Origin of the sequence: Micromonospora sp. NPDC047707, assembly GCF_040704235.1 — a bacterium.
GTDB lineage: Bacteria > Actinomycetota > Actinomycetes > Mycobacteriales > Micromonosporaceae > Micromonospora.
In genome coordinates this window covers 1-56558 of the sequence record NZ_JBEYSU010000028.1, presented here as the reverse complement: position 1 = coordinate 56558, position 56558 = coordinate 1, and the positions used below count along the sequence as shown (strand labels likewise).

51 protein-coding genes, 2 pseudogenes and 1 riboswitch (1 of these 54 running past the window's edge) are annotated in these 56558 nt (G+C 75.1%); of the genes and pseudogenes, 31 read left to right on the top strand and 22 right to left on the bottom strand.

The features are described from left to right. Positions 1-1902 carry the 5' portion of a glycogen debranching N-terminal domain-containing protein gene (locus AB0873_RS24400; protein WP_366602395.1) on the bottom strand. 150 nt of this gene lie to the left of the window's left edge, so the window shows 1902 of its 2052 coding nt (coding positions 1-1902); the start codon lies at positions 1900-1902; its stop codon lies off the left edge, out of view. Next, positions 1899-2276: an SCP2 sterol-binding domain-containing protein gene (locus tag AB0873_RS24395; protein ID WP_366602393.1), complete on the bottom strand. Its 378-nt coding sequence runs from the start codon at positions 2274-2276 to the stop codon at positions 1899-1901. Before AB0873_RS24395 ends, AB0873_RS24400 begins: the two co-directional genes overlap by 4 nt. Before the next feature lie 357 nt (positions 2277-2633). On the opposite strand from AB0873_RS24395, the gene AB0873_RS24390 reads away from it, so the two are divergent. After that, positions 2634-3767 carry a glutamate--cysteine ligase gene (locus AB0873_RS24390; protein ID WP_366602391.1) on the top strand — a complete coding sequence of 378 codons (1134 nt, stop codon included), beginning with the start codon at positions 2634-2636 and terminating at the stop codon, positions 3765-3767. A gap of 55 nt (positions 3768-3822) precedes the next feature. Here the strand turns inward: AB0873_RS24390 and AB0873_RS24385 are convergent, their stop codons facing one another. After that, the gene (locus AB0873_RS24385; RefSeq protein WP_366602389.1) at positions 3823-5607 is read right to left on the bottom strand and encodes an N-acetylglutaminylglutamine amidotransferase; all 1785 of its coding nucleotides are present in this window, start codon (positions 5605-5607) and stop codon (positions 3823-3825) included. A gap of 182 nt (positions 5608-5789) precedes the next feature. Next, the gene (locus tag AB0873_RS24380; RefSeq protein ID WP_366602387.1) at positions 5790-6557 is read right to left on the bottom strand and encodes a TetR family transcriptional regulator; all 768 of its coding nucleotides are present in this window, start codon (positions 6555-6557) and stop codon (positions 5790-5792) included. A 97-nt stretch (positions 6558-6654) separates the two neighbouring features. On the opposite strand from AB0873_RS24380, the gene AB0873_RS24375 reads away from it, so the two are divergent. After that, positions 6655-7575, top strand: a complete 921-nt coding sequence (locus AB0873_RS24375) for an ABC transporter ATP-binding protein (protein ID WP_366602385.1) — start codon at positions 6655-6657, stop codon at positions 7573-7575. Further along, the gene (locus AB0873_RS24370; protein WP_366602383.1) at positions 7572-9191 is read left to right on the top strand and encodes an anibiotic ABC transporter; all 1620 of its coding nucleotides are present in this window, start codon (positions 7572-7574) and stop codon (positions 9189-9191) included. Before AB0873_RS24375 ends, AB0873_RS24370 begins: the two co-directional genes overlap by 4 nt. A 100-nt stretch (positions 9192-9291) precedes the next feature. On the opposite strand, the gene AB0873_RS24365 is transcribed toward AB0873_RS24370, so the two are convergent. Next, positions 9292-10200 carry an SGNH/GDSL hydrolase family protein gene (locus tag AB0873_RS24365; protein WP_366602381.1) on the bottom strand — a complete coding sequence of 303 codons (909 nt, stop codon included), beginning with the start codon at positions 10198-10200 and terminating at the stop codon, positions 9292-9294. 128 nt (positions 10201-10328) lie between these two features. On the opposite strand from AB0873_RS24365, the gene AB0873_RS24360 reads away from it, so the two are divergent. Further along, positions 10329-11054: a CPBP family intramembrane glutamic endopeptidase gene (locus tag AB0873_RS24360; RefSeq protein ID WP_366602379.1), complete on the top strand. Its 726-nt coding sequence runs from the start codon at positions 10329-10331 to the stop codon at positions 11052-11054. Between the two features lie 213 nt (positions 11055-11267). Then, positions 11268-12257: a DUF559 domain-containing protein gene (locus tag AB0873_RS24355; RefSeq protein WP_366602377.1), complete on the top strand. Its 990-nt coding sequence runs from the start codon at positions 11268-11270 to the stop codon at positions 12255-12257. Positions 12258-12376: 119 nt separating this feature from the next. Here AB0873_RS24355 and AB0873_RS24350 read toward each other — a convergent pair whose 3' ends face one another. From AB0873_RS24350 to AB0873_RS24340, 3 genes are all read right to left on the bottom strand, one after another. Beyond that, positions 12377-13402, bottom strand: a complete 1026-nt coding sequence (locus tag AB0873_RS24350; RefSeq protein ID WP_366602375.1) for a hypothetical protein — start codon at positions 13400-13402, stop codon at positions 12377-12379. A 290-nt stretch (positions 13403-13692) separates the two neighbouring features. Further along, entirely contained in the window at positions 13693-13929 is a 237-nt protein-coding gene (locus AB0873_RS24345; protein ID WP_366602373.1) for a hypothetical protein, read from the bottom strand. After that, a complete protein-coding gene (locus AB0873_RS24340; RefSeq protein WP_366602371.1) occupies positions 13926-14204 on the bottom strand; it encodes a DivIVA domain-containing protein in 279 nt (92 codons plus the stop codon). Before AB0873_RS24340 ends, AB0873_RS24345 begins: the two co-directional genes overlap by 4 nt. Positions 14205-14522: 318 nt before the next feature. Between AB0873_RS24340 and AB0873_RS24335 the strand changes: the two genes are divergently transcribed. Beyond that, positions 14523-14762 (top strand): winged helix-turn-helix domain-containing protein, encoded by a 240-nt coding sequence (locus AB0873_RS24335; protein ID WP_366602369.1) that lies wholly within the window; start codon positions 14523-14525, stop codon positions 14760-14762. 89 nt (positions 14763-14851) lie between these two features. Beyond that, entirely contained in the window at positions 14852-15766 is a 915-nt protein-coding gene (locus AB0873_RS24330) for an HNH endonuclease (protein ID WP_366602367.1), read from the top strand. Between the two features lie 126 nt (positions 15767-15892). On the opposite strand, the gene AB0873_RS24325 is transcribed toward AB0873_RS24330, so the two are convergent. From AB0873_RS24325 to AB0873_RS24315, 3 genes are all read right to left on the bottom strand, one after another. Then, entirely contained in the window at positions 15893-16036 is a 144-nt protein-coding gene (locus AB0873_RS24325; RefSeq protein ID WP_366602365.1) for a hypothetical protein, read from the bottom strand. Between the two features lie 215 nt (positions 16037-16251). After that, entirely contained in the window at positions 16252-16989 is a 738-nt protein-coding gene (locus AB0873_RS24320) for an HD domain-containing protein (RefSeq protein WP_366602364.1), read from the bottom strand. Between the two features lie 32 nt (positions 16990-17021). Further along, positions 17022-17630, bottom strand: a complete 609-nt coding sequence (locus tag AB0873_RS24315) for a glycine zipper family protein (RefSeq protein WP_366602363.1) — start codon at positions 17628-17630, stop codon at positions 17022-17024. A gap of 125 nt (positions 17631-17755) precedes the next feature. On the opposite strand from AB0873_RS24315, the gene AB0873_RS24310 reads away from it, so the two are divergent. Further along, on the top strand, positions 17756-18196 hold the full coding sequence (locus AB0873_RS24310; RefSeq protein WP_155331850.1) for an NUDIX domain-containing protein: 441 nt from the start codon (positions 17756-17758) through the stop codon (positions 18194-18196). Positions 18197-18285: 89 nt separating this feature from the next. Here AB0873_RS24310 and AB0873_RS24305 read toward each other — a convergent pair whose 3' ends face one another. The 3 genes and pseudogenes from AB0873_RS24305 to AB0873_RS24295 form a co-directional block, all read right to left on the bottom strand. Continuing rightward, positions 18286-19032, bottom strand: coding sequence for an FAD-dependent monooxygenase (locus tag AB0873_RS24305; protein WP_366602361.1), 747 nt, complete (start codon positions 19030-19032; stop codon positions 18286-18288). A 50-nt stretch (positions 19033-19082) separates the two neighbouring features. Then, positions 19083-19151: pseudogene (locus tag AB0873_RS24300) on the bottom strand (hypothetical protein); the annotation flags it as partial. A 5-nt stretch (positions 19152-19156) separates the two neighbouring features. Further along, positions 19157-20095, bottom strand: a complete 939-nt coding sequence (locus AB0873_RS24295) for an AraC family transcriptional regulator (protein WP_366602359.1) — start codon at positions 20093-20095, stop codon at positions 19157-19159. An 80-nt stretch (positions 20096-20175) separates the two neighbouring features. Here AB0873_RS24295 and AB0873_RS24290 point away from each other — a divergent pair, with 80 nt between their 5' ends. Further along, positions 20176-21000, top strand: coding sequence for an NmrA family transcriptional regulator (locus AB0873_RS24290; RefSeq protein ID WP_366602358.1), 825 nt, complete (start codon positions 20176-20178; stop codon positions 20998-21000). 87 nt (positions 21001-21087) lie between these two features. Here AB0873_RS24290 and AB0873_RS24285 read toward each other — a convergent pair whose 3' ends face one another. Continuing rightward, positions 21088-21591, bottom strand: a complete 504-nt coding sequence (locus tag AB0873_RS24285; protein WP_366602356.1) for a helix-turn-helix domain-containing protein — start codon at positions 21589-21591, stop codon at positions 21088-21090. Positions 21592-21701: 110 nt separating this feature from the next. Here AB0873_RS24285 and AB0873_RS24280 point away from each other — a divergent pair, with 110 nt between their 5' ends. Then, entirely contained in the window at positions 21702-22034 is a 333-nt protein-coding gene (locus AB0873_RS24280) for a nuclear transport factor 2 family protein (protein ID WP_366602354.1), read from the top strand. Between the two features lie 69 nt (positions 22035-22103). After that, a complete protein-coding gene (locus AB0873_RS24275) occupies positions 22104-23285 on the top strand; it encodes a low temperature requirement protein A (protein ID WP_366602352.1) in 1182 nt (393 codons plus the stop codon). Between the two features lie 46 nt (positions 23286-23331). On the opposite strand, the gene AB0873_RS24270 is transcribed toward AB0873_RS24275, so the two are convergent. Next, the gene (locus tag AB0873_RS24270; RefSeq protein WP_366602350.1) at positions 23332-24039 is read right to left on the bottom strand and encodes a TetR/AcrR family transcriptional regulator C-terminal domain-containing protein; all 708 of its coding nucleotides are present in this window, start codon (positions 24037-24039) and stop codon (positions 23332-23334) included. A gap of 114 nt (positions 24040-24153) precedes the next feature. Here AB0873_RS24270 and AB0873_RS24265 point away from each other — a divergent pair, with 114 nt between their 5' ends. Beyond that, a complete protein-coding gene (locus AB0873_RS24265) occupies positions 24154-25137 on the top strand; it encodes an NAD(P)-dependent alcohol dehydrogenase (RefSeq protein WP_366602349.1) in 984 nt (327 codons plus the stop codon). A 27-nt stretch (positions 25138-25164) separates the two neighbouring features. On the opposite strand, the gene AB0873_RS24260 is transcribed toward AB0873_RS24265, so the two are convergent. After that, positions 25165-25866 carry a phospholipase gene (locus AB0873_RS24260; protein WP_366602347.1) on the bottom strand — a complete coding sequence of 234 codons (702 nt, stop codon included), beginning with the start codon at positions 25864-25866 and terminating at the stop codon, positions 25165-25167. Positions 25867-26038: 172 nt separating this feature from the next. Here AB0873_RS24260 and AB0873_RS24255 point away from each other — a divergent pair, with 172 nt between their 5' ends. Together AB0873_RS24255 and AB0873_RS24250 are read left to right on the top strand one after the other, a co-directional pair. Next, entirely contained in the window at positions 26039-27256 is a 1218-nt protein-coding gene (locus AB0873_RS24255) for an MFS transporter (RefSeq protein ID WP_366602345.1), read from the top strand. A 259-nt stretch (positions 27257-27515) separates the two neighbouring features. Further along, positions 27516-27857, top strand: a complete 342-nt coding sequence (locus AB0873_RS24250) for a hypothetical protein (RefSeq protein ID WP_155331861.1) — start codon at positions 27516-27518, stop codon at positions 27855-27857. A 27-nt stretch (positions 27858-27884) separates the two neighbouring features. Here AB0873_RS24250 and AB0873_RS24245 read toward each other — a convergent pair whose 3' ends face one another. Then, on the bottom strand, positions 27885-28622 hold the full coding sequence (locus AB0873_RS24245) for an MBL fold metallo-hydrolase (protein ID WP_366602343.1): 738 nt from the start codon (positions 28620-28622) through the stop codon (positions 27885-27887). Positions 28623-28712: 90 nt separating this feature from the next. After that, positions 28713-28842: riboswitch (cobalamin riboswitch) on the top strand. A gap of 358 nt (positions 28843-29200) precedes the next feature. Here AB0873_RS24245 and cobN point away from each other — a divergent pair. From cobN to cobA, 12 genes and pseudogenes are all read left to right on the top strand, one after another. Then, positions 29201-32872 (top strand): annotated as a pseudogene (gene cobN, locus AB0873_RS24240) (cobaltochelatase subunit CobN); the annotation flags it as partial. 55 nt (positions 32873-32927) lie between these two features. After that, a complete protein-coding gene (locus AB0873_RS24235) occupies positions 32928-35249 on the top strand; it encodes a VWA domain-containing protein (RefSeq protein ID WP_366602342.1) in 2322 nt (773 codons plus the stop codon). Further along, positions 35249-35860 (top strand): cob(I)yrinic acid a,c-diamide adenosyltransferase, encoded by a 612-nt coding sequence (gene cobO, locus AB0873_RS24230; protein ID WP_366602340.1) that lies wholly within the window; start codon positions 35249-35251, stop codon positions 35858-35860. Before AB0873_RS24235 ends, cobO begins: the two co-directional genes overlap by 1 nt. Beyond that, on the top strand, positions 35857-37212 hold the full coding sequence (locus AB0873_RS24225; protein WP_366602338.1) for a cobyrinate a,c-diamide synthase: 1356 nt from the start codon (positions 35857-35859) through the stop codon (positions 37210-37212). Before cobO ends, AB0873_RS24225 begins: the two co-directional genes overlap by 4 nt. Continuing rightward, positions 37209-37958 (top strand): precorrin-2 C(20)-methyltransferase, encoded by a 750-nt coding sequence (cobI, locus tag AB0873_RS24220; protein ID WP_366602336.1) that lies wholly within the window; start codon positions 37209-37211, stop codon positions 37956-37958. Before AB0873_RS24225 ends, cobI begins: the two co-directional genes overlap by 4 nt. After that, a complete protein-coding gene (gene cobM, locus AB0873_RS24215; RefSeq protein WP_366602334.1) occupies positions 37955-38791 on the top strand; it encodes a precorrin-4 C(11)-methyltransferase in 837 nt (278 codons plus the stop codon). Before cobI ends, cobM begins: the two co-directional genes overlap by 4 nt. Then, a complete protein-coding gene (locus tag AB0873_RS24210; RefSeq protein ID WP_366602333.1) occupies positions 38791-39957 on the top strand; it encodes a cobalt-precorrin-5B (C(1))-methyltransferase in 1167 nt (388 codons plus the stop codon). The genes cobM and AB0873_RS24210 overlap by 1 nt, the downstream gene beginning before the upstream one ends. Next, positions 39954-41291 carry a precorrin-6y C5,15-methyltransferase (decarboxylating) subunit CbiE gene (gene cbiE, locus AB0873_RS24205; RefSeq protein WP_366602331.1) on the top strand — a complete coding sequence of 446 codons (1338 nt, stop codon included), beginning with the start codon at positions 39954-39956 and terminating at the stop codon, positions 41289-41291. Before AB0873_RS24210 ends, cbiE begins: the two co-directional genes overlap by 4 nt. Next, positions 41288-43012 (top strand): precorrin-3B C(17)-methyltransferase, encoded by a 1725-nt coding sequence (gene cobJ / locus AB0873_RS24200; protein WP_366602329.1) that lies wholly within the window; start codon positions 41288-41290, stop codon positions 43010-43012. The genes cbiE and cobJ overlap by 4 nt, the downstream gene beginning before the upstream one ends. After that, positions 43009-43281, top strand: coding sequence for a 4Fe-4S binding protein (locus AB0873_RS24195; RefSeq protein WP_366602328.1), 273 nt, complete (start codon positions 43009-43011; stop codon positions 43279-43281). The genes cobJ and AB0873_RS24195 overlap by 4 nt, the downstream gene beginning before the upstream one ends. Beyond that, positions 43278-43868, top strand: coding sequence for a precorrin-8X methylmutase (locus AB0873_RS24190; protein WP_366602326.1), 591 nt, complete (start codon positions 43278-43280; stop codon positions 43866-43868). Before AB0873_RS24195 ends, AB0873_RS24190 begins: the two co-directional genes overlap by 4 nt. After that, positions 43865-45604 carry a uroporphyrinogen-III C-methyltransferase gene (cobA, locus tag AB0873_RS24185; protein ID WP_366602324.1) on the top strand — a complete coding sequence of 580 codons (1740 nt, stop codon included), beginning with the start codon at positions 43865-43867 and terminating at the stop codon, positions 45602-45604. The genes AB0873_RS24190 and cobA overlap by 4 nt, the downstream gene beginning before the upstream one ends. Here the strand turns inward: cobA and crcB are convergent. The 3 genes from crcB to AB0873_RS24170 form a co-directional block, all read right to left on the bottom strand. Further along, entirely contained in the window at positions 45577-45936 is a 360-nt protein-coding gene (crcB, locus tag AB0873_RS24180; RefSeq protein ID WP_366602323.1) for a fluoride efflux transporter CrcB, read from the bottom strand. The two genes, cobA and crcB, sit on opposite strands and share 28 nt — an antisense overlap. After that, a complete protein-coding gene (locus AB0873_RS24175) occupies positions 45933-46457 on the bottom strand; it encodes a CrcB family protein (RefSeq protein WP_366602322.1) in 525 nt (174 codons plus the stop codon). Before AB0873_RS24175 ends, crcB begins: the two co-directional genes overlap by 4 nt. A gap of 181 nt (positions 46458-46638) precedes the next feature. Beyond that, on the bottom strand, positions 46639-47400 hold the full coding sequence (locus AB0873_RS24170; protein ID WP_366602320.1) for a class I SAM-dependent methyltransferase: 762 nt from the start codon (positions 47398-47400) through the stop codon (positions 46639-46641). A gap of 406 nt (positions 47401-47806) precedes the next feature. Here AB0873_RS24170 and paaK point away from each other — a divergent pair, with 406 nt between their 5' ends. Genes paaK through AB0873_RS24155 form a run of 3 tightly spaced genes read left to right on the top strand, consistent with a single transcriptional unit; the run spans position 47807 to position 50124 of the window. Beyond that, positions 47807-49114, top strand: coding sequence for a phenylacetate--CoA ligase PaaK (paaK, locus tag AB0873_RS24165; protein WP_366602318.1), 1308 nt, complete (start codon positions 47807-47809; stop codon positions 49112-49114). Positions 49115-49142: 28 nt separating this feature from the next. Beyond that, on the top strand, positions 49143-49517 hold the full coding sequence (gene paaI, locus AB0873_RS24160; protein WP_155334198.1) for a hydroxyphenylacetyl-CoA thioesterase PaaI: 375 nt from the start codon (positions 49143-49145) through the stop codon (positions 49515-49517). Between the two features lie 40 nt (positions 49518-49557). Continuing rightward, positions 49558-50124 (top strand): dienelactone hydrolase family protein, encoded by a 567-nt coding sequence (locus AB0873_RS24155; protein ID WP_366602317.1) that lies wholly within the window; start codon positions 49558-49560, stop codon positions 50122-50124. 112 nt (positions 50125-50236) lie between these two features. Here AB0873_RS24155 and AB0873_RS24150 read toward each other — a convergent pair whose 3' ends face one another. Continuing rightward, complete coding sequence (locus tag AB0873_RS24150; RefSeq protein ID WP_366602315.1) at positions 50237-52336, bottom strand: adenylate/guanylate cyclase domain-containing protein; 2100 nt, start codon at positions 52334-52336, stop codon at positions 50237-50239. A 306-nt stretch (positions 52337-52642) separates the two neighbouring features. Between AB0873_RS24150 and AB0873_RS24145 the strand changes: the two genes are divergently transcribed. Further along, on the top strand, positions 52643-55540 hold the full coding sequence (locus tag AB0873_RS24145; RefSeq protein ID WP_366602314.1) for an AAA family ATPase: 2898 nt from the start codon (positions 52643-52645) through the stop codon (positions 55538-55540). A 124-nt stretch (positions 55541-55664) separates the two neighbouring features. Then, entirely contained in the window at positions 55665-56435 is a 771-nt protein-coding gene (locus AB0873_RS24140; protein WP_155331879.1) for a DUF5995 family protein, read from the top strand. The last annotated feature ends 123 nt before the right edge of the window (positions 56436-56558 follow it).

Here is a 56558-nt window from a genome sequence, read left to right as displayed (position 1 = left end):
ACGGACCAGCATGAAGGTCGCGCTCGTCGCCAGCGCGTGGGGACTGTTCGCCGTCGGGTAACGCACCGGGTAACCGGTCCGCTCCCGGTCGAACCCGGCGAACGCCTCCGGCAGGCGGGCGTCGAAGTACGCCGACGCCGCGATGATCCCCTCCGCGATGACGCCGGCCTCGCGTCGGAAGCCGTACCGGCGCAGCCCGGCGGCGATCAGCGCGTTGTCGAAGGGCCACACGGTGCCGACGTGGTAGCCGAGCGGGTTGTACCGGGCCTGGCCCTCCGCCAGGGTGCGTACCCCCCAGCCGGAGAAGAGCCGCGGGCCGAGCAGGTGCTCGACCACCGACGCCGCCCGCGAATCGTCGACGATGCCGCTCCACAGCAGGTGCCCGATGTTCGACGACAGGGCGTCGACCGCGGTGCCGTCGCTGTCGAGGGCGAGCGCGAAGTAGCCGTCGCCGGCCAGCCAGAAGTCCCGGTTGAAGCGCACCTTCAGGTCCGCTGCCTCCCGCTCCAACCGGTCGGCGTACGCCGGGTCGCCCCAGACGTCGCGGGCCAGCCGGGCGCCCCGCCGCTTCGCGTCGTACGCGTACCCCTGAAGTTCGCAGGTCGCCCGGGGCAGGCCGGGCAGGTGCCCGTCGCGGTAGCAGACCGCGTCGGGAGAGTCCTTCCAGCCCTGGTTGAGCAGGCCCGTGTCGTTGTTGCGGCGCTGGTACCAGACGTACCCGTCGTTACGGATGTCGCCGTACTCTTCGATCCACCGCAGCGCCGCCCGGGCCTCCTCCTCGAACTCCCGCGCCAGCGCGGTGTCACCGGTCCACCGCTCGTACTCGTCGAGCAGGACGACGTACAACGGGGTGGTGTCGGCGCTGCCATAGTACGGCGACTGCGGCCGCTCCTCGAACGCGGCGCGTTCCCCGTACCGGAACTCGGTCAGGATCTTTCCCGGCTCCTCGTCGCGGAAGTCGTCGAGGACCGCGCCCTGGTCGATGCCGAGCATGCGCAGCGTCGCGGCGGCGAGCCCCGGAGCGACCGGGAGGGCCTGCAGGCTCGTCAGGATGCTGTCCCGGCCGGTGATGGTGGCGGTCCACGGCAGGCCGGCGGCGGGCATCGCCTCCTCGGGCAGGGTCAGCGGCGAGAACCGCAGGCCGGCGAGGTCCACCAGGCTGCGCCGCCACGCCGTCGTCAGGACCTCCCAGTCGCAGCTGAGCCGCGGCGACTCGGCCAGCCAGTGACCCAGATCGGTCCGGAGCTGGTCGGCGGCGCGCCGCCGACGGCGGTGCAACCGTTCGCGCACGTCCTCGCCGTCCGGGCGGAGAACCAGGCTCCGGACCCGCACAGTGGTCGTCCACCGCCCGTTCCGGTCGATCCGTACGTGGTAGGTCAGCCCGTCCTCGTCGACGTCCGCGGGTGCCGTGCTGGAGATGACCGTCTCCCGCTGGAACCGCTCCCGCTGGTAGCCCAGGCGTAGGGAGCCGTTCTCTGTCCGGCGGTAGAGGCGCCCGGCGGGGCCGTGCGGCTGCTGCATCGCGAGGATCGGCACGAAGTCGCTGCCGGCGTCGATCCGTACCGTGTAGTCCGTCGGTTCGGACCGATGGTTGAGGACGGTGAGCGTCTCCTGGAAGCTGCCGCCGGTGATGACGCGGTCCCGGATGACCGACACCTTCGCGTCGACGTAGTGGGTCGGAACGCCGGGCACCAGGAAGAACCGGGCCTCGAAGTAGTGCGGTTCGTGCACGGCGAGCGGGTGCAGCGTTTCGCCGTTGATGGTGAGCCGCCAGCGGGACAGGAAGCGGGTGTCGAAGTCGAAGAATCCGCACGGGTTCGCCGGGGTCGCCGCGATGTCGCCGTTGTCCTCGCTGAGGACGAAGATGTTGCCGTCCAGGATCCGGACCAGGTCGGCCTTCACGCCCGGTCCCGGGCTGTCGGGCCGACGGCGCGCGGGTGGCGGGCGCCGGGCGGCGGCGCGAACAGGCGTTCCAGCAGCACGACGTACCGGAACTGGCCCTCGGTGGTGATGTCGTTGCGTAGCCAGGCGGAGAGGGGCTTGACCTCGCCGCGGGCCATCCGCTCGAACAACGACTCGTCCGCGTGGATCACCGTGTCGGCCGTGCGCGCCTCCCGGGTGACCCGCACCGTGCCCCGGTCGATCGTCACCAGCCAGTGGTCGGTCCCGTCGGGGTGAATCAGGTCGAAGCGGATGGAGCCGCAGGTCTTGCGGGTCAGGCGCTCGTGCCCGTGCCGGACGAGCCCGGCGAAGAACTCCTCCGTCGCCTCCGACATCCCCGGCACCCCCCGGTCGACTCTAGTGGCCGCGCCCGGAATGCGAGGGTCCTTCTCCCGGGGAAGGTCCGGCACGACGTGCCCCCGGAGAAATGTCGCTGGGTGTTGTAGGAACCGGCGGTGCCGTGGGGCCGCCGGTACGCCCTCGCCCGAGGAGGGGCCCGTGCGCCACGACCTCACCACCCGGGCGGACGAGGTGCAAGGAAGGGCCCCCTGTTAACGCCTCCGGTAGAGGAAGGGTCCCTTCTTAACGCGGGCCGCGGACCCCGAGCGTTTTCCGCCGCGTCGGGCGGGAACTCCCGAGGCACGGCAGTGCGGCGCCCGGCGCGCCGCCCGACGAACGGACGCCGACCGCTCATGACGTACCGTCCGGCCCCCACCCTCCCCGACCTCACCACGCTGACCCTCGGCGTCGAGGAGGAGTACCTGTTGCTGGACCCCGACACGGGGGCGAGCCTGCCGGTCGCCGGACAGGTGCTCGACGGGCTGTCGGGCGCCGCCCGGGAGCAGAGCCGGCAGGAGTTCCGGCACAGCATGGTCGAGATGGTCACGCCGGTCTCGTCCGAGCTCGCCGACGTACGCGAGCACCTGGTGGCGCTGCGCGGGGCCGCCGCCGACGCGGCCGAGGCCGCCGGCGCCCGCCTCGTCGCCGTGGGGGCCACGCCGGTGCACGAACCGCACCGGACGGTGCCGGACGAACCCCGCTACCACGCGATGTCCCGGCGATTCGGGCCGGTCGCGCACGATCCGGCGGTCTGCGGCTGCCACGTGCACGTCGGTGTCCCGGACCGGGAACTCGCCGTGCAGGTCTGCAACCACCTGCGCCCCTGGCTGCCGGTGGTGCAGGCGATCACCGCCAACTCGCCGCTGCACGACGGCCGGGACACCGGGCACGCGAGCTGGCGGTCGATGCAGCTGGAACGCTGGCCGAGCATCGGCCCCACCCCGCACTTCGAGTCGGTCGCCGACTACGACGCCACCGTCGAGGACCTGATCCGGGCGGGCATCATGCTGGACGCCGCGATGGTCTACTGGTACGCCCGCCCGTCCGTCGCGTACCCCACGGTCGAGGTGCGGGTGGGCGACGTCTGCCCGACCGTCGACGACACCGTGCTCGTCGCCGGGCTCGTCCGCGCCCTCGTCGCGACCGTGGCGGGCGACGTCCGCCACGGGATCCTCGCCCCGCGGATCCGGGACTGCCTGCTCTCCGCCGCCCACTGGCGGGCCGCCCACGACGGGCTCGACGGCGACCTCATCGACCTGCGCTCGGGCCTTGCCCGGCCGGCGTGGGACCTGGTCGACGAGCTGTTCGCCACTGTCGCGCCCGCGCTGCTGCGGCACGGCGACCTGACGTACGTGCTCGACCAGCTGCACCGGGTCCGCCGCGACGGCAACGGCGCGGCCCGGCAGCGCCGCGTCCTGGCCCGGACCGGCTGCGACGTCCGCGCCGTGCTGGACCATCTCGCGGCCCAGACCCGCCCGGCGGCGTGATTGCAGGGGGCCCTTGTACAACGCCAGGCGTTAACAAGGGGCCCTTCCTTGCACCTCAGCGGATGTGGTGCGTCTGGAGCCACAGCTCCAGCAGCCCGAGCTGCCACAGTTTGTTGCTGCCGGCCGCCGACTGCGCCGCCTCCGGGTCGGCGAGCAGCTCCGCCACGTACTCCGGCCGGAACAGGCCGCGCTCTCGCGCCACCGGCGCCCGCAACGCCTCGACGACCAGGTCACGCACCGGGCCGTCGACGTTGCGCAGCGCCGGCACCGGGAAGTAGCCCTTCGGGCGGTCGACCAGTTCGGGGGGCAGCACCTCCCGGGCGACCTCCTTGAGCACCCCCTTGCCGCCCTGCGCCACCTTGTGCTCCGGCGGGCAGGCCGCCGCGAGGGCCACCAGGTCCTGGTCCAGGAACGGGGTCCGCACCTCCAGCCCCCAGGCCATGCTCATGCTGTCGACCCGCTTCACCGGGTCGTCGGGGAGCATCCGGTGGGTGTCCAGGCGCAGCACCGCGTCCAGCGCGGTCTGCGCGCCCGGTGCGGCCAGTTCGGCGGTGAGCAGGTCGCGGCTGGCGTCGTGGTCGCAGGCGTACGCGGGGTCGACCACCCGGGTCAGCTCGGCGTGGTCGCGGTCGAAGAAGGCCGCCGCGAACGCCGCCGCCGCGCCGTCGCGGGGCACCCCGGTGAGGGGTTGGTGGTAGCCGTACCCGGCGTAGACCTCGTCGGCGCCCTGCCCGGACTGCGCCACCTTCACGTGTTTCGCCACCTGCTCGCTCAGCAGGTGGAAGGCCACCACGTCGTGGCTGCCCATGGGCTCGGTCATCGCGGTCACCGTCGCCCGCACCGCCGGCACCAGGTCGTCGTCGGCCAGCCGGATGCGGTGGTGGTCGGTCCGGTACGTGCCGGCCACCAGGTCGGACCAGTGGAACTCGTCGCCGGCCTCGCCGCCCCGGCTGTCGAAGCCGATGCTGAACGTGCGGAGCTGGCCCTGGCCGGCCTCGGCGAGCAGCGCCACGATGAGGCTGGAGTCCAGACCGCCGGAGAGCAGCACCCCGACCGGGACGTCGGCGACCAGCCGCCGCCGTACGGCCGTCCGCAGCGCGCCACCGACGGCGGCCCGCCAGTCCCGGGCGTCCATGCCGGCGTGGGCGGGATCGCGGACGTACTCCGGCTGCCAGTACACCCGCTCCCGGCTGCGCCCGTCCGCCTCGACCACCCGCAGCGTCGCCGGGGGCAGCTTGCGGACGCCGCGCAGGACGGTCCGGGGCGCCGGCACGATCGAGTGCCAGGACAGGTAGTGGTGCAGGGCCACCGGGTCGATGCCCGTGTCGACGTCGCCGCCGCGCAGCAGCGCCGGCAGGGTCGAGGCGAAGCGCAGCCGCCCGGGTGTCTCGGCGAGGTACAGCGGCTTGATGCCGAGCCGGTCGCGGGCGAGTACGAGTCGCCGCCGGGCCCGGTCGACGAGCCCGATGGCGAACATGCCGACCAGGTGGTCGACGAACGCCTCACCCCACTGCGCGTACGCCACCAGGATCACCTCGGTGTCGCTGGTGGAGCGGAAGGTGTGCCCCGCGGCGCGTAGCTCCTCGCGCAGCTCGGGGTAGTTGTAGACGCAGCCGTTGAAGACCAGTGCGAGCCCCAGGTCCTCGCGGACCATCGGCTGGGCGCCGGCGTCGGACAGGTCGATGATGGTGAGCCGGCGGTGTCCGAGGGTCACCCAGCCGTCGCTCCACAGGCCCTCGCCGTCCGGCCCCCGGGACCGCATCGCGTCGGTCATCCGGGCCACCGCTTCCGCGTCGGGTGTCGACCCGTCGAGGCGTGCCTCCCCGCCGATGCCGCACACGATCAGCGGCCACCCGTCCGCCGTCGGGGCGCCCGCCCGTCGAGCACCGCACCCATCCGCCACCGTCCCGTCGCGCCGGCCGTGGGCCACGTGCGCGGCCCGGTCCCGTCCGCAGGACGGGCGGGTCGGCTACCCGCTGCCGGGGCGGCCAAACGGGTCTCAAAACCGTCGCGAAACCCGTCTCAGTATTCCGCTCCGGACCCGTCCAGGTGCCGGTACACCGTCGCCCGCGAGACCCCGAGTGCGGCGGCGATGTCGTCGACCGAGTGGGTGCCGGCGGCGTGCAGCCGGCGGGCGGTGCGGACCTGCTCCGGGCCCATCGACCGGGGGCGTCCCGGCCCGCGCCGCGCGGCGGCGCGGGCGGCGTCCGTCGCCGGTTGCGCGCCGTCCCCGGCCGCCGCGCCGCCGGTGTCGCCCAGCAGCCGGCGTACGCCGTCGAGCATGTCGGCGCGCAGGGTCTCCTCGGGTACGTCGGCGAAGAAGACGACCGGGTCGCTGCACATGGCGATCGCCTGCACGGCGCGGACCCGTTCCCGGCGCCCGGCGTCCGGGCCGGCGACGATCTCGTTGGCCCGCATCGCGATCTGCATCAGCCGGTGGTACGTCCGGCCCCGGCTGACCATCGCGATGTCGTGGAACAGCATGCCGAGCGAGCGGCGGTGGGTGAGCATCGTGTCCACCCAGCCGGCGAGCAGCGCCTCCCGGGCCCGGGGGAGCGGCAGCGCGGCGGTGGCGTCCAGCAGCGTCTCGAGGTCCACCAGCAACGGCTCGGTCAGCGCGGTGAGCAGGTCCTCCTTGGCGGGGAAGTGGTAGAGGATCGCCGCCTTGGTCAGCCGCAGCCGTTCGGCGATCTGCCGCAGCGAGGTGCGCTGGTAGCCGTGCTGGCTGAACAGGTCCAGCGCGACCCGCAGGATCCGGGTCCGGGTGTCGTCCGGCGCCTCGACGGTCATGCCGCCCAGCGTAGCCGCCGTCCTGACCGCCGGGTTGATCCGGCTGACCGATGGTCAGTACGCTGGGTGCGACGAACCGGCGGCCACAGGAGGTGCCATGCCCGTCATCGCGATCGACGGCCTGGTCAAGAGTTTCGGCGCGGTCCGCGCGCTCGACGGACTCGACCTGCGGGTCGAGGCGGGGGAGGTGCACGGCTTCCTGGGGCCGAACGGCTCCGGCAAGTCCACCACCATCCGGGTCCTGCTCGGGCTGCTGCGGCGCGACGCCGGCGACGTGCGGGTGCTCGACGCCGATCCCTGGCGCGACGCGGTGACGCTGCACCGGCGGCTCGCGTACGTGCCCGGTGACGTGAACCTGTGGCCCAACCTGTCCGGCGGCGAGGCCATCGACCTCTTCGGCGCGCTGCGCGGCGGGCTGGACCGGCGCCGCCGCGACGAACTGCTGGACCGGTTCGACCTCGACCCGACCAAGAAGTGCCGCGCCTACTCCAAGGGCAACCGGCAGAAGGTCGCGATCGTCGCCGCGTTCGCCTCCGACGTCGAGCTGTACGTCCTCGACGAGCCGACCTCCGGGCTCGACCCGCTCATGGAGGCGGTGTTACAGGAGGAGGTCCGGCGGCTCACCGACGGCGGCGCCACCGTGCTGCTCTCCAGCCACGTCCTCGCCGAGGTCGAGGCCCTCTGCGACCGGGTGAGCATCATCCGCGCCGGCCGCACCGTCGAGTCCGGCACCCTCACCGAGCTGCGGCACCTCGCCCGCACCACGGTCACCGTCGAGACGGCCCACCCGCTGACCGGGGTGGCGGAGCTGCCCGGCGTCCACGAGGTCCGGCCCGTCGACGGCCGCACCCGCCTCGAGGTGGAGCCGGAGCACCTCGACGAACTGCTGGCGCACCTGGTCCGCTTCGGCGTCCGCGCCCTCACCAGCGCCCCGCCGACCCTCGAGGAGCTGTTCCTGCGGCACTACGACGGCGCGTCCAACGGCCGGGTCCCGACCGGCGCGGAGCGTACCCGGTGAGCGCGTACACCGGCACCGGCCGGCTGGCCCGGCTCGCCCTGCGCCGCGACCGCATCAAGCTGGGCATCTGGGTGCTCGGCACGCCGTTGCTCGGCGTCGGCCTCGCCGGCAGCGTCTCCGGCGTCTACCCGGACGAGCCGTCCCGCATGCTGTACGCCGAGACCGCCGCCACCAGCGTCGTCGCGCGCGCCTTCAACGGGCCGATCGTCGGGGCCGACCTCGGCGCGGTCGTGGTCGCCGAGACGTACATCACCCTCGCCGTCCTCGCCGCGTTGGTCAGCACCTTCGCCGTCGTCCGGCACACCCGGCAGAACGAGGAGACCGGCCGCGCCGAGCTGCTCGGCGCCGCCGTCGTCGGCCGGTACGCGCTGCTCACCGCCGCCCTGCTCGTCGTCGTCGCGGCGAACGTGGCGTCCGGCGTACTCCTCGGACTGGCCTTCGCCGCGACCGGCCTGCCGCTCGCCGGGTCGCTCGCCGCCGCCGGAGCCGTCGCCGGGGTCGGTGTCGCCTTCACCGCCGTCGCCGCCGTCACCGCCCAGCTGTCGGTCACCTCGCGCGGCGCGAACGCGCTCGCCGCCGCCACCGTCGGCGTGGCGTTCCTGCTCCGCGCCGCCGGGGACGTCCTCGGCGAGCGGGACGGCCTGCGGGTGGAGAGCGCCTGGCCGTCCTGGCTGTCCCCACTCGGCTGGGGCAACCAGGTACGGGCGTTCGGCGGGGAACGCTGGTGGGTGCTGGCGTTGCCGGTCGCGCTGCTGGTGGCCGGCGTGGCGGCCGCCTTCGCCCTCGCCGGCCGGCGGGACCTCGGCGCCGGCCTGCTCGCCGCCCGCCGGGGGCCCGCCCGTGCCGCCGCCGGGCTGCTCAGCCCCACTGGCCTGCTCTGGCGGCTGCACCGCGGCGCCCTGCTCGGCTGGGCCGTCGCGGTGGTGATCCTCGGGTTCTCGATGGGTGTCGCCGCCGACGAGGTCAACGACATGATCGCCGAGAACCCCGCCGCCGCCGAGGCGATCGCCGCGCTGGGCGGCGGGACCGACCTCGTCGACGCGTTCCTCGCCGCGATGCTCGGGCTGTTCGCCCTGACCCTCGGCGCGTACGTCGTGCAGGCCCTGCTGCGAACGCGGGCCGACGAGTCCGACGGGATCCTGGAGGCGGTGCTGGCGACCGCCGTCAGCCGGCACCGCTGGCTGCTGACCCAGATCGCCGGCGCGGTGCTCGGTGCGGTGGCGCTGATGCTGCTGGCCGGCGTGTCGACCGGCCTGGGCTACGGGCTGGTGGCCGGCGACGCGCTCGGGCACACCCTGGAGCTGGGCTGGGCGGCACTGCTGCGGCTGCCGGCGCTGCTCGTCGTGGCCGGGGTGGTGACCGCGCTGCTCGGGCTGGCGCCCCGCTGGTCGGTGGCGCTGTCCTGGGCGGTGCTGATGGCGTTCCTGCTGCTCGGGCAGCTCGGCGCGGTGCTGGACCTGCCGCAGGCGGTGCTCAACCTGTCCCCGTACACGCACGTGCCGTCGGTGCCGGCGGTGGATCTGTCCGTCCCACCCCTCGCGGTGCTCACCGGCGTCGGCGCGCTGCTGCTCACCGCCGGCCTGGCCGGCTTCCGCCACCGCGACGTCCCCACCTGAGGTGGAAGGAAGGGCCCCCTGTTAACGCCTGCGGTAGTGGAAGGGGCCCCTGTTAACGCGCGGTCGCGGCTAGCGGCATGCGCCTCCGGCCGCTCGGTGGCTAGGTCGGGGCGGGTGGGTGCTTGGGGTGGGCGGTCGGGTCGACGCCGACGGCCGGGGTGCCGGTGCCTGCGGCGAGGGCGGCGGCCAGGTCCCGGCCGAGGTGCTCGTCGAGGCGGCTCGCCTGGCCGCGCAGCGAGTACCAGGATTCGGCGGCGGCCAGCCACAGCAGCTGCGGCACCAGATCGGTGCAGCGGTCCCGCACCCACCGGGTGCCCTTCACGGCCAACCACGCCAGCTGGGCCGCCCGCGTCGGCGGCGGGTTGCCCGGTCGCGGGTCCGGGCGTCGGTGCACCGGCACGTCCCGCTCCCGCAGCAGATCCACGTACGCGCCGGCGAGCAGGCGGTGCCCCCGCTCGCTCGGGTGCAGCCGGTCGACGCTCCACATGTCCCGCCGGTACGTGTCCGGGTGGGTCGCCGCGTCGAAGTGGACGGTGCCGTACAGCGCTGCCGCGTGGTCGGTGACCGCGTTCACCGCGGCGATCCGCCGCGCCAGGGGCCGGGCCAACCCCGACGGCAACCCGAACATCCGGCCCGGCTCCGGCAGCCGGGCGGTCAGCACCACGGCTCCGGCCCGGCTGAGCGCGCCCACCGTGCCCAGCAGCGCCGCGCTGACCGCCGGCACGTCGAAGTGGGCGCGCAGCGTGTCGTTCACCCCGACGACCACGGCGGCGACCGTCGGGCGCAACGCGAGGGCGGCCGGAAGCTGGTCGCGGAACACGTCGCCGGTGAGCGCGCCGGTGCGGGCGAGATTGTGGAACTCGACCGTGCCGGGTGGCCCCACCGCGTCGGCGAGCAGCGCTGCCCACCCACGCCACGTCCCGTCGGGCATCGGGTCGCCGAGGCCCACGGTGATCGAGTCACCGAGCGCCACGAACCGCACCGGTCTCGGAGCGTCCGGAGTACGCACGCTCGTACCGTCGGGGCCACTCGTACCGGGCAGGTCACCGCCAACCGACATGCGGGCGAACAACGGCCGAAGATCCACGCAGGGCCGGCCGGTCCGATGCCACGACACCGTAACGTGGCGCGCGGGCGGTGCCTGGCAGGGGAGTGGCTCGACGGGAGTGGTGGCTGGTGGGCAGGTCGCTGCGGGCTCGGGGTGCCCCGGCAGGAGAGCGGGTCGGGAAGGCCCGCCGGGTGCGGCTGGCCGTCGAGCACGTGCTGCTGTTCTACGGCGCGGTGGCCGCGTACACGGTCGCCGGTCCGCCGGGCGGGCCGATCCCGCCGCTGGTGCTGCTCGGGCTCCTGTGCTGGTGGTGGCTGCGCCGGCAGCCCGGCTTCGACCGCGCCGACCTGGGCCGCCCGGCCGCGCTGCGCGCCGCGCTGCCGGGCATCGTCGGGCCGTGGGCGGGCGCGGCGGTGACCGCCGTCGCCGGGATCGCCGTGCTCGCGCCGGAGCGCCTGTTCGCGTTGCCCCGCGAGGCGCCGCTGATCTGGGTCGCGGTGGCCGTGCTGTACCCGCTCGTCTCCGTCTACCCACAGGAGTTGCTGTTCCGAGCGTTCGTCTTCCACCGGTACGCGCCACTGTTCGGAGCCGGCTGGGGTCTGCTGGTCGCCAGCGCCGCCGCGTTCGGCTTCGCGCACGTGATCTTCGGCAGTGTCTGGTCGGTGCTGCTCACCCTGCTCGGCGGCGCGCTGTTCGCGTGGCGCTACCGGCGTACCCGGTCACTGCTGGCCGCCTCGGTCGAGCACGCCCTGTACGGCGTCCTCGCCTTCACGGTCGGCCTCGGCGACCTCTTCTACCACGGCGCAACCGCCTGATCGCGCGGGCCGGCAGCAAGTGCCCCGCTGGCGTCGATCACGTGATGCTGAGCTGGGCCGCCACGTGCGGATCCGCCCAGCACACAATCACCTGATCTCGGTGGCCATAGCACACGCTTTGCCGCCGTGGTTGTTCTCCACAGGGGACGGTTCGTCCACAGATCGGCTGGTGCCGGGCTGCGGCGCGGGTTGGCGGTCGGGCACCGTCGCCTCATGCACGGGGAGTTCCTTGCACTGATCCAGCGCGACGGCGGGCTTGTCAGGCGGTCGGCGGCGTTGGCCGTGGTGCCGCGGTGGGTGTTCGACGACGCGGTGCGTGCCGGTCGACTGGTCCGGGTGCTGCCCGAGGTATTCGTGACAGCGGACCACGTCGCCGCTGTCAATGACGGGTCGTCGCGTCCCCGCGGCGAGCCTGGACCGCTCGAGTGCGCTACCTTGTCACCCGTCCTCGCCCGCGTCCCTCGGGCCCTGGCGCGTCGGGCGGCGCTGGTGTGGAGTGACGGGTTGGGAGCACTCAGCGGCCTCACCGCCCTCGACGTGTGGGGTCTGCGCCCGCAACCGACCGACGAGCCGGTATACCTCGACGTGCCCAGGGCGTCCGGGCTCCGCAGCCGGCCGCATCTCGTCGTCCACCACCGACAGGACTGGGCCGCAGAGGCGCCGCACGTCGTGGTCCGCCGAGGCCAGCAGGTGGCGCGGCTGGAGGCGGCGCTGGTCACGTCGTGGCCAATGTTGCCGCTCGTCGAGCGGCACGGGCCGGTGATCAGGGCGGTCAACGACCGACTGACCACACCCGACCGGTTGCGCGCCGCGCTCACGCCGCTGCCGAGGCTGCCCGGCCGCACCGCGCTGCGTACGCTGCTCAGCCGCCTCACGGACGGCTGCCGCAGCCCGCTGGAGATCTGGGGGCACGACCACGTCTTCGTCGGTCCCGGCATGCCGGAGTTCCGCCGGCAGTTCCGGCTGCGGCTCGACCAACGCACCGTCTACCTCGACCTGTACGCCGAGCGCGAGCGCGTCGACATCGAACTCGACGGTGCCGCCACGCACGGCAACCAGCGGCAGCGCGAGATCGACCTGCGCCGCGACGCAATGCTCGCCACCGCCGGGATCCTGACCGTCCGCTTCTCGCACCGCCGCCTGGTCCACGAACCGGACGAGGTCCGCCGCGAGACCCTGGCCATCCTCGCCAGCCGCAGGTGACCGAGGGAGTCGAGAGGCCCCACGGCCCCACGCCCCACGGCCCCACGGCCCATGGATGGTGGCGGCTCGATGCGCCGCTGTTGCGACAACCACGTTGCGGGGCAGGGCGTGCACAACGGTCAGCCGGGGCCGGACGACGGTTCGGTGTTGCCCGGTCGCGCGGGCTGCTCCGCGGCGCCGGTCGGCGGGGCCGATCGGGGCTTCGGCGTCAGGTCGATCTCGGTGAACGGTTCGAACAGGTTCTCCTGGCGTCGGCGTCGACGGAGGAGGTCGCCCGTCCACTGTGCTGCGGCCCGCTGCTCGGCCATCGTGTGCTCCCGGGCACGGGCCACCTTCTCGCGCAGATCGTCGGGCACGTCGGCGCCGGCGAGGTCGTCCAGGATCGCCGTCCACCGCCGGTTGATCCGCTCGGCGTACTGTGCGCGCCGGGTCTGCTCCTCGTACTCGCAGTCCAGCGTGATCAGGCGCTCCCAGTACGGTTGGAGGGCCCGCCGGACCCGCTCGTCGAGGCGTATCCACGCCTCGGGCCGGCAGGTCACGGTCCTCCCGCCGCGTTCGAACGACCACGGCTCCTGCCGGCCGAGCGCCCGCTGCAACCGTTCCTCCAGCTCGCCCGCCCGGTGCGGCGGGACGGTACGCGCCAGGTCACCGGCGATGCGGGTCAGCCGCTGGGTCGCCTGCGGCATGAAGTAGTGCGCGTACCAGGCCAGCTGCTCCGGCCGCAAGCCCTGGGCCGACCAGGTGAACGTGGCGCGGACGCTGAAGGCAAAGACGTACCCCCGCGCCGGCACGGTGAACGGGCCGGCCGACTCGCGCCGCTCGATCGGCTCCTCAGGCGGGGGCGGCGGCGGGCCCTCCTTCGCCGCCGCGTCCACCTTGCGGGCGACGGAGAGCATCCACCCCCACAGGTGCTGTGCAGCCGGCACCAGCCGTGCCGTGAGCCGCTGGGACGCGGAGGCCAGCTGTGCCCAGAGACGCCGGCAGGTTGTGCCAAGCCATTCCGCGAGACGGCGGCACGTCGTGACCAGCCGCTCCCAGAAGCGCTTCGGGCCGGTGGCCGCGTCGGTCGACGAACCATCCGCAGGCTGGTCGACCTGAGTTGACGGATCCGGCGGGGTCGCGTCCGCCGGTGGACCCTCGGCCATGTCCCCCTCCTCGTCCGTGGACCGGTCCGCGGACCGGAGGCGCAGGCCGTGGTGCGGTCGGTGCCAGGTACGAGGGGGACTCCCGGCAGGTGCGGCAGCGCCGCGCTCACGTTAACAAGGAGCGGGTCACCGGGCCGGCAGCGGCGCGGCCCCGGCGGGTTGACGCCTCGCGTCAGTCCGCGAGCCGGCAGGCACCACCGAGGTCGTCGGCTGACCGGTGATGGCCGTGCGAGGTCGCCGTCGTAGGGCAGCACCGTAGCGATCTTCTGGGGCTGACCGTGCCGACTTTTTCAGTGCGGGGAGGCACGACTCGGGCGGAGACCGGCGAGTTGGACGTAGATCTCGCGCTTGGCGGTCGCCTCGCCGCGCCGGTTGAAAACGTAGCCGGTCAGCCAGATCCAGCCGTGGTACGTCGGCTGGTCGGACACCGAGACGACGCGGAAGGTCAGCGCGCGGTCCCCGGCGAACTGCACCGACGCGCGGCCGTCGACGATCAGCAGGTCACCGGGGGAGGGGCGCGCGGTCACCAGTGGCCGGAGTTCGGCGGCCGGCACTCCCGGGCGTGCATGGTCTGCCAGTCGCGCAGCGCCCGCTTGAGCCGGTCGTTCTCCTCGGTGAGCAGGCGGACTCGCCGGTGCAGGTCGGCCAGCTCGTCGGCGACGAGCGCCTGGAACCGGCGTACCTCATCGGGGTCGACGCCGCGCCGGCGCGGCGCGAACGCGCGGGTCCGCACCTCGTGCGGGGTCAGCCGGGCCGGGTGGCCGGTCCCGTAGAGGTGGCCACCTCGGTGCACCTGGGCCACGTCGATCCTTTCCGGTGCAGCCGGGAGCGAAGGCTCGGTCGATAGGTGTGGAAGGGCGGGCCGTCCGCACGCCGGCCGCGGACGACCCGCCCGCTCCGCCGCCGCAGCTCGATTCAGCGGTACGACAGCGGAGCGGTCCGGTGGGTCGGGACGGGCACGCGCACCCGCCCCGACCAGGGGGATGCCTCTGCTCCTTGTTGCCACGCAAGGGGGAGAGGCGGTCTTCAACTTAGCTGTCCCAGTCACCTCGGTCAAACGATGAGTTGTTGCGAGGTGTCGTTGCGTGATCGAATTGGCATGCCACGCAGGGGGAAGGTCATGCCGATCACCGCCGACTACATCCGCATCGCCGATGAGATCGTCGCCGACATCAGGGCGAAGAAGCTCAAGCCGGGGGACAGGCTGCCCTCGATCACGCAGCTCGCCGCGACGCACAAGGTCAGCCCGTCCACCGTCAAGCAGGTCTACGTGCGGCTGGAGGCCCTGCGGGTGATCTGGCGTCACCAAGGCAAGGGTGTCTTCGTGAACGATCCAAAGCTCTGGATGCGGGAGCCGTGACCTCGAATCTGTCGAACGCCTCGGCCGATCAGCCGGTGGTGAGAAGATCGACGTAGGGGCACGATCATCCCGTGCGGGCTTACGTTGGTGTGACCGACGAGAGGTGGTACCGCTTTCTGGCGGCGCGGCCACATCTGAACGAGGTCAACTTCTGGCGACCGTCCGGGGGCGCCTTCCGTGCCTTGACAATTGGTGAACCCTTTTTCTTCAAGGCGCACTACCCGCTGAACCGCATCATCGGAGGCGGATTCTTCAGCGGCTTCGCAACACTTCGCATCTCCGAAGCTTGGGAACTGCTTGGCGAGGCCAACGGTGCCGCGACGGTGGCGGACATGCGCAGGAGCGTCGGGCGCTACCGTAAACAGGCGATCGGATCGGACGAGGATCCGGTCATCGGCTGCATCTTCATCCGCGACGTCACCTACTTTCCGGACGAGGCGACCGTGGCGCCGCCACAAGGTCTCGCGTCGAACGTCGTGCAAGGTAAGACGTACGACCTTGCGGATCCCCAGACGCAGGACTACTTCCAGCTACTGATCCACCGTCTCATCGGCACCGCAGTCGACCTTGACCTCAGTGAGCCGTGGCATCGGCCAGGACCTGTGTACGGTGATCCTCGGTTGGCGCCGCAGCGTCTCGGCCAGCAGGCTTTCAAGGCCGTCGTGCTGGGGGCCTACGGTCGGCGATGCGCTGTCACCGGCAACAAGGTGGCACCGGTGCTACAGGCGGCGCACATCCGTCCGCTGCCGAAGGGCGGTCAACATCGCTTGGACAACGGGCTTCTCCTCAAATCCGACGTGCACACCCTCTTCGACCGCGGCTACCTCGGCGTCGATCCCAGGTACCGGTTGCTGGTCAGCCCTCGCCTTCGCAGCGAGTTCGGCAATGGCGACCAGTTTTACGCCAAGGCCGGAGAACTGATCACCCTTCCGGAGCGTCGCGCCGACCGCCCCAACCGAGAGTTCCTCGAGTGGCACCTTGACACCGTATTCAAGGCCGCGTGACAACGCGGCGGGGCTGACCTTCGCGGCCCTGCAAAACGGGCTTGCCGTGAACGCCGTCAGGCCCGTACGCCGGGGCGTACGGGCCTGACTGGAGAACGTGACGGTCAGCTCTCCGTCGTGGTCGGATCAGAGCTTGCTGAAGTCGATGACGTCAGCCGCGGCCGGCTTCTTGATGTCCGGGAAGGACTTCCCGAACTCGCGGTAAGCCAACTGGCCCAGGTTGTCGCGGCCGACGAGGAGCAGCGGGTACGGCTCACCGGTCGTCGCCACGTACAGCGGTCGGATTCGTCGATAGGGACAGCGTGCTGCCCTCGTTCTCCCTCCGGGCCCTCGACGTGGAACGATCCCGGCCTTCTTGGGGGCGGCGTTCGTTCTCCTCAGAATCTCCTCTGCCGTCAGGTCCGCGACGCCGTTGCCGGCCGTGGACGCGGCGTCCAGGGGAAACTTCGCAGCGCATAGGCAGCGTCACCGGTCGCTCCCGCCGGTCAGTTGGGGTGCGCCGGGGCGTCGAGGATGGCGCTGAAGCGCTCCTCGGCGAGGTCGAGCTGGTCGAGGATGTGCCGTTTCACCGGCGGTGCCAGCGGCGTGTCCGGCCGGGTCACCAGGTCCCGGAGCACCGGCACCAGGGGGCGGTACTTCGCCGCCCAGGTCGGCACCTTCGGCCCGACCGAGTGGATCACGCCGACCCCGTTGTCGGTGAAGTCGGAGACCTTGATGACCCGCGCCCACGGCTCCCGGTCGAGGCTGGCCGCCACGTGCTCCCGGTACTGCTCGTGACGGTCGCGCGTGGGGTCGTACACCGGGTTGGTGACGGCGGCGACGAGGCGCGCGACGCGCGGGCCGAACCGGTCGGCGAGGGTGGCCAGCGCGGCCTCGCGGACGTCGGTGCCGGCGTGGCCGCCGCCCAGGTCGGCCAGGTCGGCCGGGTGGTCCTCGACCGTGTCGTGCAGCAGCCCGGCGACGATGACGTCGACGTCGCGGACCCGGTAGTGGTGCAGCATCCGGATGGCGACCCGCAGCAGGTGGTTGAGGTACGGCTCGCGGACCCGCCGGTCGTCGCGGTGCAGGTGGGCGGCGAGGTCGAGGGCGTCGGTGAGGCGCGCCCGCTCGGCCTCGGCGAAGTCACGGATCTCCAGCCGGAACCGGGCGAGCAGGCCGGGCTCGCCGTGGATCTCGGTGATCGCGTGCATCGGCATCGTGGCGAGGTGCGCGGGGAACTCCATGACCCACTTCTACCCGACCCGCGCCACGGGGCTCAGCGGGGTGGCCGGCCCTGGACGCGGTACGCGTGCGCCTCGTGCCAGACGTGCGGGTAGACGCCCACCTCGAAGTACCGGCGGACCCGGTCGATCGGGGCGCCCGCGTGGTCGTGCCAGAGCCACCAGACGGGCAGGACGGTGAACAGCACGTAGTTGGCGGCGACCAGCGGCAGGTAGAGCGGGCCGAGCAGGCGTGCCTGGAGGATGTGGGTGTCCTCGTGGCGCTGGATGCGCGGGTTGCTGCCCGCGCAGACCGTGCCGAGGGTGGTCGCGTACCGGGGCCACACGCCCTGGACGACGTTGACCCGGCAGGCGTGCCGGCAGCCCGGCGCGTCGAGGGTGTGCCCGGCGGCCAGGTGCAGGGCCAGGTAGACCGCGCCGAGGGCGGTGTTGGGCAGGCTCCACGTGTGGTCGACCAGGAACAGGGCGACGCCGCGCGGCCCACGGGGGTAGACCCCGGTGGCCGCGACCGCCCCGCCGAACACGGCACCCGGGATCAGCCCGGCGACCGCCCCGGCGGACAGCCCGACCGGACCGGCGACCAGCGCGCCCAGCGTGGCGCCCGCGACGACGTGCACGACCGCGCTGACGATTCCGGCGACCATGGCCCGCTCCTCGGATCGGGGACCTGCGTCCATGGTGGCACCGGAAACGGGAGACGTTGTCTGTCGCGTTCTCGGCACCGCGTCCCGGAACCCCACCGTCGGTGGGGCCCGTTACGCTGCCCGGCATGGTTCCGATCTCCTGCGTGCTCCTGGTCGATCCGCGTGGCCGGCTGCTGATGCAGCTGCGCGACGGCGAGGCGCCGTACTACCCGCACACCTGGGGCCTGCCCGGCGGGCACGGTGAGCCGGGGGAGAGCCCCGAGGAGACGGCCCTGCGGGAGCTGCACGAGGAGACCGGGCTGTCCCCGGCTGGTCCGCTCCGGCTCTTCGGCCGGCAGGAGCTGCCGGAGCGGGGCCTGACCAAGCACTACTTCTGCGGCGCCACCCGGGCGCGGCAGGAGGACGTGGTGCTCGGTGAGGGCGCGGCGATCGTGTTCCTCACCGTCGACGAGGTCCGCGACGGCCGCCCGTACACTCCGGGCACCGCCGACATGCTGGCGCGATTCCTCGACTCGACGGCGTACGCCGATCTGGCCGCCGGCGCCGCGGAGCCGGCCGTCTCCTGACCGGCCCGCGGGGGAGCTGGCCCGCCGACCGGCGAAAGTCGCCCGGACCCGAGCCGTATCGGCGACCCGGGCCCTCCGGCGGCGCGCCGTCAGCGGGACGCCGGCGGGTGCCAGTCGGCGTACCGGGCCATGTTGCGCAGCGCCACCCGGGCGGGGACCAGCCGCATCAGCGTGTTGCGCACCGCGATCGCGGCGGGGTTGCGCAGCTGCTGGCCGAGCCGCCCCATCCCGTACGAGGCGCGGGCGATCGCCTGGCTGCGGGGCCGGCGCTGCCGGTCGTACGCGCGCAGCGCCTCGGGAACCCCGGTGGCCGGCACGCCGGCGCAGACCGCGCCGAGCACCACCGCGTCCTCGACGGCCTGGCCGGCGCCCTGTCCGAGGTTCGGGGTCATCGCGTGCGCGGCGTCGCCGAGCAGCGCCACCCGGCCGCGCACGTACGACGGTAGTGGCGTGGCCAGGTGGTACAGGTCGGTGCGGAGCACCGACTCGGGTGGTGTCGCCGCGAGCAGGGCCGGGATCGGGTCGTGCCAGTCGCCGAACCGTTCCCGCACGGCGGCCAGTTCGTCCGGGACCGTCAGGCCCGGCGGGGCGGTGACCGCCGCGAACCAGTAGATCCGGTCGCCGCCGATCGGCACCATGCCGAACTCGGTGCCGCGACCCCAGCTGATCGCGGTGGGTACCGGCCGGGCGACGGTGGTCACCGCGCGCCAGGCGGTCGTGCCGGCGTACGCCGGCGGGGGCGTCGTGGGCCAGAGCCGGGCGCGGAGGACACTGCGCAGCCCGTCGGCGCCGACCACCAGGTCGGCCCGGAGGCCGGCCGACCCGCGACGGTGCACCTCGCCGAGTTGGGGGCGCGTTCGAGGACGCTCACCCGCCAGCCGTGCCGGTGCAGGGCGACCGCCGCGGCGAGCCCGCCGATCCCGCCACCCACCACGACCGCGTGCCGCTCCGTCATGCCGGTCAGCCTTCCACGGCGGCGAGGCGGTGGTCGCGCGGGCTCACGCCCCGGACCCGCCGGAAGGCGGTGCTCAGCGCGAACGGGCTGCCGTAGCCGACCCGGCGGGCCACCGCGCCGAGCGTGGCGTCCGGCTCGCGGAGCAGGTCGGCGGCGAGCGCCAGCCGCCAGCCGGTCAGGTACGTCATCGGCGGCTCGCCGACGAGGTCGGTGAAGCGGCGGGCCAGGGCGGCCCGGGATACGCCCACCTCGGCGGCGAGGGTGGCCACCGTCCAGGGCCGGGCCGGGTCGTTCTGGAGCAGCCGCAGGGCGGGGCCGACGACCGGGTCGGCGGCGGCCACGTACCAGGCGGGTGCCGCGCCGGGACGCGCGAACCAGTGCCGCAGCGCGGCGATCAGCAGCAGGTCGAGCAGCCGGTCGAGGACGGCCGCCTGACCGGGGGCGTCGCGGGTGACCTCGTCGGCGAGCAGCGGTACGAGGGGGCTGCGCCAGTCGTCGCCGTTCACCGTGACCAGTGGCGGCAGGGCGGTGAGCAGCCGCCGGCCCGGCTCGCCGGGCAGCTGGTAGGTGCCGGTCAGCAGCACGGTCGCGCCGGTCGGGCTGGTGCCCCAGGTCCGCACGCCGAGCGCCATGCTCTCGGCGAGGGATTCGCCGTGGATGGTGGTGCACCGCTGCCCGGGGTGGATCACCACCTGCGGCGGGGTGGTCGGGTCGTCGGCCACCAGGTAGCCGTCGGGGCCGCGCAGCACCGCCACGTCGCCGGGGCGCAGCCGGACCGCCGGCCCGTCGTCCGGCACCACCCAGGCGTCGCCGCGGACCAGAGCCACCACGGTCAGCGGCGCGCGGTCCTCGATGCGCAGCGAGAACGGCGGGTCGAGCATCGACCGCAGCAGGAAGGCGCCTCGGGCCCGGGGCCCGTCGAGCAGTCCGGTGAGTGGATCCACTCCCGCACTGTAGACGTCCGCGTATGGCAGCACGATCCTCGACCATTCATAGTCTCGCCGCCGGCGGCTTGACTGTCCACATGACAACGAACCCGACTCTCGTCCTCGGCGGTACCGGCAAGACCGGCCGCCGCGTCGCCCACCGCCTCGCCGACCTCGACGTCCCGGTCCGGCTCGGCTCCCGCGCCGGCACCCCGCCGTTCGACTGGACCGACCCGGCCGGCTGGGACCCGGTCCTCGCCGGTGTCGGGGCGGTCTACCTGACGTACCAGCCGGACCTGGCCGCGCCCGGCGGCGCGGAGGTCGTCGCCGCGTTCGCCCGCCGCGCCGCCGCGCATGATGTCCGCCGGATCGTCCTGCTCTCCGGCCGCGGCGAGCCGGAGGCCGAACACGCCGAGGCGGCCGTGCGGGCCGCCGGGGTGCCCTGCACGGTGCTGCGGGCCAGCTGGTTCCAGCAGAACTTCAGCGAGAGCCACCTGGTCGACCCGGTGCGGGCCGGCGTCGTCGCCCTGCCCGTCGGGGACGTGCCCGAACCGTTCGTCGACGCCGACGACGTCGCCGACGTCGCGGTCGCCGCGCTCACCGGGGACGGGCACGCCGGCCAGCTCTACGAGCTCACCGGACCGCGCGCGCTGACCTTCGCCGAGGCGGTCGCCGAGATCGCCGCCGCGACCGGCCGCGACGTCCGCTTCACCACGGTCACCACCGAGGCGTACGCGGCGCGGCTCGCCGCCGGCGGCGTCCCCGCCGAGGTGGCGGGACTGCTCACGTACCTGTTCACGGAGGTCCTCGACGGCCGCAACGCGCACGTGGCCGACGGCGTCGAACAGGTTCTCGGCCGGCCCGCCCGCGACTTCGCCGGCTACGCGGCCGCGACCGCGGTGACCGGGGTGTGGAAGCCCTGACCGGCCTCCGCCGTTACGCTCGCCGCCGGGGGTGAGGAGGCGGCGATGATCCGGTGGGGTGGGTTCGGAGCGGTGTGAAGGTTCGCTTCACACCGTTCGCTCACCAGCACGTGATCTGGTGTAGCGGGCGCGCATCGTCGGACTGGCGGCGGGGCCGGCGGTGAACACGAAGTCGTCACCGTCGAGGCGCCGCCCGGTCGTCCGGTCCACGATGACTGGATCGGCCTCGACGCCGGTCTCTCTGTCGACCAGGATCATGCTGCGTTGCGCCGGGTCCAGCCGGGAGTTGCCCCAGGCGGCAAGGGCGATGACCACCGGTCGGAGGCTGCGGCCGAGCTCGGTGAGGACGTACTCGTAACGGTCCGGGCGGGTCTGGTACCGGCGCCGCTCGAGCAGGCCACTCTCGGTAAGGGCCTTGAGCCGGCTGGTCAGGATGCTCGACGAGATCTGCAGGTTGGCCTGGAACTGATCGAAGCGGGTGTAGCCGTCGAAGCAGTCATGAAGGATCAGCAGCGTCCACCACTCACCGACGTGCCCGAGCGCGCTCGACAGCGGGCACTCGCGGTCCTCAAGTCGGATCTTGCCTGCCACGGCCATCCCTCCGGCGGGTAGGTGCTAAAGTCGAAGCGACTAACTTCCAGTTCGGAAGCAACTGTACGGCGTCCCCGCGACGTCCGTCGTGCGCTGCAGGAGGTCACCCGATGCCCCAGGTCACATCCGCGCCCGAGATCATCCGTCGGTACTTCGCGCTGGCATCCCAGCCGGACACCGAGGCGTACTTCGCGCTCTTCGCCGACGACGCCGTCGTCGAGGACGAGGGGCGGACGCACATCGGTGTCAACGCCATCCGCGCCTGGCGCGCCGAGGTGCCGCTGGTGACGTACGAGATCACCGACGTCGAGCAGACCCCGGCCGGTGCGGTGGTGACCGCCACCGTCAGCGGAGACTTTCCCGGTAGCCCGGTCCCCGGCCTGCGGTTCCGCTTCGAGGATTACGACGACCGGCACATTCGCCGGCTCCGCATCGCACCCTGATTCGGGGGCCACTCCGCTGTGGTACAACTGCCAGAAAGGTAGACCAAAGCGGTCGAAACGGGCGAGCCGATGACGAGTGGGGCAGCTGCGCTGCTGCGACGACCCGGGGAACCACAGGCGACGTTCCTGGAACTGTTCTTCGACCTGGTGTTCGTCCTCGCGCTCGTGTCGCTCTCACACAAGCTGCTGGACGACCTGACCTGGAAGGGTGCCCTTCAGACACTGGTACTGCTGCTCGCCCTGTGGTTGGTGTGGATCCATACGGCCGGGTTCACGGACAGGTTGGACTCTGAGCACCGGGTGATCCAGGTGCTGGTCATCGCGACCATGTTCGGCACCCTGCTGATGGCTGCCGCGCTGCCTGAGGCGTTCGGCGAGCAGGGCCTGTTCTTCGCCGGTGCCTACGTCGTCACTCAGGTCGGTCGCACCGCCGTCGTCGTGGTCCTGCTGCGGGGCAACGAGGCGGGGGCCGCTTTCGCGCGGTCACTGTTCTGGTCCGGCGTGTCCGCGGTGCCGTGGATCGCGGGCGCGCTCGCGCCGGGCACGACACGTGAGGTGCTGTGGGTGCTGGCGGTGGCGGCGGAGGCCATCGCCCTCGCACTCGGCGTCCCCACGCCGCGGCTGGGGCGCGCTTACATGCGGGTAGCCGAATATGCGATCTCCGGTGCGCATCAGGCCGAACGCTACCGGCAGATCTTCATCATCGCGCTCGGCGAACCCATCCTGGTCACGGGGCTGGCCCTGAGTCGCAGCAGCCTCGAGTTCGACCGGGTTGCCGCGGGCGTGGTCGCGTTCGCCACTACGGCGTTGCTGTGGTGGATCTACATCCACCGTGCTGGCGCGCTGTTGGCGCAGGCGCTCGCCGCCGCTTCCGATCCGGTCCGCGCCCTCATCTGGTCGCTGTACGCCCACCTGACGATGATCGCGGGCATCGTGGCCATCGCCGTCGGCGTCGAGCTTGTCATCGAGCACCCGTTCGGACATGCACAGCCGGCCTGGATCGCCGTCATGCTCGGCGGGCCCGCACTGTTTCTTGCCGGCCGGGGCATGTTCGAGTACGGGGTGTTCGGCCGGGTATCCCGATCCCGCGTGATCGGGGTGCTCCTGCTGGCCGCGATCGCACCGGCCGTGATCCTCCTGCCGCCGATGGCCGTCGCCGTCGCCTCGGTCCTTGTCCTGGCCGGGATCGCCGTAGCCGATGCGAGCCGCGCCCGAGGGCGCCCACCCGAGGCGCCGTCACCACCGCACTAGGCAGCGGGACCTGCCACCCACCTTCCGGCTGGCAGTCTCAACGCGCTCAGCGTGCCGAGGTCCAGCCTTGCCGGTGCAGCCGTTCGATGCCGTCCAGCAGCAGGTCCAGCGCGAACTCGAACTCGAACTGGTCGTCACAACCCGACCCGACGACGGACGCGTCGTCGTGGGACGCCGCCCCGGCGATCTCCGCGAGGTGCGGGAACCGGGTCGCGATCTCCGGCGGCAGGGCCGCCGGCGGGTCCGGGTTGGTCGTGCCGGACCGGCCGGCGTCGCGGGCGGCGTCGAACAGTTCCTGGCTGAAGCCCAGGATCCGGCTGCCCATCGCGTGCATCACGTGGTGCGTGAGGTCGGCGGAGAAGCCGCCGGCCCGGAACGTCCCGACCATCGAGTCGAGGTAGGCCAGGATGGCCGGCGTCGCCATGTTCCGCGACTCGATGGCGAGCGGCGCCCAGGGGTGACGCCGTAGCGCCTGGCGCGCCGAGAGGATGCGCCGGCGGACGGTGTGCTTCCAGTCGGCGTCGGGCACGAGCGGGTCGATCTCGCCGACGACCACGTCGATCATGCCGTCGAGCAGTTCGTCCTTGTTGGCCACGTGCTTGTAGAGGGCCATCGGCACGACGCCTAGATCCTGTGCGAGGTTGCGCATGCTGAGGGACTCGATCCCGGCCTCGTCGGCGAGCGCGACGGCGGCGTGCAGGATCCGGTCCCTGCTCAGCGGCGTCCGGCGCAGCGTCTCAGCCTGCTCAGCCATCTCGTTCCTCGTCTTCCGTCGGCGGTTGAACACTAATCCCCTTGACGGGTGTACGGCGTACACCTATCGTGTCTGAGGAAAGGTGTACGCCGTACACCAGGGGGAGGGGGAGACATGAAGGCAATCGTCCAGGACCGGTACGGCCCGCCGGAGACGCTCACGCTCGCGGACGTGGACGTGCCGGTGCCGGCCGCCGACGAGGTGCTCGTGCGGGTGGAGGCCGCCGCGCTCAACGCCTACGACTGGCACGTCATGCGTGGCGATCCGCGGCTGGCGCGGTTGGCGCTGGGCCGGTCACGGCCCCGGGCGCGCGTCCGTGGCCGGGACTTCGCCGGCCGGGTCGAGGCCGTGGGGACCGACGTTCGGGACGTACGCCCGGACGATGCCGTCTTCGGCGACCTCGGCGATGCCAACGGCGCGTTCGCCGAGTACGTCCGGGTACCCGCGACTCTGTTGGCGGCGAGGCCGGCGAACCTGACGCCGCAGCAGGCGGCCGCCCTGCCGCTGGCCGGCACCACCGCGCTCCTGGGCCTGCGCGACGTCGGGCAGGTCGGGCCGGGCCACCGCGTACTCATCAACGGCGCCTCCGGCGGCGTCGGCACGCTGGCCGTCCAACTGGCCAAGGTGCTCGGCGCGACCGTGACCGGGGTGTGCAGCACCCGCAACGTCGACCTGGTCCGCTCCCTCGGCGCCGACCACGTCGTCGACTACACCCGCGACGACTTCACCCGCGACACCCGCCGCCACGACGTCGTGTTCGACCTGGTCGGCAACCGCTCACTCACGGCGCTCCGGCGGGCGCTGACCCCGACCGGGGCGCTGGTGCTCTCCGGCGGTGGCGTGTACCGCGGCGGCAGCCTCGTCGGACCGATCGGGCTCATCATGCGCGGGCGGGTGCTGGCACCCTTCGTCCGGCAGCGGATCGGCATCCTGACGACGGCACCCGGCCGGCAGCACCTCGACACGCTCCGCGCTTACGCCGAAGCCGGCCGCCTCACCCCGGTCATCGACCGGACCTACCCGCTCCACGAGGTGCCCGAGGCCCTCCGCTACCTCGAAGGTGAGCACGCGCGGGCGAAGGTGGTCATCACCGTCTGACGTGCCCGGCCGCTCCGGGCCGAACGGTCAGGCGCCGGTCAACCAGGAGGCGGCCTCGGCCCGGATGTCGGCGGGCACCTCGTGCCCGTCGGGGAACTCGTGGTAGGTCACGTCGTAGCCCAGCGAGCGCAGCCGGGGCACCAACCGCCGGCTGCACGCCTCGACCGGCAGGACCGGGTCGGCGACGCCGTGCGAGACGTACACCCGCGGTCGGCCGTGCGTGACCAGCGGCGCGGCGAAGCCGGGGGAGAAGGCCACCACCGCGTCGACCAGGTCGCCGTTGGTCAGGCCCAGGGAGAGGGCGTACGAGGCGCCGTCGGAGAACCCGCCGAACGCCACCCGGTCGACGGGGTGGCCGGCGAACACGCTGGTGAGCAGCGTGTCGATGCGGCGGACGTCGACGCCGAAGCCCTCCACGATCAGGTCCCAGCTGCTGGCGGCGGCCTGCGGGGCGACCAGCAGGAGGCGGTGCGTGTCGGCGACCGGGAGCAGCAGGTCGAGGCCCTGCCGGGCCGAGCCGCCGGCCCCGTGCAGCAGCAGGACCAGGCGGTACGGCCGGCCGTCCGCCGGCTCCGGGGCGTACACCATGGCGAGGGGGTCGCCCGCGGCGTCGGTCAACGGGACCAGCCCGGTGGCGGCCCGCACCGACGGTGGACCGGGACGCGCGGTGAGCCGGCCGTGCCGGGGGTTCTCCTCCGGCACCCGGTGCGGCGTCGCGGGTTCGGCCACGGGCTTCCGTCCCTCGTCCTCGGGTGGTGTGGCCGGTTACCCGGCTGGCCGCCGGTAAACCCGGTGGCCGTCGTCCCGCAGGATGGTAAGGGGCGCCACGGCCGATGGTGGTGACGGTGCGGGTTGTGAGAGGGTTCCCGGAGAACGCTCCCACAGGAGAGGATCATCGCTCGTGAGTAGCGTCGCCGCCCCGGCCGGCCCGACCGTCACCCCCCGCCAGGTGCGGGCCGCCCGCACCGGTGTCGCGGTGGTCTTCGCCCTCAACGGCCTCGCCGTCGCCTCCTGGTTCGCCCGGGTGCCGGCGGTCCGTGAGGGGCTCGACCTGACCGCCGGCCGCCTCGGACTGCTGCTGCTCGCCATGTCGGCCGGGGCGATCCTGGCGATGCCCACGTCCGGTCTGGTCGCCCAGCGCCTCGGCACCGCCCGGACGGTGGTGCTGGCGACCCTGCTCGTCGCGCTCGGCCTGGCGGTCGCCGGCGTCAGCGCCGGGACGGTCGGCTCGCTGGGCGGCGTGGCGATCGGCCTGTTCGCCCTCGGCTACGGCTCCGGCACCTGCGACGTGGCGATGAACATCGAGGGCGCCGCGGTCGAGCGGCGACTCGGCCGCACGATCATGCCCCGGTTCCACGCCGCGTGGAGCCTCGGCTCGGTGGCCGGGGCCGGGCTCGGCGCCGGAGCCGCCCGGCTCGGCGTTCCCGTGTCCGTCCACCTCGCCCTGACGGCGGTGGTGGTGCTGGCCGGCACGGTGCTCGGGGCCCGGGCCTTCCTGCCGGCCGCCGAGACGGCGCCGGCCGCCGACACCACCTCGCCGGCGACGCGCCGCCGCGCGCTGCTCGCCGCGTGGCGCGAACCCCGGACCCTGCTCATCGGACTGTTCGTGCTGGTCATGGCGTTCGCCGAGGGCAGCGCCAACGACTGGGTCGCGGTCGCCTTCGTCGACGGGTACGACCTCAGCGAGGCGGCCGGCGCCGCCGTGTTCGGGGTGTTCGTCGTGGGCATGACGCTCGGCCGTACCCTCGGCACCCTCGCCCTCGACCGGTGGGGCCGGGTACGCGTGCTGACCGCGACGATCCTGCTCGCCGTGCTCGGCGCGGGCATCGCGGTGCTCGGCGGCTCCGGGCCGGTGGCCGTCGTGGGCGTGGCGCTCTGGGGGCTCGGCGCGTCGCTCGGCTTCCCGGTGGGGATGAGCGCGGCGGCCGACGAGGAGGACCGCGCCCCCGCCCGGGTGAGCGTGGTCGCCGTGATCGGCTACACCGCCTTCCTCGCCGGCCCGCCGCTGCTGGGCCTGCTCGGCGACCGGGTCGGTACGCTGCGCGCCCTGCTCGTCGTGCCGATCCTGCTGCTGCCGACCCTCGCGCTGGTGCCGGTGACCCGCCGACCCGCCGACTGACGGCCGACGAGCCCGGCCGGCCGCGGAGACCGACGTCGGTCGCGGTGAGCGCCGGGCCCGGTCGTGCGGCCGGACCCGGCCCGGGCCGGCGTCAGTCGCGCAGCCAGACCCGCAGTGGGCCCGTCGGGCGGAAGCCGGCCGATCGCGCGACGGCCAGGAGCCTAGCCCAGGCCCTAGCCCAGGGGGCTCACACCGGGCTCGCAGGAGACTGCCAGAAAACCGTGCTGAACTGGAGGTTCGCCGAGGGAGGGAGCCGCACATGGGCTGGTTCAGCCGGCGGTCGCGTACCCGGGGGTCCGAGGGACCGGCGACGAAGCTCGACCGGGAGGCCACCCGCGAGGATCTGGCGGCGCTGGAGGCGTTCGTGGCCAGCCGGACCGGGGTGGAGTTCTACCTGGAACCGGAGACGACCGCGACGAACACGACGGTGGTGGCGATCGCCCACGACGGTGAGTGGATCCGGCGCCGGACCGGGTCGCCCCGGGTGGCGGCGGCCCTCGCGAACCGGCTCGCCCTGCCGTTGTACGAGGCCGCGAAGACCGGGTACCCGGAGCGCATGCGGGCCTGGAACCGGGCCCACCCGGAGCGCCGCGCCCGCTAGGGCCTGTCCTGCCGGCCCCGCCGAGGCTCAGTCCGCGACGGCGGCGCGCGCCTCGTCGAGGGTCATCGTCGGGCTGTGGCTGGAGACGTACCAGCCGACGTCGTCGGTGAGCAGGCGGCGGACCAGGGCCAGGTCCGGCCCGTCGTCGGGCGAGCGCAGGTGCAGCGGCGGCGGGTACCAGCTGTCGCCGAGGAGCAGCACGCCCGAGGCCGGGTCGACCACCACGGTCGAGTCGGGGGCGTGGTGGCCGCCGACGTGCCGGACCAGGACGCCGGTGGGCATCTCCAGCTCGTCGGTGAACGTCCGCGTGGGCGGCCGGACCGTGAAATCGTCCCAGGAGTCCACGGCGAGCGCCCGGGCCCGGAAGCTCGGCCCGAGCCGCGGGTCGGCGCGGACCTGCTCCCGCAGGTAGCGGGTGCTCCACGGGCGGGCCGCCTCGGCGTGCAGCAGGTCGGCGCCGGTGACGTGGCCGACGATCTCCACGCCGGGCCAGGCGCAGGCGCCCCACACGTGGTCCCAGTGGTGGTGGGTGTAGACCAGCCAGCGTGGCTCCGGGAGCCCGGCGGCCCGCAGCGCCACCTGGATCTCGGCGGCGTGCGCCGGGCTCTGGCCCGCGTCGACCAGCACGCTGCCGCGCTCGTCCGCGACCAGTGCGACGGAGGGCCGGACCCAGGCCGGATCCGGGTCGAAAGGGGTCACCCACACCCGACCGGCGACGTGATGGAACTCGATGGCGGGGCTCGCCGCCCCGTCGGTGTCCGCCATCACACCGATCCTAGCTGGACCGTCGGGCACGTGTGGGCCGCGTTGACCGGCCGTCGGAGGTGTGGCAGCATTCGCGGCCGGACGGCAGTGAAGGAAGCCGGTGCGATTCCGGCGCGGTCCCGCCACTGTCACCGGGGAGCGATCCCCCCTCGCGAGTCACGGCCGCGCGTGCGCGGTTGGAAGGCCGGGGGTGAGCGTCGATCCGGGAGCCAGGATACTTCGGCCGTCGGTGCACCCCAGGGCGTGGACACCCGAGGAGGACCCGATGACGCGCAGCGCCCCCGCCATCGACGACGATCGTCGTATCCGTTTCGCGCGTGCCGACGCGCCCGCCGCCGCCCCGCCCGGACGCCCAGCCGCTCCGCACGCGTCGCCCCGACCGGCCCGGCCGGTCGCTTCGCCCTGACCGGCCGGGCCGGTCGGCGCCGACCACGCGCCTGACGAGCCCGCTCGCCGCCGGCCCCGGCGCACCGTCGCGCCGCGCGCCGGCCCACCGCATCCGCTGACCGAGCAGCCATCCCTCGCCCCCAGCCCGACCGGCCTCACCCCCGGGGGCGGGCGTCACTCTTCGGAGCTCCCTCGTGCCCATCCTGCTGCTGTCCACCGCCGACACCGACCTGCTCGCCGCCCGCGCGAGCGGCGCCGACTACCGCCTGGCCAACCCGGCCCGGGTCGCGGCCGACGCCGTACCGGCGCTGGTCGACGGTGCGGACCTGGCCGTCGTACGCCTGCTCGGCGGCCGGGCGGCGTGGCCGGACGGCCTGGCCGCGGTGCTCGCCTCCGGCGTGCCGACGGTCGTGCTGGGCGGCGAGAGCGTGCCGGACGCGGACCTGATGGCGGTCTCCACGGTGCCGTCCGGAGTGGCCACCGAGGCCCTGTCCTACCTGGTGGAGGGCGGTCCGGAGAACCTGGCGCAGCTGGCCCGGTTCCTGTCCGACACGGTGCTGCTCACCGGCGAGGGCTTCGCCCCGCCCGCGCCCACACCGGCGTACGGGATCCACGGCGAGCGGCCGGCCCACCCGGACCGGCCGACCATCGGGATCGTCTTCTACCGGGCGCACGCCCTGGCCGGCAACACCGCGTTCGTCGACACCCTCGCCGACGCCGTCGAGGCGGCCGGCGGCAACGCCCTGCCGATCTTCTGCGGCTCGCTGCGCGGGCTGACCGCCGGCGCCGGACCGCTGGGGCTCTTCGCCCGCTGCGACGCGCTGCTGGTCACGGTCCTCGCCGCCGGTGGCGCGGTCGCCGCCGACGCCTCCGGCGGCGGCGACGAGGACGCCTGGGACGTGGGCGCGCTCGCCGCCCTCGACGTACCGGTGATCCAGGCGCTCTGCCTCACCAGCACCCGCGCGCAGTGGGCCGGCAGCGACGCCGGACTGTCCCCGCTGGACGCGGCCATGCAGGTGGCCATCCCCGAGTTCGACGGGCGGATCGTCACCGTGCCGTTCTCGTTCAAACGGATCGACGCCGACGGGCTGTCGGTGTACGAGCCGGACCCGGAGCGGGCCGCCCGGGTCGCCGGCATCGCCGTGCGGCACGCCCGGCTGCGGCACGTGCCGAACGCCGACAAGCGGCTCGCGGTGGTGCTCAGCTCGTACCCGACGAAGCACTCCCGGGTCGGCAACGCCGTCGGCCTGGACACCCCGGCCAGCGCGGTGCGGCTGCTCACCGCCCTCGCCGACGCCGGATACCACCTGGGCGACGCGCCGGTCCCCGACGACGGGGACACCCTCATCCACGCCCTCATCGCCGCGGGCGGCCACGACGTGGAGTGGCTCACCCCGGAGCAGCTCGCCGCCGCGTCGGCGCGGGTGCCGGGGGAGACGTACCGGCGCTGGTTCGCGGAGGTGCCGGCGGAGCTGCGGGAGGCGATGCGGGAGCACTGGGGTGAGCCGCCCGGTGAGCTGTACACCGACGGCGGCGACATCGTGCTCGCCGGGCTGCGCTTCGGCAACGTGGCGCTGCTGATCCAGCCGCCCCGCGGCTTCGGCGAGAACCCGGTCGCCATCTACCACGACCCGGACCTGCCGCCGAGCCACCACTACCTGGCCGCGTACCGCTGGCTGTCGGCGCCGGTCGCGGACGGCGGCTTCGGCGCCGACGCCGTGGTGCACCTGGGCAAGCACGGCACCCTGGAATGGCTGCCCGGCAAGGGCCTCGGGCTGGCCGCCGACTGCGCCCCGGACGCCGTGCTCGGCGACCTCCCCCTGGTCTACCCGTTCATCGTCAACGACCCCGGGGAGGGTACGCAGGCCAAGCGCCGCGCCCACGCCGTCGTCGTCGACCACCTGGTGCCGCCGATGGCCCGCGCCGAGACGTACGGGGAGCTGGCGAAACTGGAACAGCTCCTCGACGAGTACGCGACCGTGCAGGCCCTCGACCCGGCCAAGGTGCCGGTGGTGCAGGGGCAGATCTGGGACCTGGTGCGGGCCGCCGAGCTGCACCACGACCTGCACCAGGCCGACATGCCGGCCGCCGACGACTTCGACGACTTCGTGCTGCACCTCGACGGGTACCTGTGCGAGGTCAAGGACGTGCAGATCCGCGACGGCCTGCACGTGCTGGCCGCCGCGCCCACCGGCGAGGCGCGGGTCAACCTGGTGCTCGCCGTGCTGCGCGCCCCGCAGGTGTGGGGTGGCGCCCGCGCCCTGCCCGGCCTGCGGCAGGCGCTCGCCGCGAGCTACGGCCTGGACGAGCAGGCGCTGCTCGCGTCGCCGGGCGAGCGGGTGGCGCTGCCGGCGGCGCTCACCGAGGCGGTCGACGGGCCGGCCGCCACCGCCGCCGACGCCGTCGACCTGATCGAGGGCCTGGCCCGCCGGCTCGTGCTCGGCATGGAGACGCTCGGCTGGGACGCCGGCAAGGCCGATGCCGTCGTCGAGGAGGTCACCGGCCGGCCGGTCCCGGACGCCGCCGCCGTGCTGCGGTTCGCCGCCACCGAACTGGTGCCCCGCCTGGACCGCACCACCGACGAGATCGACCGGGTGCTGGGCGCGCTCGGCGGTGGCTTCGTGCCGCCCGGCCCGTCCGGCTCGCCCACCCGCGGCCTGGTCAACGTGCTGCCCACCGGACGCAACTTCTACTCCGTCGACCCGAAGGCCATCCCCAGCCGCAACGCCTGGGACGTGGGCGTGGCCCTGGCCGACTCGCTGCTCGCCCGGCACCTCGCCGACACCGGCGCGTACCCGCGCTCGGTCGGCCTCACCGTGTGGGGCACCAGCGCGATGCGTACCCAGGGCGACGACATCGCCGAGGTGCTCGCGCTGCTCGGCTGCCGGCCCGTCTGGGACGACCGGTCCCGCCGGGTCACCGGCGTCGAGGTGGTGCCCCTGCTCGAGCTGGGCCGGCCCCGCGTCGACGTCACCGTCCGCATCTCCGGCTTCTTCCGCGACGCGTTCCCGCACGTCGTCGCGCTCCTCGACGACGCGGTCCGGCAGGTCGCCGCGCTGGACGAGCCCGCCGCCGACAACTTCGTCAAGGCCCACGTGGACGCCGACGTCGCCGAGCACGGCGACGAGCGCCGGGCCACCGCGCGCATCTTCGGGTCCAAGCCGGGGGCGTACGGGGCCGGGCTGCTGCCGCTCATCGACGCCCGGAACTGGCGCAGCGACGCCGACCTCGCCGAGGTGTACGCGGTCTGGGGCGGCTACGCGTACGGGCGCGGACTCGACGGGCGGGAGGCGCGCGCCGACATGGAACGCTCCTTCGCCCGCATCGCCGTCGCCGTGAAGAACCAGGACACCCGCGAGCACGACATCGTCGACTCCGACGACTACTTCCAGTACCACGGCGGGATGGTGGCGATGGTCCGCCACCTCACCGGCGCCGCTCCGGCCGCGTACGTCGGGGACTCGGCGATGCCGCACGACGTGCGTACCCGCACGCTCGGCGAGGAGACCCGGCGGGTGTTCCGCGCCCGGGTGGTCAACCCGCGCTGGATCGCCGCGATGCGCCGCCACGGCTACAAGGGCGCGTTCGAGCTGGCGGCCACCGTGGACTACCTGTTCGGCTACGACGCCACCGCCGGTGTCATGGACGACTGGATGTACGAGCGCCTCGCCGAGGCGTACCTGTTCGACGACGAGACCCGCGCGTTCCTGGAGACGTCGAACCCGTGGGCGCTGCGCGGCATCACCGAGCGGCTGCTGGAGGCCGCCGACCGGGGCCTGTGGGCCGAGCCCGATCCGGGCACCCTGGACCGGCTCCGCGAGACGTACCTGGCCAGCGAGGGCGACCTGGAGGACCAGCGGTGAGCGCGAGGAGTGAGCCGGGTCTGCGAGCCCCGCAGTCGCGAACGAAGGTGGCACCGTGACCACCTATCCGTTCTCCGCGGTCCTCGGCATGGACGACATGCGGCTCGCCCTGCTGCTCAACGCGGTCAGCCCGGCCATCGGCGGGGTGCTCGTCCGGGGTGAGAAGGGCACCGCCAAGTCCACCGCCGTGCGCGCCCTGGCCGCGCTGCTGCCTCCGGTTGACCGGGTGGTGGGCTGCCGCTTCGCCTGCGACCCGGCCGCGCCCGACCCCGGCTGCCCGGACGGGCCGCACCCCGCCGAGCCGGTCGTCGAGCACCGCCCGGCCGCGCTGGTCGAGTTGCCGGTCGGGGCCGCCGAGGACCGGGTCGTCGGGTCGCTCGACCTGGAGAAGGCGCTCGCCGAGGGGGTACGCGCGTACGAGCCGGGCCTGCTCGCCGCCGCCCACCGGGGTGTGCTCTACGTCGACGAGGTCAACCTGCTCCACGACCATCTGGTCGACCTGCTGCTGGACGCGGCAGCGATGGGCCGTTGCCACGTCGAGCGGGAGGGCGTCTCGGTCAGCCACGCCGCCCGTTTCCTCCTCGTCGGGACGATGAACCCGGAGGAGGGGGAGCTGCGACCCCAGCTGCTGGACCGGTTCGGGCTCACCGTGGAGGTGGCCGCCAGCCGTGACCCGGCCGTCCGGGTGGAGGTGGTCCGCCGCCGGCTCGCCGCGGACGCCGACCCCGCCGCCTTCGCCGCCCGCTGGGCCGACGCGGACGCCGCGGTCGCCCGCCGGGTGGCCGACGCCCGTGCCCGGCTCGACCGGGTGCTGCTGAGCGACGCGGCGCTGCGCCAGATCGCCGAGGTGTGTGCCGCCTTCGACGTGGACGGCATGCGCGCCGACATCGTCACCGCCCGCACCGCCGTCGCCCACGCCGCCTGGCAGGGCCGGGAGCGGGTGGGTGCGGAGGACGTCCGGGTCGCCGCCCGGCTCGCCCTGCCGCACCGGCGGCGCCGCGACCCGTTCGACACGCCGGGTCTGGACGAGAAGCGCCTCGACGAGGCGCTGCAACGGGCCCGGGACGAGCACCCCGACGACCCGGACGACGCTGCCGGCCCGGCTGGCCCGGACGGCGGGCCCGGTCCGGACGGCGGCCCGCGTGGCGGTGCCGGCCCGGACGGCCCGCCTGTCGACGGCTCCCGCCCGGAGGCCGCCGCCGACTCCAGCCGACGATCGGCTGATCGCACGTCGGGTGACGCAGCAGGCGGTGACGACGGCCCCGTCGGCGACCCGCCGCCGACGGAGCACGGCGGTTGGTGGGAACCGCCGCGCTCCCGTACCGACCTGGCCGACGGGCCGGACGTCGCCGGGCCGTCGGACTCCGGCGGGCCGGCCGACGACCGACGTGCCGCCGGTGACTCGGTGGGCACGGGTGGACGCCGGTCCGGGGAGGCTGGGGAACGCCGGTCGGGGCGGCCCGACAGTCGGCGCCCGGACGTGGGGGCCGGTGCGGTGGCCGTACCCCGCAGTGGGTTGCGGGCCCGGCTGTTCACCGCGCCCGGCATCGGGGAGGGCGTGCCCGGGCGGCGGTCGCGGGCCCGGACCGGGCGGGGCCGGACGACCGGCGCGCGCGTGCCGGCCGGGCGGCCCGGCGCCCTGCACCTGCCGGCGACGGTGCGGGCCGCCGCCCCGCACCAGGCCACGCGGGGGCGGCAGCACGGTCCGCTGCGGTTGCGCCCGGCCGACGTCCGGGAGGCGGTCCGCGAGGGGCGCGAGGGCAACCTGGTGCTGTTCGTCGTGGACGCCAGCGGGTCGATGGGCGCGCGGCAGCGGATGAGCGCGGTCAAGGGCGCGGTGCTCGCCCTGCTCACCGACGCGTACCAGCGCCGCGACAAGGTCGCGGTGGTCGCCTTCCGGGGCGCCGGCGCGCGGACCCTGCTGCCGGCCACCTCGTCGGTCCTCGCGGCGTCGGCGCGGCTGGCCGAGCTGCCCACCGGCGGGCGCACCCCCCTCGCCGAGGGCCTGCTCGCCGCCGCCGACCTGCTGCGCCGGGAATGCCTGCGCGACCCGAAGCGGCGCCCCCTGGTGCTGGTCGTCACCGACGGCCGCGCCACCGCCGGCCCGGACCCGCTGGCCAGGGCGGACCTGGCCGCGGCGGTGCTGCGCTCGACCGGCGCCCCCTGCGTCGTGGTCGACTGCGAATCCGGCCCGGTGCGCCTGAACCTGGCCCGCCGTCTCGCCACGCAGCTGAACGCCGACCACCACCCCCTGGACCGGGTGACCACCGCACCCCTCCTCAGGCTCACCGCCGATCCGGATCCTGGCAGCAGACGGCCCCTCCGGGGGCCGGAATCGTCCAAGATCTCCGCCGTCACCGACAGGAGCGCCGTCTGATGCCACAGGGGAAGCCGTCGCACGTGCCCGCGGACGGGTTGACGACCCGGCAGCGGCGGAACCGGCCGCTCGTGATCGTCCATACCGGGCAGATGAAGGGCAAGTCCACCGCCGCGTTCGGGTTGGCGCTGCGGGCGTGGACGGCCGGGCTGCCGATCGGGGTGTTCCAGTTCGTCAAGAGCGCCAAGTGGCGGGTGGGGGAGGAGAACGCGTTCCGCGCGCTCGGCGAGGTGCACGAGCGCACCGGCCAGGGCGCCCCCGTCACCTGGCACAAGATGGGCGAGGGCTGGTCGTGGATCCAGCGCGGCGGCGAGGCCGACCACGCCGCCGACGCCCGCGAGGGGTGGCGGCAGATCCAGCGCGACCTGGCCGCCGAGCGGTACGGCCTGTACGTCCTCGACGAGTTCACCTACCCCATGAAGTGGGGCTGGGTGGACGTGGCCGAGGTGGTCGACACCCTCGCCGACCGCCCCGGCTTCCAGCACGTCGTCATCACCGGCCGCGACGCCGACCCGCGCCTGGTGGCCGCCGCCGACCTGGTGGCCGAGCTGACCAAGGTCAAGCACCCGATGGACGCCGGCCAGAAGGGCCAGAAGGGCATCGAGTGGTGAACCCGCAACCGTGGGCGCTGCCCCGGGTCGTCGTCGCCGCGCCGGCCAGCGGGCACGGCAAGACCACGGTCGCCACCGGGCTGCTCGCGGCGCTGCGCCGCCGGGGCCGCACCGTCAGCCCGCACAAGGTGGGCCCCGACTACATCGACCCCGGCTACCATGCACTCGCCGCCGGCCGGCCCGGCCGCAACCTCGACCCCTGGCTGGTCGGCGAGGAGCGGATCGCCCCGCTGCTGCGGCACGGCGCGAGCACCCCCACCCCCGCCGACGTCGCCGTGGTCGAGGGCGTGATGGGCCTGCACGACGGCGCGGTCGGCCGCCGGGGGTACGCCTCCACCGCCCACGTCGCCCGCCTCCTCGACGCGCCCGTGCTGCTGGTGCTGGACACCACCGCCCAGGGGCGCAGCGCCGCCGCGCTGGTGCTCGGCATGCGCGCGTTCGACCCGGCGGTGCGGATCGGCGGGGTGATCCTTAACCGGGTCGGTTCGCCCCGCCACGAGACCCTGCTGCGCGACGCTCTGGCCGAGGTCGGCGTACCGGTGCTGGGGGCGGTGACCCGCGCCGCCGAGGTCACCGCCCCGTCGCGCCACCTGGGGCTGGTGCCGGTCGCCGAGCGGGCCCCCGAGTCGCTCGCCGTGGTCGACGCGCTGGCCGCGCTGGTCGAGTCCACCGTGGACCTCGACGCCGTCCTCGACCTGGCCGGCAGCGCCCCGCCGCTGACCGTGCCGGCGTGGGACCCGGCCGCCGCCGTCGGCGGCCCCGCCGGAGCGGAGCGTCCGGTGGTCGCGGTCGCCGGCGGTCCGGCCTTCACCTTCGCGTACGCGGAGACGACCGAACTGCTCGCCGCCGCCGGCGCGGCCGTCGTCCCGTTCGACCCGCTGCGCGACCCGGCGCTGCCGGCCGGCACCCGCGCGGTGGTGATCGGCGGCGGCTTCCCCGAGGTGCACGTCGACGCCCTCGCCGCGAACACCGGGCTGCGCGCCGACCTCGCCGCGTTCGACGGGCCCGTGGTGGCCGAGTGCGCCGGGCTGCTCTACCTGGGTCGGGAGCTGGACGGGGTGCCCATGTGCGGCCGGCTCGACCTGACCGCCCGGATGACCGGGCGGCTCACCCTCGGCTACCGGGACGCCGTCGCCGCCACCGACTCGCCCGTGCACGCCGCCGGCGACCCGGTACGCGGGCACGAGTTCCACCGCACCGCCACCGACCCCGGCCACGGCGACCGGCCGGCGTGGCGCTGGACCGGCGGCGCCCACGGCTTCGTCGCCGGCCGGGTGCACGCCTCCTACCTGCACACCCACTGGGCGGGCCACGCCGGCGCGGCCCGGCGGCTGGTGGAGGCGGCCTGGTGACCGCCACGCTGACCGGGGTCGGGGTGGGACCCGGCGACCCGGACCTGCTCACCCTGCGCGCTGTACGCGTCCTGCGCGCGGCCGAGCTGGTGTTCGTACCCGTGCTGGACCGGCTCGACGCCGACGGCGCCGCCCGCCCCGGACGGGCCGAGACCACCGTCGCCCCGCACGTCCCGCCGGACCGGCTGCGCCGGCTGCCGTTCGCCCTCGACGACCGGGGCGGTGTGACCGCCCGGCGGGAGCGGGCGTGGGACGCCGCCGCCCGGGCGGTGGTGGCCGCCGTCGACGGCGGCGCCCGGGCCCTCGCCTTCGCCACCATCGGCGACCCCAACGTGTACTCGACGTTCAGCTACCTGGCGCAGACCGTGCGGGAGCTGCGGCCGGAGGTCAGCGTGGCGACCGTCCCCGGCATCACCGCCATGCAGGAGCTCGCCGCCCGCAGCGGCGTCCCGCTGTGCGAGGGGCGGGAGCCGCTCACGCTGCTGCCGGCCACCGCCGGCCTGGCGTTCTTCGCTGACGCCGTCGCCGGCCCGGGCACCGTCGTCGCCTACAAGGGCTGGCGCCGCCACCCCGAGCTGCTCGCCGAGCTGCGCCGGCAGGGCCGGCTCGCCGACGCCGTGCTCGGCCGCGGGCTCGGACTGCCCGGCGAACACGTCGGGCCGGCCGCCGAGGCCGACGGCGACGTGCCGTACCTGTCGACGCTGCTGGTCCCGGCCCGCCGGGACCGGCGGGGAGGGAAGCTGTGACCACCACCGGCACCGTCTGGTTCGTCGGCGCCGGGCCCGGCGCGGCGGACCTGCTGACCCTGCGCGCCGCCCGGGTGATCGCCACCGCCGACGTGGTGGTGTGGGCGGCCAGCCTGGTGCACGCCGACGTGCTCGCCCACGCCCGGCCGGACGCCGAGATCGTCGACTCCTCGCAGCTGCCGATCGAGGGGGTGCTGCCGCTCTACGAGCGGGCCGCGGCCGAGGGACTGACCGTAGCCCGGATCCACTCCGGCGACCCGGCGCTGTGGGGCGCGATGCAGGAACAGCTCGACCTGTGCCGGGCGCTCGGCCTGGCGGTCGAGGTCGTCCCCGGTGTCTCCTCGTTCACCGCCGTCGCCGCGCTGGTCGGCCGGGAGCTGACCATCCCCGAGGTGGCCCAGTCGGTGATCCTCACCCGCCTCGAGGGCGGCAAGACGCCGATGCCGGCGGGCGAGCGGGTCCGCGAGTTCGCCCGGCACGGCACCACGATGGCGCTGTTCCTCTCCGCCGCCCGCTCCGGGCAGGTGCAGGCCGAACTGCTCGCCGGCGGGTACGCCGCCGACACCCCGGCGGTCGTCGCGTACCAGGCCACCTGGCCGGACGAGCTGGTGGTGCGGTGCACCGTCGGCACGCTGGAGGCCACGGTGAAGGAGCACCGGCTGTGGAAGCACACCCTCTTCCTGGTCGGGCCGGCGCTGGACGCTGCCGGTACCCGCTCCCACCTGTACCACCCCGGGCACTTCCACACGTACCGCCGGGCCGAGCCGGCGGCCCGGGCCGCGCTGCGCCGGGCCCGCACCGACCGCGCCGCGCCGCCGGCCGCCGAGGCCTGATGACGTACGACCTGCCGCCGCTGCGCGAGCCGGACCTGCCGCGTACCGCGAAGGTCCGGCCCACCGCGCTGCGTACCGGCTGGACCACCGGCGCCTGCGCGACGGCGGCCACGAAGGCCGCGCTGACCGCGCTGGTCACCGGCGTCCCGCAGGATGAGGTGGAGATCGGCCTGCCGGCCGGCCGCCGGGTGCGTTTCCCGGTGGCCCGCTGCGACCTCTCGCCGGCCACCGGCACGCCGGGCGGGGCGGCGCGGGCCGAGGCGGTGGTGGTCAAGGACGCCGGCGACGACCCGGACGTCACCCACGGCGCGGAACTGACCGCCACGGTCGCCTGGCGGGAGGCCCCCGGGCTCGCCCTGGAGGGCGGGCCGGGGGTGGGCACGGTGACGAAACCCGGGCTCGGGCTGCCGGTCGGCGGGCCGGCGATCAACGACACCCCGCGCCGGATGATCGGCGAGGCCGTCGGCGAGGTCGTCGACCTGGCGACCGTCGGCGTCCGCGTGGTCATCAGCGTCCCGCGCGGCGAGATCATGGCGCGCAGGACCACCAACCGCCGGCTCGGGATCCTGGGCGGCATCTCCATCCTCGGTACGACCGGGATCGTCCGTCCCTTCTCCACCGCCTCCTGGCGGGCGAGTGTCGTGCAGGCGGTGCACGTGATGGCGGCCCAGGGCGAGCGGACCGTGGTGCTCTGCACCGGCGGGCGGACCGAGCGGGCCGCCCGGGCGCTGCTGCCCGACCTGCCCGAGGTGTGTTTCGTGGAGGTCGGCGACTTCACCGGCGCGGCGGTCACCGCGGCGGTCGCCGACGGCCTGACCGGGGTGGTCTTCGTCGGGATGGCCGGGAAGCTGGCCAAGCTCGCCGCCGGTGTGCTGATGACCCACTACACGCGCTCCAAGGTGGACCTGTCGCTGCTCGGCGCGGTCACCGCCGACGCCGGTGGGGACGCCGACCTGGTCGCCGCCGTCACCGCCGCCAACACCGGGCGGCACGCGTACGAGCTGTGGGAGAGCGCCGGCCTGCTCGGCGCCGCCGGTGACCTGCTCTGCCGCCGCGTCCGGGCGGTGCTGCGGCGGTTCGCGGAGGACGTGCTCGACGTCGACGTGGCCCTGGTGGACTTCACCGGCTCCCGGGTCGTCGCCTCGTCCGGGCGGTGGGCCGGGTGACCGCCGCCGGAGCACGCCCGGGCGACGCCGGAACGACGTCCGTGACCGTGGCCGACGCGGGCGCCGTCGCCGCGCCACGCCGCCTCGCTGTCGCCGGGCCACGCGGCCTCGCCGCCGGCGAGCCGGACGCCGACCCGCCCCACGTGACGGTGGTCGGCGTGGACGCCGCCGGCAACCCGCCGCCGCCCGCCGCGGCCGGCGTGCTCGCCCGGGCGGGACTCGTGGTCGGTGCGGCCCGGCACCTCGCCGCCGTCCCGGTTCCGGCCGGCGCGGAGACCGTGGTCCTCGGGCCGCTGGCGCCGGCCCTGGACCGGCTCGCCGCCGTCGCCGCCGCCACGCCGGCCGTGGTGCTGGCCAGCGGCGACCCCGGGCTGTTCGGGATCGTGCGGCGGCTGCGGGCGGCCGGCCTGCCGGTGCGGGTGCTGCCGGCGGTGTCCAGTGTGGCCGCCGCGTTCGCACGGGCCGGCCTGCCGTGGGACGGCGCGGTCGTGGTCACCGCGCACGGGCGCGACCCCCGGCCGGCCCTCAACGCCGCCCGGGCGCTGCCGCTGGTCGCGGTGCTGACCGCGCCCGGCGCCGGCGCCGCCGAACTCGGTGCCGGCCTGGTCGGCTGGCCCCGCCGCCTGGTGGTCGCCGAGCACCTGGGCACCGGCGCCGAGCGGGTCACCTGGACCACCCCGGCGGAGGCCGCCACGCGCTCCTGGACCGACCCGCACGTCCTGCTGAGCGTCGGCGAGCCGCCGGACGGGATGCGCGTCGACAACCAGCCGGCCGCCGCGCCCGCCGGCGGGTGGGCGCTGCCCGAGAGCGCGTACGCCCACCGCGACTCCATGATCACCAAGGCGGAGGTACGCGCCCTCGTGGTGGCCCGGCTGCGGCCCCGGCTCGGCCGGCTGGTGTGGGACGTGGGCGCCGGCAGCGGCTCGGTGGGCATCGAGTGCGCCCTGCTCGGCGCGGCCGTCGTCGCCGTCGAGCGGGATCCGGCGGCGGCCGACCTGGTCCGTGCCAACGCCGCCCGGCACGCCGTCGACGTGCGGGTGGTGTGCGGTGGCGCACCCGACGCCCTGGCCGGGCTGCCCGAGCCGGACGCGGTGTTCGTCGGCGGAGGCGGCACCGACGTGCTCGCCGCCGTCGCGGCCCGCCGCCCGGCGCGGGTGGTCGTCGCGCTCGCCGCGCTGGACCGGGTCGCCCCGGCCCGGAACCTGCTGCGCGACGCCGGCTACGCCGTCGAGGGCGTCCAACTCTCCGCCGCCCGCCTCGCCGACCTGCCCGGCGGGTCGGTCCGCCTCGCCGCCACCAATCCGGTGGTCGTCCTCACCGGGGAGCGCCCGTGACCCACCCTGACCCCGGCGCGGTCCCGCGCCGGATCGGACTCGTCGCCGTCACCGCCGCCGGGCGGCGGCACGCCCGGATCCTCGCCGACGCGTGGCCCCACTCCCGACTGGTCGACGCGGGCAGCGCCGCCGACGCGCTGCGGGAGGCCTGGAGCCGGTGCGACGGGATCGTGGCGTTCCTGGCCACCGGCGCGGCGGTGCGGATCCTCGCCCCGCTGCTCGGCGACAAGCGCACCGACCCGGCGGTCGTCGTGGTCGACGAGGCGGCCCGGCACGCCGTCGCGCTGCTCGGCGGGCACGCCGGCGGTGCCAACGCCCTCGCCGCCGAGGTCGGCGCGCTGCTCGACGCCACGCCGGTGGTCACCACCGCCACCGACGCGGTCGGCCTGCCCGGGCTCGACACCCTGGGCTGGCCGGTCGACGGGGCGGTCGCGGCCGTGAGCCGGGCCATCCTCGACGGCGAGCCGGTCACGCTGGTCGCCGACGACAGCTGGCCGCTGCCCGCCCTGCCGGAGAACGTCCGCCCGGCTGACGGGAGCGGTGCACCCGGGGCCGGGTACCGGTTGCTGGTCACCGACCGGATCGTGCCGCTGGACGGGCGGACCGCCGTGCTCCGGCCGCCGTCGCTGGTGGCCGGCGTCGGGGCGAGCCGGGGCGTACCCGCCGAGGAGGTCCGCGGCCTGCTCGACCGGGTGCTCGCCGAGGCCGGCCTCAGCCCGGCGAGCCTGCGCCGCCTGGCCAGCGCCGACGTCAAGGCCGACGAGGCGGGCATCCGCGCGACCGCGGACGCGTTGCGTGTACCCCTGGTGACCTGGTCGGCGGCGGAGCTGGCGGCGGTCGACGTGCCCAACCCCAGCGAGGTGGTCCGCGCCGCCGTCGGCACCCCGAGCGTCGCGGAGGCCGCGGCGCTGCTCGGCGGTGACGCGGAGCTGCTGGTACCGAAGACCGCGACCGCGATGGCGACCGTCGCGGTCGCCCGGCACGCGCCGCGCGGCCGGCTCGCGGTCGTCGGTCTCGGCCCCGGCGCGCCCGACCTGCGCACCCCCCGTGCGGTGGCCGAACTGCGGCGGGCCGCCGTCGTGGTGGGCCTGGACCAGTACGTCGACCAGGTCCGCGACGTGCTGCGCCCCGGCACCCGGGTGCTCGCCAGCGGTCTCGGCGCGGAGGAGGAACGGGCCCGCGCCGCCGTCGCCGAGGCCACCGCCGGCCACGCGGTCGCCCTGATCGGGTCCGGCGACGCCGGCGTGTACGCGATGGCGAGCCCCGCCCTGGAGTACGCCGACGACCGGATCGACGTGGTGGGGGTGCCCGGGGTGACCGCCGCCCTCGCCGCCGGGGCCCTGCTCGGGGCGCCGCTCGGCCACGACCACGCCTACCTGAGCCTGTCCGACCTGCACACCCCGTGGGAGGTCATCACCCGCCGGGTCACCGCCGCCGCCGAGGGCGACTTCGTCGCCCTGCTCTACAACCCGCGCAGCCGCGCCCGCGACTGGCAGCTGCCCGAGGCGCTGCGGATCCTGGCCGCGCACCGACCGCCGGACACCCCGGTCGGCGTGGTCCGCAACGCCAGCCGCGACGGCGAACGGGTGCACCTGGCCACCCTGGCCACCCTCGACCCGGCGGTGGTCGACATGTACAGCGTCGTGGTCGTGGGCAGCAGCCGGACCCGGGTGGTCGCCGGCCGGATGGTCACCCCGCGCGGCTACCGGTGGCGCGGATGAACCGCCGCGCGCCGGTGACGGTCGACGCCTGCCAGGGCTGCGGCGCCTGCCTGCTGACCTGCCCCACCCACGCCATCCGGCCGGTGGCCGGCGGTCTCGTCGTCCGCGCCGACCGCTGCACCGGCTGCCTGGAATGCCTGGAGATCTGCCCGGTGGACGCCATCCGCGCCACCGGCCCCGACCACGGTGGAGGAGAGCCGATGAGGACGACCACGGTCAGCGCCGCGACGGCCCACCCGGCCGCGCCCGGCGCGGGGGAGGGCCGGTGAGCCGGGTCGTGCACCCGATCGAGGTGGAGTCCTACCGGATCCTGCGGGAACGCGCCGCCCTCGGTCACCTGCCGCCGCTGACCCGGGCCGTCGTCGAGCGGGTGGTGCACGCCAGCGCCGACCTGGAGTACGTCACCGACCTGGTGTGCGACGAGGCGGCCCTGGCCGGCGGGCTGGCCGCGCTGCGCGCCGGCGCCCCGGTCGTGACGGACGTGGCGATGGTCGCCGCCGGTATCACCGGCCGGGAGACCACCTGCCCGGTGGCCGAGGCCGCCACGGCCGACCTGGCCCGCCGGGCCGGGATCACCCGCTCCGCCGCGGCGATGCGGGTCGCCCTGCACCGGGTCGGTCCCGGCGCGGTGTGGGTGGTCGGGTGCGCGCCGACGGCCCTGGTGGAGCTGCTCACCCTCGACGCGCGGCCGGCGCTGGTGGTCGGCCTGCCCGTCGGGTTCGTCGGCGCCGCCGAGTCCAAGGCCGCGTTGCGGGCCAGCGGCCTGCCCGGGGTCTCCAACCGGGGCGAGAAGGGCGGGTCGGCGGTCGCCGCCGCCGCCCTCAACGCCCTGCTCTACGCGGAGGAGGCAGCATGAGCGGCCGGAACGGCCAGGTCCTAGGGCCTGGTGCCAGAGGCGGCGACGCGCTGGTGATCGTCGGCCACGGTACCCGCAGTGCGGCCGGGGTGGCCCAGTTCGCCGCGCTGGTCGAGCGGGTCCGCCGCGCGGGGGTGGGCGACGTCGAAGGCGGCTTCATCGAGCTGTCCCGCCCGCCGCTCACCGACGCGGTCGGTGCGCTGGCCGCCCGGGGCCACCGGTCGCTGGTCGCGTTGCCGCTGGTGCTCACCGCGGCCGGGCACGGCAAGGGCGACATCCCCGCCGCGCTGGCCCGCGAGCAGCAGCGCCACCCCGGTCTCCGGTACGCGTACGGGCGGCCGCTCGGCCCGCACCCCCTGCTGCACACCGCGCTGGAGGAGCGGATCGACGCCGCCCTGGCCGGCGACGACCGGGCCGGCACCTGGGTGGCGCTGATCGGGCGCGGCTCCACCGACCCGGACGCCAACGCGGAGGTCGCCAAGGTGGCGCGCCTGCTCTGGGAGGGGCGCGGGTACGCCGGCGTCGAACCGGGCTTCATCTCCCTCGCCGAGCCGTCCGTGCCGGACGCGCTGGACCGGCTGCGCCGGCTCGGTGCCCGGCGGATCGTCGTCGCCCCGTACTTCCTCTTCGCCGGGGTGCTGCCCGACCGGATCGTCGCGCAGTCCCGGGCGTACGCCGCCGCCCACCCGGAGTTGGACGTCCGGGTGGCCGACCTGATCGGCGACTGCGACGCCCTCGCCGACCTGATCCTCGAACGCCATGCCGAGGCGGTACGCGGCGACATCCGGATGAACTGCGACACCTGCGCGTACCGGGTGCTGATGCCCGGCTTCGCCGACAAGGTGGGCCGGCCGCAGACCCCCCACGACCACCCCGACGACCCGGTCGGCGGGCACGGCCACCATCACCACGCCCACCCCGTCGACGGCCACCATCATCACGAGCCGCCGTTGCGTGCCGGGCACGTCGCCGTCGTCGGCGGCGGGCCGGGGCCCGACGACCTCATCACCGTCCGCGGTCGGGCGCTGCTCGACGCCGCCGACGTGGTGGTGGTCGACCGGCTCGCCCCGCAGGGGCTGCTCGCCGCGCTGCGCCCCGGCGTGATCGTCGTCGACGCGGCGAAGGTGCCCCGGGGACCGTCGGTCGGCCAGGACGCCATCAACGCCGCCCTGGTCACGCACGCCCGCGCCGGCCGGCGGGTGGTCCGGCTCAAGGGCGGCGACCCGTACGTCTTCGGGCGCGGCCACGAGGAGGTCCAGGCCTGCACGGCCGCCGGGGTGCCGGTGACCGTCGTTCCCGGCGTGAGCAGCGCGACCGCCGCGGCGGCGCTGGCCGGCGTGCCGGTCACCCACCGGGGTGTGGCGCACGAGTTCACCGTCGTCTCCGGACACCTGCCGCCCGGACACCCGGACTCGCTGGTCGACTGGGCGGCCCTCGCCCGGGCCCGTGGCACCCTGGTGCTGCTGATGGCCGTCGACACGGTCGACGCGATCGCCGCGGTGCTGCTGGCGCACGGCCGCGCCCCGGACACGCCGGTCCTCGCCGTGCAGGACGCCGGGCTCCCCGGGCAGCGGTCGCTGGCCGCGCGCCTGGACGAGATCGGGGCGGTCGCCGCCGGCAGCGGCGTCGGGCCGCCGGCCGTCTTCGTGGTCGGCCCGGTCGTGGCCCTGACCGACACGTCCGGACCACCCGCCGCCCCGAGGGAGGGTCAGCGGAGCGCCCGGGCCAGCGCGTAGCCCAGGGTGGCGGCCGTGACGGTCGCCGCCACGCTGAGCAGGGCGTTGACCAGGGCACGCCCTCGCCGACCGGTCCGGGCGAGGCGCACCGTCTCGTAGCTGAACGTCGAGTACGTGGTCAGCGCGCCGCACAGGCCGGTGCCGAGCAGCGCGCCGACCGCCGGCGGGACCGGGACGCCGACGAGGAACCCGAGCAGCAGGGAGCCGGCCACGTTCACGGTCAGCGTGCCCCAGGGGAACGCCGTACCGAAGCGGGCCTGCACCGCGCGGTCGGTGAGGTAGCGCAGTGGCGCCCCGACCGCCGCGCCGAGTGTGATCAGCAGTGCGGTCACCGGCCGGCCCCCGGCGTTCCGGCGTCGCGGCGCACCGGCGCGGCCGGCCGGCGCCCGGCGAGCCGGTCGGCGACGGCGTGACCCGCCGCGACGGCGAGCAGCGCGCCGACCAGGGTGGCCGCCAGGTACGCCAGGGCGGTCGCCGGCGCCCCGGCGACGACGAGGTGGTGCGCGTCGACCGCGTACGTGGAGAACGTGGTGTAGCCGCCGAGCACCCCGACGCCGAGGAACGGCCGGGCCAGGGCCGGCACGCCACGCCGGGTGAGCACCGCCATCAGGACGCCGATCAGCAGGCAGCCGCTCAGGTTGACCGCGAACGTGGCCCAGGGGAAGCCGGTCGGGCCGTGCGGCAGGGCGGCCGACACGCCGGCCCGGGCGAGGGCGCCGAGTGCACCGCCCGCGGCGACGGCCCCGAGCACCGCCGCCGGGTGGGCGGCCAGTTCGGCCCGGTCGGCGGGTACGCGCAGGTCGACGTCGGGGTCGACACGCCGCTGCTCCGGACCGGACACCCGCCCTCCCACCTGCTCCGGCGTCGGACCGGGTCACCCTACCTCGTGATCCACTCCGTGCCGCCGCCATCGCGGCCCCCGGACGTCGTGGATCACCCGATGCCGCCGGCACGGAGTGGATCACGCCGGCCGGGGCTCGGGGCTCGGGGCGAGCCGGGCGGACCGGCGAGCCGGGTGGGCCCGTGGGCCGGGGTCAGCGGACTCCGGCGACGGCCGCGTCGGCACCGCCTCGCCACACCGTGCCGACCTCGCCGAACCCGGCCCCGGTGAGCGCCGCGAGGTGCCAGGAGACCGGCGGGTTCCACTCCGGACTGTGCCCGGTCGGGTAGATCCGCCGCCGCTCCGCCACCAGCGGCGCCAGCGCGGGGTCGGCCGCCGCCAGGTCCCACCACTGTGACCAGGACGGTACGGCGCCGGCGGCGTACCGGGCGTCCCGGTGCGCCCGGGCCCGGTCGAGCAGGCGCTTGGTCAGGTCGGGCAGCGTGTCGTCCGGCATGTGGTCGGCGTTGGCCAGCAGGCCGCCGGGCCGGAGCAGGTCGCGTACCTCGGCGTAGAGGGCGGTGACGCGCTCCGCGGGCAGCCAGTGCAGTGCGGTGGCGGTGAGGACCGCGTCGTACTCGTGGTGGGGGAGCGCGTCCCGCCAGGCCGGCGTGCCGAGGTCGGCGGTGACGATCGAGACCCGGTCGCCGAGGGTGGCCCGGGCCAGGGCGAGCAGTGCCGGGTCCAGGTCGACCAGCGTCACCCGCGCGTCGGGGAAGCGTCGCAGCGTCCGCTCCGAGATGCTGCCGGTGCCGCCGGCGAGATCGAGCAGGCGCAGCGGGCGACCGCCGTCGTGGACGGCGTCGACGGCGTCCAGCATGGCCGTGAAGCGGTGCTCCCGGTCCGGTAGGTACGCCTCCTGCTGGCGGTCCCAGCTCTCCTGCCAGGCCGCCGCGTTCGCAATGTAAGGAGCCATGCGGAGAAGGCTAGTTACACTCGACGCTCGGTGTCCAGGCCTTCTTGCCAATAATTTGCAACTACGAAAGAATGGGCATTGCGATGATCGGCGCGGGGCCGGGAAGGCCGTCCTTCCCGGCCCCGCGCGCCGCACCCGTGCCGCGCCGACCGCCGCCGGATCGACGCGCTTTTCTACTACTGGGGTTCCTCCCAGCGCCGCGAGTCCGACGAGCGGATCGAGGCCAAGCTGGACGCCCTGCTGCGCGAGCGGAACCTCGACCCGCGGAACCTTTGACGCCGGACCGGCGTCACCGGCGTGACGCGGACGCGGGCCGGCGGTGGTGGCCGGCGCGGAGCGGGCGTACGGTACCAAGATCGGCGCGGTGCTGACCCCGCCCGAAGCGGCAGGCGTGAGGAGGGCCGTGGTGGAGGACCGTACCCCCCGCTCGGAGGAGCTGGAGCCGATCGAGCGGGCCGGCGTCGACGAGCTGCGGGCGGTGCAGTTGGAGCGGCTGCGCCGGTCGTTGCGGCACGCGTACGACCACGTGCCGCACTACCGCCGGGTCTTTACGGCCACCGGCGTGCACCCGGACGACTGCCGGGACCTCGCCGACCTGGCCCGGTTCCCGTTCACCACCAAGGCGGAGCTGCGCGACAACTACCCGTACGGGATGTTCGCCGTGCCGCGGGACCGGGTCGCCCGGCTGCACGCCTCGTCCGGCACCACCGGCCGGCCCACCGTCGTCGGGTACACGGCGGAGGACGTGCGGACCTGGGCGCGGCTGATGGCCCGCTCGATCCGGGCCGCCGGGGGCCGCCCCGGGGACCGGGTGCACGTCGCGTACGGGTACGGGCTCTTCACCGGCGGGCTCGGCGCGCACTACGGCGCCGAGGAGCTCGGCTGCACCGTCATCCCGGTCTCCGGCGGGATGACCGAGCGGCAGGTGCTGCTGATCCGCGACCTCCAACCCGAGGTCATCATGGTCACCCCCAGCTACATGCTCGCCATCGTCGACGAGATGGAACGGCAGGGCGTCGACCCGCGCTCCACCTCGCTGCGGATCGGGATCTTCGGCGCCGAACCGTGGACCGAGGACATGCGCCGCGAGATGGAGCGGCGCCTCGACATGCACGCCGTCGACATCTACGGGCTGTCCGAGGTCATGGGCCCGGGCGTGGCCGTCGAGTGCGTCGAGACGAAGGACGGCCTGCACCTGTGGGAGGACCACTTCTACCCGGAGATCATCGACCCGGTCAGCGGTGTGGTGCTGCCCGACGGGGAACGCGGCGAGCTGGTCCTCACCTCGCTCACCCGGGAGGCGATGCCGGTCGTCCGCTACCGCACCCGGGACCTCACCCGGCTGCTGCCCGGCACCGCCCGGCCGATGCGCCGGATCGAGAAGATCACCGGCCGGACCGACGACATGATGATCGTCCGGGGCGTGAACGTCTTCCCGACCCAGATCGAGGAGCTGATCCTGCGTACGCCCCCGCTGTCCCCGCACTTCCAGTGCGTCCTCGACCGGCAGGGGCGGATGGACACCCTCACCGTCCGGGTCGAGCGGCGGGCGGACGCCGACCGGGCGTCCGCCGAGCGGGCCGGCGCGGCGCTGGTCGCCCTGGTCAAGAACACCATCGGGGTGAGCGTGGCGGTCGAGGTGCTCGACCCGGACGGCGTGGAGCGGTCCATGGGCAAGATGCGCCGGATCGTCGACCAGCGGCGGGGCGGGTGACGTGGGGGAGCGCAACGCCGCGTACGACATGTTCGACGCCGACGTCGCCTCGCGCGCGCTCGGCATCGAGCTGGTCGAGGCCGCCGACGGCGCGGCGGTGGCCCGGATGCGGGTCACCGCCGCGATGGTCAACGGGCACGCCATCGCCCACGGCGGGTACGTTTTCCTGCTGGCCGACACCGCGTTCGCGCTGGCCTGCAACAGCCACGGCCCGGTGACCGTGGCCGCCGGCGGTGACGTCACGTTCGTCCGGCCGGCCCGCGTGGGGGACCTGCTCGTCGCCCGGGCCACCGAACGCACCCGGTACGGCCGCAGCGGCATCTACGACGTCACCGTCACCCGCGACGACGGCGAGGTGGTCGCCGAGTTCCGGGGTCGCAGCCGTACGCTGAACGGCTCCTGAGCCGGACGCGGCGCCCGGCGGCGTCCGGCAGGATGTGCACATGGGACACGTCGCGCTCTTCCACTCCGTGTACGGGCTGCGGCCCGCCGTGCTCGCCGCCGCCGACCGGCTGCGCGCCGCCGGGCACCGGGTGATCGCCCCCGACCTGTACGGCGTCCCGGCGGCGCAGACCGTCGACGAGGGAATCGCGCTGCTGGACAAGATCGGCTGGGAGGTCGTCGTGGAGCGGGCCCGGGCGGCCGTCCGCGACCTGCCCGCCCACCCGGTGTTCCTCGGGTTCTCGATGGGTGCCGGCGTGGCCGGCGCGATGCTGCGCGCGCGTCCCGCCGCCGCGGGGCTGGTGCTGCTGCACGCCGCCAGCGGCGCGCCGGACGGGGTGCGGCCCGGCCTGCCGGTGCACGTGCACCTCGCCGACCCCGACCCGTGGGAGCCGCCGGACGAGTTCGACGCCTGGCAGCGGGAGATGACCACGGCCGGCGCCGACCTGACGGTGCACCGGTACCCGGGCGTCGGCCACCTGTACACCGACCCGGACGTGCCCGACTACGACCAGGCCGCCGCCGAACGCACCTGGGAGCGGGTCCTGGCCTTCCTCGACCCCCACTGACGGCCGGGCCCGCGCGGGCCCCGCGTCCGCCGCCCCGGTGGCGCTGAGCGCCGTGATCGCCTACCCGGCAGCGGTACGACCGCCGGTCGCGGTGCCGCTGCGGCGTATCCGGTCACGCGGCGGCGGTGTGGCGGGGCGGGGATCCGGGGGTGGCCGTGGCGGAGCCGGAGCCGTCGCGTGCGGCGGCGGGGATGAGGTCGGCCAGGGACGTGGCGGTGGCCGCGAGGCGGGGAGAGCCGGCGCCGGCGGTGTCCGGACGAATGCCCGCCTGGGATGGCCGGCCGGGCGTGCGACCGGCCGCGCCGGGGGCGGGCTGGAGGCCCGGTCCGGACGGCACGTCGCCAGTGCGGTGGGCGACGACCGGATTCGGGTGGCCGTGGGGCGTGGGGCGCGGATGGCCACCGGCGGATGCCGGACCGGTGCGGGGGTCGGCGGACACCGGACGTGGCGGGGTGTCGGCGGGCACCGGGCGCGGGCCAGGCTCGGCGGACCGGGCCGTCGGCGCGGCGGGCGCGACCGTGGCGAGGGCGGACGGTCCGCGCCGCTGGTCGGCGCGGGCGAGCAGGCCGGATCGGGCCGCCCGGGTCAGCCGGGCGGTGGCGACCGTGGCGACCACCGGGTCGCCCACGGCGTACCCGGCCGGGCGCCGGGTCAGCAGGCCCCGGTCGACCAGCTCACGCAGCGCCGCCATCGCCCGGCCGGGCACCCAGCCGAGCAGCTGGTCCACGGCGGCGGCGTCGACGGGGGTACCGGCCGCCGCGACCGCCATGAGCACCGCCCGCCGGGGGCCGTCGAGCCGGTCCAGCCGGGTGTCGACGGTCCGGCGTACCGGGTCGGGCACCGGCATCCGTGCCGGGTCGGCCCCGTCGGGTGGCAGCGCCGCCACGTAGGCCGCGGCCCGCCCCGGATTCCCGTCGACCCACGGCAGCAGGGCCGCGACCAGCGGCGCGGGGCGGCCCGCCCGGTGCAGCAGGTGGCGCAGCAGCCGCCCGGACTCCATCGTGGACAGCCGGCCCAGCGGAACCCGGCACCCCGGGTCGCCGGGCCGGGCATCGGCCCGGTCCGGACCGTGCAGCGCCACCACGGCGAGCGGCACGGCCCGGGTACGGGCGGCGGTGAGCAGCCGGTGCAGGAAGTGACCCAGCTCCGGGGCGCCCCGGTCGAGGTCGTCGACCGCCACCACCACCGGCTGCCGCTCGGCGAGCGCGAGCAGGCACTCCTGCCAGACGGCCGCACCCCGCAGCGCGTCGGCCCCGGCGTCCGGCGCGGCCAGCAGACCTTCCAGGGCGTACACGGCCTCGGTCCGGCGCGGTGCCGGCACCAGGTCGGTCACGGCGGCGGCGAGCTGCCGGCGTACCACCGGGGGCGTGTCCTGCGCGCGGAGGCCGGCGAAGCCGCGGACCTGGTCCGCGACGGGCGCCAGGGCCTCCGCCGGGTACGGCGGGCAGTGCGCGACGCACCAGCGGACCGGGTTCCCGTCGACCGCCTCGACCGTCCGGACCAGTTCGTGCAGCAGCCGGCTGCGCCCGCTGCCGGCCGGGCCGACCAGCGACACCCACCGCGGCCGGCGCTCCCGGACCGTCCGCACGAGCTGGTCCCGGACGGTGGCCAGTTCCCGTCGCCGCCCGATCAGCGGGCCGGCGTGCCGGCCGGGCGCGGGCCGGGTCACGTCGGTGGCGTGCCACACGTCCAGCGGCAGCGCCTTGCCCGCGACCGCCACCGGCGGCACCGGACGCTGGTCGATCAGCCCGTCGGTGGCCCGGTGGGTCGCGGCGCAGAGCGCGACGCCGCCCGGCGGGGCGTACTCCTGGAGGCGCGCGGCCAGCGTGATGACCGCGCCGCTCGCCGTGCCGTGCCCCCCGTCCCGGGTCGCGGCCAGGTCCACCACCGCCTCGCCGGTGGCCACCCCGACCCGGACCCGCAGCGCGGGCCCCCCGACCAGCGACCGCCGGTCCAGCGACCGCTGGATCTCCAGCCCGGCGCGCACCGCCCGGTACGCGTCGAACCCGTCGGACTCGCGCGCGCCGAACAGGGCCATCACCGCGTCCCCGATGTACTTTTCCACCACGCCGTGCCAGCGGCCCAGCACCCCCGCCACGGTGTCGAAGTAGGCGTGCTGCAACGCCCGGACGTCCTCCGGGTCCAGCCGGTCGACCAGCGCCGTGGACCCGACGATGTCGGCGAAGAGGACGGTCACCGTCCGTCTCTCCACCGGCACCGGCCAGCGGTCCGGCGGATCGGCGGAGCACCGCGTGGGACGCGCCGGGACCGCGCTGAGGGTTCGCCCCGCGACGCGCCCCGGACCAGCGGCGATGGTGAACATGGGCATCGCACCTGCCCTTCCCCCCGGTTGGTGGCTGACGACGATCGGAGACTGTCACCCCTGGGCCGACCGGGGATCGGCAGAACGACGTATGTCCGCCGGCCGCAACCTTTGGTCGCAATGTCGACCCGATGAGTACGAGAGGACCGAAAGGCCTGTAGAACGGTCCGGGGACCTGTGACTAGGCTGCGTGCCATGGCCAGCGATGTGGACGGTGCACCGCTCGTCGGCCGGGCCGACCTGGTCAAGGCGGTACGGTCCGCGCTGCTCGGGGCCGTCGCCCAGGGGCACACCGCGGCGGTCTTCCTCTCCGGTGAGAGCGGGGTGGGCAAGAGCCGGCTGCTGCGCGAGGTGGGCGCCGGGCTGCGGGACGCGGGCGCCCTCGTGCTCACCGGCGCCTGCCTGGACATCGGCGATGCCTCACCGCTGCATCCGCTGCTCCAGGCCCTGCGCCGCTTCGACGCCGAGTTGACCGCCTCGCACGCCCGCACGGCGTCCGCGGTGCGCGGGCTGCTCGGGATGTTCGCCGAGGAGACCGCCGGGTCGGACAGCGCCGGGGCGCTGCTGGAGCGGGTCTCGCGGGGCCTGCACCTGATCGCCGAGGGGCGGCCGCTCGTGCTCGTCCTCGACGACCTGCAGTGGGTCGACCGGAGCACCCGGCAGCTCCTGCTCTACCTGCTGGCCGGCCTGGGCGACCTGCAGGTGTCGGTGCTGGCGGCCGTCCGGGCGGAGTCGCTGCAGGGCGCCCACCCGCTGCGCCGGGTGCTCACCGAGCTGCGTCGCCTGCGGACGGTGCAGGTGATCGACCTGGCCCCGCTGGACCGGGCCGCCACCGACCAGCTCGCCGCGGCGGTCGTCGGCCGGCCCCTGACGCCCGACGCCGCCGACCTGGTCTGGCAGCGCAGCGGCGGCAACCCGTTCGTGGTGGAGGAACTGGCCCGCGACCTGCGCGACGGCCGGGACGGCCTCTCCGACAACGTGCGCGAGATCTTCCTGTCCCGGGTGGACGCGCTGCCGCAGCACGCGCACTCGGTCGTGCACGCGGTGGCGGCCGGTGTCGAGCCGGTGGAGCACTGGCTGCTCGCCAAGGTGGTGCGCCTGCCGGAGGACGAGCTGATCGAGGCGGTCCGGGCGGCGGTCGCGCACCGGCTGCTGGTCGGCGCCGACGACGGCTACCGGCTGCGGCACCGGCTGGTCGCCGAGGTTCTGGAACACGAGCTGCTGCCCGCGGAGCGGGCCGCCCTGCACCGGCGGTACGCCGAGGCGCTGACCGCCGCGCCGGACGAGCTGCACCAGGCCCGGCTGGCGCACCACTGGCGGTTGGCCGGCGAGCCCGCCCGGGCCCTGCCGGCCGCGGTGGCGGCCGCCGAGGAGGCCGAGCGGCTGCACGGCTACGCCGAGGCGCACCGGCACTGGTCGGCCGCCCTGCAGCTGGCCGACGCGCCCGCCGCCGGGGCGGCCGTGGACCGGGTCACCCTGCTGGAGCGGGCCGCGGAGGCGGCGCACCACTGCGGCGAGCACGCCCGGGCCCTGGCCCTGCTGGAGGAGCTGGCCGCCTCCGACGCCGACCGGCCGGCGTGCGCGCTGCACATCCGCCGGGCCCGCTACCTGGCGGCGGCCGGCCGGTCGGCGCTGGCCGAGGCGGAGTACCAGCGGGCCCTGGACAACCCGGACTGCACGCCGGGTGAGCGGGCCACCGCGGCCGCGCACCTGGCCGAGCTGCTGCTGCACCTCGGGCGGTACGCCGACGCCGGCCGTCGCGCCCGGGAGGCGCTGGAGCTGTCCGCGGCGGTGGAGGGCTCCACGTCGGAGGTCGTCCTCGCCAGCGCGGCGCTCGGCTTCTCCGAGGCGTACCTGGAGGACCCGGACTCCGGCCTGGCCGCCGTCCGGCGGGCGCTGGAGACCGCCGAGCGGGCCGGCCGCCCGGAGGACGTGGCGTGCGCGTACCTGCACCTGGCCGAGCTGCTCACCGGTCCGCTGAACATCCTCGAGGAGGGCGTCGTGGTGGCCCGGCGGGGCGCCGAGCGGGTCGCCGAGCTGGGGCTGGGCCGCACGTACGAGACGCGCCTGCTCGCCATCGCCACCAACGGCCTGTTCCGGGTCGGCCAGTGGGCCGAGGCGGAGAAGGTGGTGGCGGCGGCGCTGCGCCACCGGCCGTCCGGCGCGGACGCCGTCGAGTTGCTGCTGGCCCGCTGCCGGCTCTCCGTCGGGTACGGCGACATCGAGGCCGCCGACCGGGACCTGGACGCGGTGGCCACGGTGCTCGCCGGCGGCGGCGCCCGGCACGTGATCCCGCTGCTCACCCTGCGCGCCGGGCTGGCGATGTGGCAGGGCCGGCACGACCTGGCCCGGCAGGCGGTGCAGCGCGGCCTGACCGAGAGCCGCTCCGACGACGTGACCATCCTCGCCGCGCTGGTCTGGCACGGCCTGCGCGCCGAGGCGGAGGCGCACGCCAGTCGCACCGTCGACGTCGACCCGACGGCGGTACGGCGCCTGCGCGAGGCCGCCGAGCGGGTGGCCCGCAAGAGCGCCTCGGCCCCACCGGCGGTCCGCAACGTCGTGGACGCCTTCCTGGCCCTGTGCGCCGCCGAGGTGAGCCGGCTCGACGGGAGTGACCCGGAGCTGTGGGCGCGCTCGGTCGCCGAGTGGGACCGGCGCAACCATCCGTACCCGGCGGCGTACTCGCGGCTGCGTCAGGCCGAGGCGCTGCTCGCCCGGCGCAGCCGCAGCGCCACCGCCGGAAAGCTGCTGCGGGCGGCGTACCAGGTGGCGCAGGGGTTGGGCGCGGTCCCGTTGACCTCGGAGATCCGGACCCTGGCCGGGCGGGCGCGAGTGTCGCTGGAGGAACGGGACACCGCGTCCGGCGCGTCGGCCGCCGCGTCGTGCGACGGGGACGAACTGGCGGTGCTCACCGCCCGGGAGCGGGAGGTGCTCTCGGCGGTGGCCGAGGGGCTGACCAACAAGGAGATCGGCCAGCGGCTGTTCATCAGCGAGCGGACCATCGGGGTGCACGTGTCGCACATCTTCGACAAGCTGCACGTCCGCACCCGGGTCCAGGCAAGCGCGATCTTCCTGCGCAACCGCCCCGCCTAGGACGCCGGCCCTCCGCGCGCACGTACGTATACGTCGTTCTACTGATCCGACCGACCGCCGTCGGCTGCAAGGCTGTGCACCGTCACCAGGACAGGTGACCTTGGGGGGAGCAGGTGGAGGAGAGATGACCGAACCGGTTTGGGGGCCCGTTCACCGGGACATCGTCGACCTGCTCGCCGATCGTCCCGCGGATGTTCCGGCCGTCGTGGACCACCTCACGAAGTTGCAGGACCTGCTGGTCCGGCTCCCTCCGCTGGAGGAGAGCTGCCCCCTCGCGGACTTCAACAAGCTCTACCTGGTCATCACCGAAAGCGTGCTGAACGGTCTCTACGACGACTGGTTCGCCGACCCGGTCTTCCTGTCCCGGCTGGACGTCGAGTTCGCCGCGCGCTACTTCGACGCGCTGCGCTTCTGGACCGACTCCAGCCCGAACTGCCCGAAGGCGTGGTCGTGCCTGTTCGAGCGCATGCGCGGCCCGGACGCCCGGCCGCTGCCGTCGGCCGCCGCGGGGGTCAACGCGCACATCAACTACGACCTGCCGTTCGCCCTGGTGACGACGTTCGACAGCCTGGAGTCGGAGCCGATGGACGGCACCGACCAGCACCGCGACTACCTGAAGATCAACGAGATCTTCGCGGACAAGATCCCCGGCCTGCGTCGCGGTTACCTGGACCAGTGGCAGTTGATGATCGACATGCTCAACGGCGACATCGACGACTGGTACCAGGGCGAACTGGTCGAGTACACGCGCGACGTCGCCTGGCGTAACGCGCAGAAGATCTGGCGGTGCCGGCACGATCCGACCGCCCACGAGTGCGAGCGGGCGCGGCTGGACGACAACGCCGCCCTGCTCGGCCGGTTGCTGCTGTCGCCCCTCGGGGCGTTCCTGCAGTAGCCGGGACGGGGGGTCCCCGCGCTCCGCGTCGCCGAACCACACCCGGGGCCGTACGCCCTGGGCCTTGAGCTCGTCCGGCCGGGTGTCGGTGGCCTGCTGGAACAGCGCGATCCGGGTCTCCGC

Excerpts from the sequence above, each read along its gene's own strand:
- AB0873_RS24395 (WP_366602393.1), bottom strand. The coding sequence starts at position 2,276 with ATGTCGGAGGCGACGGAGGAGTTCTTCGCCGGGCTCGTCCGGCACGGG.
- AB0873_RS24390 (WP_366602391.1), top strand. The coding sequence starts at position 2,634 with ATGACGTACCGTCCGGCCCCCACCCTCCCCGACCTCACCACGCTGACC.
- AB0873_RS24380 (WP_366602387.1), bottom strand. The coding sequence starts at position 6,557 with ATGACCGTCGAGGCGCCGGACGACACCCGGACCCGGATCCTGCGGGTC.
- AB0873_RS24375 (WP_366602385.1), top strand. The coding sequence starts at position 6,655 with ATGCCCGTCATCGCGATCGACGGCCTGGTCAAGAGTTTCGGCGCGGTC.
- AB0873_RS24355 (WP_366602377.1), top strand. The coding sequence starts at position 11,268 with ATGCACGGGGAGTTCCTTGCACTGATCCAGCGCGACGGCGGGCTTGTC.
- AB0873_RS24350 (WP_366602375.1), bottom strand. The coding sequence starts at position 13,402 with ATGGCCGAGGGTCCACCGGCGGACGCGACCCCGCCGGATCCGTCAACT.
- AB0873_RS24335 (WP_366602369.1), top strand. The coding sequence starts at position 14,523 with ATGCCGATCACCGCCGACTACATCCGCATCGCCGATGAGATCGTCGCC.
- AB0873_RS24320 (WP_366602364.1), bottom strand. The coding sequence starts at position 16,989 with ATGGAGTTCCCCGCGCACCTCGCCACGATGCCGATGCACGCGATCACC.
- AB0873_RS24315 (WP_366602363.1), bottom strand. The coding sequence starts at position 17,630 with ATGGTCGCCGGAATCGTCAGCGCGGTCGTGCACGTCGTCGCGGGCGCC.
- AB0873_RS24310 (WP_155331850.1), top strand. The coding sequence starts at position 17,756 with ATGGTTCCGATCTCCTGCGTGCTCCTGGTCGATCCGCGTGGCCGGCTG.
- AB0873_RS24290 (WP_366602358.1), top strand. The coding sequence starts at position 20,176 with ATGACAACGAACCCGACTCTCGTCCTCGGCGGTACCGGCAAGACCGGC.
- AB0873_RS24280 (WP_366602354.1), top strand. The coding sequence starts at position 21,702 with ATGCCCCAGGTCACATCCGCGCCCGAGATCATCCGTCGGTACTTCGCG.
- AB0873_RS24275 (WP_366602352.1), top strand. The coding sequence starts at position 22,104 with ATGACGAGTGGGGCAGCTGCGCTGCTGCGACGACCCGGGGAACCACAG.
- AB0873_RS24270 (WP_366602350.1), bottom strand. The coding sequence starts at position 24,039 with ATGGCTGAGCAGGCTGAGACGCTGCGCCGGACGCCGCTGAGCAGGGAC.
- AB0873_RS24265 (WP_366602349.1), top strand. The coding sequence starts at position 24,154 with ATGAAGGCAATCGTCCAGGACCGGTACGGCCCGCCGGAGACGCTCACG.
- AB0873_RS24250 (WP_155331861.1), top strand. The coding sequence starts at position 27,516 with ATGGGCTGGTTCAGCCGGCGGTCGCGTACCCGGGGGTCCGAGGGACCG.
- AB0873_RS24245 (WP_366602343.1), bottom strand. The coding sequence starts at position 28,622 with ATGGCGGACACCGACGGGGCGGCGAGCCCCGCCATCGAGTTCCATCAC.
- cobO (WP_366602340.1), top strand. The coding sequence starts at position 35,249 with ATGCCACAGGGGAAGCCGTCGCACGTGCCCGCGGACGGGTTGACGACC.
- AB0873_RS24210 (WP_366602333.1), top strand. The coding sequence starts at position 38,791 with ATGACGTACGACCTGCCGCCGCTGCGCGAGCCGGACCTGCCGCGTACC.
- AB0873_RS24195 (WP_366602328.1), top strand. The coding sequence starts at position 43,009 with ATGAACCGCCGCGCGCCGGTGACGGTCGACGCCTGCCAGGGCTGCGGC.
- cobA (WP_366602324.1), top strand. The coding sequence starts at position 43,865 with ATGAGCGGCCGGAACGGCCAGGTCCTAGGGCCTGGTGCCAGAGGCGGC.
- AB0873_RS24170 (WP_366602320.1), bottom strand. The coding sequence starts at position 47,400 with ATGGCTCCTTACATTGCGAACGCGGCGGCCTGGCAGGAGAGCTGGGAC.
- paaI (WP_155334198.1), top strand. The coding sequence starts at position 49,143 with ATGTTCGACGCCGACGTCGCCTCGCGCGCGCTCGGCATCGAGCTGGTC.
- AB0873_RS24155 (WP_366602317.1), top strand. The coding sequence starts at position 49,558 with ATGGGACACGTCGCGCTCTTCCACTCCGTGTACGGGCTGCGGCCCGCC.
- AB0873_RS24145 (WP_366602314.1), top strand. The coding sequence starts at position 52,643 with ATGGCCAGCGATGTGGACGGTGCACCGCTCGTCGGCCGGGCCGACCTG.
- AB0873_RS24140 (WP_155331879.1), top strand. The coding sequence starts at position 55,665 with ATGACCGAACCGGTTTGGGGGCCCGTTCACCGGGACATCGTCGACCTG.